Source organism: Corynebacterium sp. HMSC061H03, from assembly GCF_001838215.1.
Taxonomy (GTDB): Bacteria; Actinomycetota; Actinomycetes; order Mycobacteriales; family Mycobacteriaceae; genus Corynebacterium; species Corynebacterium jeikeium_D.
Window position 1 is genome coordinate 966 of sequence record NZ_KV836064.1, and the last position, 57671, is coordinate 58636.

At 55.9% G+C, this 57671-nt stretch carries 59 protein-coding genes (1 of these 59 only partly in view); 13 read left to right on the top strand and 46 right to left on the bottom strand.

Going from position 1 to position 57671, the window contains the following annotated elements; genetic code table 11:
• Positions 1-64 precede the first annotated feature (64 nt).
• The 10 genes from rplO to rplN form a co-directional block, all read right to left on the bottom strand.
• Entirely contained in the window at positions 65-511 is a 447-nt protein-coding gene (gene rplO / locus HMPREF2787_RS04305) for a 50S ribosomal protein L15 (RefSeq protein WP_005509936.1), read from the bottom strand.
• Positions 512-518: 7 nt separating this feature from the next.
• Complete coding sequence (gene rpmD / locus HMPREF2787_RS04310) at positions 519-704, bottom strand: 50S ribosomal protein L30 (RefSeq protein WP_038629359.1); 186 nt, start codon at positions 702-704, stop codon at positions 519-521.
• Between the two features lie 5 nt (positions 705-709).
• On the bottom strand, positions 710-1327 hold the full coding sequence (gene rpsE, locus HMPREF2787_RS04315) for a 30S ribosomal protein S5 (RefSeq protein WP_005510059.1): 618 nt from the start codon (positions 1325-1327) through the stop codon (positions 710-712).
• 34 nt (positions 1328-1361) lie between these two features.
• Positions 1362-1760 carry a 50S ribosomal protein L18 gene (gene rplR / locus HMPREF2787_RS04320; protein WP_005510009.1) on the bottom strand — a complete coding sequence of 133 codons (399 nt, stop codon included), beginning with the start codon at positions 1758-1760 and terminating at the stop codon, positions 1362-1364.
• Complete coding sequence (rplF, locus tag HMPREF2787_RS04325; protein ID WP_070858494.1) at positions 1760-2296, bottom strand: 50S ribosomal protein L6; 537 nt, start codon at positions 2294-2296, stop codon at positions 1760-1762. The genes rplR and rplF overlap by 1 nt, the downstream gene beginning before the upstream one ends.
• A 15-nt stretch (positions 2297-2311) precedes the next feature.
• The gene (gene rpsH, locus HMPREF2787_RS04330; RefSeq protein WP_005509822.1) at positions 2312-2710 is read right to left on the bottom strand and encodes a 30S ribosomal protein S8; all 399 of its coding nucleotides are present in this window, start codon (positions 2708-2710) and stop codon (positions 2312-2314) included.
• Positions 2711-3113: 403 nt separating this feature from the next.
• Positions 3114-4010, bottom strand: coding sequence for a GDSL-type esterase/lipase family protein (locus tag HMPREF2787_RS04335; RefSeq protein ID WP_070858495.1), 897 nt, complete (start codon positions 4008-4010; stop codon positions 3114-3116).
• A 382-nt stretch (positions 4011-4392) separates the two neighbouring features.
• A complete protein-coding gene (gene rplE, locus HMPREF2787_RS04340) occupies positions 4393-4947 on the bottom strand; it encodes a 50S ribosomal protein L5 (RefSeq protein WP_005509901.1) in 555 nt (184 codons plus the stop codon).
• A gap of 2 nt (positions 4948-4949) precedes the next feature.
• Positions 4950-5264: a 50S ribosomal protein L24 gene (gene rplX / locus HMPREF2787_RS04345; RefSeq protein WP_005509963.1), complete on the bottom strand. Its 315-nt coding sequence runs from the start codon at positions 5262-5264 to the stop codon at positions 4950-4952.
• Positions 5265-5633 (bottom strand): 50S ribosomal protein L14, encoded by a 369-nt coding sequence (rplN, locus tag HMPREF2787_RS04350; RefSeq protein ID WP_070858496.1) that lies wholly within the window; start codon positions 5631-5633, stop codon positions 5265-5267.
• Between the two features lie 296 nt (positions 5634-5929).
• On the opposite strand from rplN, the gene HMPREF2787_RS04355 reads away from it, so the two are divergent.
• A complete protein-coding gene (locus tag HMPREF2787_RS04355) occupies positions 5930-7171 on the top strand; it encodes a multidrug effflux MFS transporter (protein WP_246824195.1) in 1242 nt (413 codons plus the stop codon).
• A 184-nt stretch (positions 7172-7355) separates the two neighbouring features.
• On the opposite strand, the gene HMPREF2787_RS04360 is transcribed toward HMPREF2787_RS04355, so the two are convergent.
• Positions 7356-8138: a formate/nitrite transporter family protein gene (locus tag HMPREF2787_RS04360; RefSeq protein WP_070858497.1), complete on the bottom strand. Its 783-nt coding sequence runs from the start codon at positions 8136-8138 to the stop codon at positions 7356-7358.
• Between the two features lie 285 nt (positions 8139-8423).
• Here HMPREF2787_RS04360 and HMPREF2787_RS04365 point away from each other — a divergent pair, with 285 nt between their 5' ends.
• Positions 8424-9320 carry a carbohydrate kinase family protein gene (locus HMPREF2787_RS04365; RefSeq protein ID WP_070858498.1) on the top strand — a complete coding sequence of 299 codons (897 nt, stop codon included), beginning with the start codon at positions 8424-8426 and terminating at the stop codon, positions 9318-9320.
• On the opposite strand, the gene HMPREF2787_RS04370 is transcribed toward HMPREF2787_RS04365, so the two are convergent.
• Together HMPREF2787_RS04370 and HMPREF2787_RS04375 are read right to left on the bottom strand one after the other, a co-directional pair.
• Positions 9317-10000: a class I SAM-dependent methyltransferase gene (locus tag HMPREF2787_RS04370; protein WP_070858499.1), complete on the bottom strand. Its 684-nt coding sequence runs from the start codon at positions 9998-10000 to the stop codon at positions 9317-9319. The genes HMPREF2787_RS04365 and HMPREF2787_RS04370 overlap by 4 nt on opposite strands.
• Positions 10001-10041: 41 nt before the next feature.
• Positions 10042-10926 (bottom strand): hypothetical protein, encoded by an 885-nt coding sequence (locus HMPREF2787_RS04375; protein ID WP_070858500.1) that lies wholly within the window; start codon positions 10924-10926, stop codon positions 10042-10044.
• A gap of 353 nt (positions 10927-11279) precedes the next feature.
• On the opposite strand from HMPREF2787_RS04375, the gene HMPREF2787_RS04380 reads away from it, so the two are divergent.
• From HMPREF2787_RS04380 to HMPREF2787_RS10855, 9 genes are all read left to right on the top strand, one after another.
• On the top strand, positions 11280-12428 hold the full coding sequence (locus HMPREF2787_RS04380; RefSeq protein WP_070858501.1) for a hypothetical protein: 1149 nt from the start codon (positions 11280-11282) through the stop codon (positions 12426-12428).
• A complete protein-coding gene (locus HMPREF2787_RS04385; protein WP_070858502.1) occupies positions 12428-14083 on the top strand; it encodes a hypothetical protein in 1656 nt (551 codons plus the stop codon). Before HMPREF2787_RS04380 ends, HMPREF2787_RS04385 begins: the two co-directional genes overlap by 1 nt.
• 73 nt (positions 14084-14156) lie before the next feature.
• Positions 14157-15926 carry an Hsp70 family protein gene (locus HMPREF2787_RS04390; RefSeq protein WP_070858503.1) on the top strand — a complete coding sequence of 590 codons (1770 nt, stop codon included), beginning with the start codon at positions 14157-14159 and terminating at the stop codon, positions 15924-15926.
• Positions 15927-16073: 147 nt separating this feature from the next.
• The gene (locus HMPREF2787_RS04395) at positions 16074-16553 is read left to right on the top strand and encodes a hypothetical protein (protein WP_070429856.1); all 480 of its coding nucleotides are present in this window, start codon (positions 16074-16076) and stop codon (positions 16551-16553) included.
• An 88-nt stretch (positions 16554-16641) separates the two neighbouring features.
• On the top strand, positions 16642-17328 hold the full coding sequence (locus tag HMPREF2787_RS04400; protein WP_048760650.1) for a vWA domain-containing protein: 687 nt from the start codon (positions 16642-16644) through the stop codon (positions 17326-17328).
• Between the two features lie 11 nt (positions 17329-17339).
• Positions 17340-18689 (top strand): protein phosphatase 2C domain-containing protein, encoded by a 1350-nt coding sequence (locus HMPREF2787_RS04405; RefSeq protein WP_083276379.1) that lies wholly within the window; start codon positions 17340-17342, stop codon positions 18687-18689.
• A gap of 55 nt (positions 18690-18744) precedes the next feature.
• On the top strand, positions 18745-20040 hold the full coding sequence (locus HMPREF2787_RS04410; protein ID WP_070429858.1) for a hypothetical protein: 1296 nt from the start codon (positions 18745-18747) through the stop codon (positions 20038-20040).
• Between the two features lie 236 nt (positions 20041-20276).
• Entirely contained in the window at positions 20277-20510 is a 234-nt protein-coding gene (locus HMPREF2787_RS04415; protein WP_070429859.1) for a hypothetical protein, read from the top strand.
• Entirely contained in the window at positions 20507-21019 is a 513-nt protein-coding gene (locus tag HMPREF2787_RS10855) for a hypothetical protein (protein WP_083276380.1), read from the top strand. The genes HMPREF2787_RS04415 and HMPREF2787_RS10855 overlap by 4 nt, the downstream gene beginning before the upstream one ends.
• Here the strand turns inward: HMPREF2787_RS10855 and HMPREF2787_RS04420 are convergent.
• From HMPREF2787_RS04420 to HMPREF2787_RS11140, 5 genes are all read right to left on the bottom strand, one after another.
• Positions 20993-22387 carry a dynamin family protein gene (locus HMPREF2787_RS04420; protein ID WP_070858505.1) on the bottom strand — a complete coding sequence of 465 codons (1395 nt, stop codon included), beginning with the start codon at positions 22385-22387 and terminating at the stop codon, positions 20993-20995. The genes HMPREF2787_RS10855 and HMPREF2787_RS04420 overlap by 27 nt on opposite strands.
• The gene (locus HMPREF2787_RS04425) at positions 22377-24125 is read right to left on the bottom strand and encodes a GTPase domain-containing protein (RefSeq protein ID WP_070429861.1); all 1749 of its coding nucleotides are present in this window, start codon (positions 24123-24125) and stop codon (positions 22377-22379) included. The genes HMPREF2787_RS04420 and HMPREF2787_RS04425 overlap by 11 nt, the downstream gene beginning before the upstream one ends.
• 10 nt (positions 24126-24135) lie before the next feature.
• Positions 24136-24681 (bottom strand): RNA polymerase sigma factor, encoded by a 546-nt coding sequence (locus tag HMPREF2787_RS04430; protein WP_070429862.1) that lies wholly within the window; start codon positions 24679-24681, stop codon positions 24136-24138.
• On the bottom strand, positions 24681-25106 hold the full coding sequence (locus HMPREF2787_RS04435) for a hypothetical protein (RefSeq protein WP_070429863.1): 426 nt from the start codon (positions 25104-25106) through the stop codon (positions 24681-24683). Before HMPREF2787_RS04435 ends, HMPREF2787_RS04430 begins: the two co-directional genes overlap by 1 nt.
• 102 nt (positions 25107-25208) lie before the next feature.
• Positions 25209-25649, bottom strand: a complete 441-nt coding sequence (locus HMPREF2787_RS11140) for a hypothetical protein (protein WP_210401191.1) — start codon at positions 25647-25649, stop codon at positions 25209-25211.
• A 10-nt stretch (positions 25650-25659) separates the two neighbouring features.
• Here HMPREF2787_RS11140 and HMPREF2787_RS11145 point away from each other — a divergent pair, with 10 nt between their 5' ends.
• Positions 25660-25818 (top strand): hypothetical protein, encoded by a 159-nt coding sequence (locus HMPREF2787_RS11145; protein ID WP_210401192.1) that lies wholly within the window; start codon positions 25660-25662, stop codon positions 25816-25818.
• Between the two features lie 238 nt (positions 25819-26056).
• Here HMPREF2787_RS11145 and HMPREF2787_RS04445 read toward each other — a convergent pair whose 3' ends face one another.
• The 22 genes from HMPREF2787_RS04445 to rpsL all read right to left on the bottom strand — a co-directional run bounded on the left by HMPREF2787_RS04445 (position 26057) and on the right by rpsL (position 44906).
• A complete protein-coding gene (locus HMPREF2787_RS04445) occupies positions 26057-28096 on the bottom strand; it encodes a coiled-coil domain-containing protein (protein WP_070858506.1) in 2040 nt (679 codons plus the stop codon).
• A gap of 42 nt (positions 28097-28138) precedes the next feature.
• Positions 28139-28936 carry an RDD family protein gene (locus tag HMPREF2787_RS04450; protein ID WP_070429866.1) on the bottom strand — a complete coding sequence of 266 codons (798 nt, stop codon included), beginning with the start codon at positions 28934-28936 and terminating at the stop codon, positions 28139-28141.
• A 310-nt stretch (positions 28937-29246) separates the two neighbouring features.
• Positions 29247-30164 (bottom strand): hypothetical protein, encoded by a 918-nt coding sequence (locus HMPREF2787_RS04455; protein ID WP_070858507.1) that lies wholly within the window; start codon positions 30162-30164, stop codon positions 29247-29249.
• A 169-nt stretch (positions 30165-30333) separates the two neighbouring features.
• Positions 30334-31680, bottom strand: coding sequence for a magnesium transporter (mgtE, locus tag HMPREF2787_RS04460; protein WP_070858508.1), 1347 nt, complete (start codon positions 31678-31680; stop codon positions 30334-30336).
• A gap of 175 nt (positions 31681-31855) precedes the next feature.
• On the bottom strand, positions 31856-32422 hold the full coding sequence (locus tag HMPREF2787_RS04465) for a hypothetical protein (protein ID WP_040360928.1): 567 nt from the start codon (positions 32420-32422) through the stop codon (positions 31856-31858).
• Positions 32423-32436: 14 nt separating this feature from the next.
• Positions 32437-33171, bottom strand: coding sequence for a hypothetical protein (locus HMPREF2787_RS11000; protein ID WP_141737809.1), 735 nt, complete (start codon positions 33169-33171; stop codon positions 32437-32439).
• Between the two features lie 236 nt (positions 33172-33407).
• Positions 33408-33845: a hypothetical protein gene (locus HMPREF2787_RS04470; protein ID WP_070429869.1), complete on the bottom strand. Its 438-nt coding sequence runs from the start codon at positions 33843-33845 to the stop codon at positions 33408-33410.
• 260 nt (positions 33846-34105) lie between these two features.
• The gene (gene rpsQ, locus HMPREF2787_RS04475) at positions 34106-34384 is read right to left on the bottom strand and encodes a 30S ribosomal protein S17 (protein WP_005509926.1); all 279 of its coding nucleotides are present in this window, start codon (positions 34382-34384) and stop codon (positions 34106-34108) included.
• The gene (gene rpmC, locus HMPREF2787_RS04480) at positions 34381-34617 is read right to left on the bottom strand and encodes a 50S ribosomal protein L29 (protein ID WP_005509851.1); all 237 of its coding nucleotides are present in this window, start codon (positions 34615-34617) and stop codon (positions 34381-34383) included. Before rpmC ends, rpsQ begins: the two co-directional genes overlap by 4 nt.
• Positions 34617-35033 carry a 50S ribosomal protein L16 gene (gene rplP, locus HMPREF2787_RS04485; RefSeq protein WP_016422059.1) on the bottom strand — a complete coding sequence of 139 codons (417 nt, stop codon included), beginning with the start codon at positions 35031-35033 and terminating at the stop codon, positions 34617-34619. The genes rpmC and rplP overlap by 1 nt, the downstream gene beginning before the upstream one ends.
• Positions 35034-35036: 3 nt before the next feature.
• Positions 35037-35777, bottom strand: a complete 741-nt coding sequence (gene rpsC / locus HMPREF2787_RS04490) for a 30S ribosomal protein S3 (RefSeq protein WP_016422058.1) — start codon at positions 35775-35777, stop codon at positions 35037-35039.
• The gene (gene rplV / locus HMPREF2787_RS04495) at positions 35777-36139 is read right to left on the bottom strand and encodes a 50S ribosomal protein L22 (protein ID WP_070858510.1); all 363 of its coding nucleotides are present in this window, start codon (positions 36137-36139) and stop codon (positions 35777-35779) included. The genes rpsC and rplV overlap by 1 nt, the downstream gene beginning before the upstream one ends.
• 3 nt (positions 36140-36142) lie before the next feature.
• On the bottom strand, positions 36143-36421 hold the full coding sequence (gene rpsS / locus HMPREF2787_RS04500) for a 30S ribosomal protein S19 (protein WP_005509882.1): 279 nt from the start codon (positions 36419-36421) through the stop codon (positions 36143-36145).
• Positions 36422-36435: 14 nt separating this feature from the next.
• Positions 36436-37278, bottom strand: coding sequence for a 50S ribosomal protein L2 (gene rplB / locus HMPREF2787_RS04505; protein WP_016422056.1), 843 nt, complete (start codon positions 37276-37278; stop codon positions 36436-36438).
• Between the two features lie 37 nt (positions 37279-37315).
• Positions 37316-37621, bottom strand: a complete 306-nt coding sequence (rplW, locus tag HMPREF2787_RS04510; RefSeq protein WP_005509869.1) for a 50S ribosomal protein L23 — start codon at positions 37619-37621, stop codon at positions 37316-37318.
• Complete coding sequence (rplD, locus tag HMPREF2787_RS04515) at positions 37621-38268, bottom strand: 50S ribosomal protein L4 (protein WP_070858511.1); 648 nt, start codon at positions 38266-38268, stop codon at positions 37621-37623. Before rplD ends, rplW begins: the two co-directional genes overlap by 1 nt.
• Positions 38265-38921, bottom strand: coding sequence for a 50S ribosomal protein L3 (gene rplC / locus HMPREF2787_RS04520; RefSeq protein WP_005509762.1), 657 nt, complete (start codon positions 38919-38921; stop codon positions 38265-38267). The genes rplD and rplC overlap by 4 nt, the downstream gene beginning before the upstream one ends.
• 31 nt (positions 38922-38952) lie before the next feature.
• The gene (gene rpsJ / locus HMPREF2787_RS04525) at positions 38953-39258 is read right to left on the bottom strand and encodes a 30S ribosomal protein S10 (RefSeq protein ID WP_003938093.1); all 306 of its coding nucleotides are present in this window, start codon (positions 39256-39258) and stop codon (positions 38953-38955) included.
• Between the two features lie 677 nt (positions 39259-39935).
• Positions 39936-41126, bottom strand: coding sequence for an elongation factor Tu (gene tuf, locus HMPREF2787_RS04530; protein WP_016422054.1), 1191 nt, complete (start codon positions 41124-41126; stop codon positions 39936-39938).
• A gap of 502 nt (positions 41127-41628) precedes the next feature.
• On the bottom strand, positions 41629-43761 hold the full coding sequence (fusA, locus tag HMPREF2787_RS04535; RefSeq protein ID WP_083326658.1) for an elongation factor G: 2133 nt from the start codon (positions 43759-43761) through the stop codon (positions 41629-41631).
• A gap of 299 nt (positions 43762-44060) precedes the next feature.
• Positions 44061-44531 (bottom strand): 30S ribosomal protein S7, encoded by a 471-nt coding sequence (gene rpsG / locus HMPREF2787_RS04540; RefSeq protein WP_070858512.1) that lies wholly within the window; start codon positions 44529-44531, stop codon positions 44061-44063.
• Between the two features lie 3 nt (positions 44532-44534).
• A complete protein-coding gene (rpsL, locus tag HMPREF2787_RS04545; protein ID WP_038627636.1) occupies positions 44535-44906 on the bottom strand; it encodes a 30S ribosomal protein S12 in 372 nt (123 codons plus the stop codon).
• A 542-nt stretch (positions 44907-45448) separates the two neighbouring features.
• Here rpsL and HMPREF2787_RS04550 point away from each other — a divergent pair.
• Positions 45449-46096, top strand: a complete 648-nt coding sequence (locus tag HMPREF2787_RS04550) for an SDR family oxidoreductase (RefSeq protein WP_070827567.1) — start codon at positions 45449-45451, stop codon at positions 46094-46096.
• Between the two features lie 307 nt (positions 46097-46403).
• Here HMPREF2787_RS04550 and HMPREF2787_RS04555 read toward each other — a convergent pair whose 3' ends face one another.
• The 6 genes from HMPREF2787_RS04555 to HMPREF2787_RS04580 form a co-directional block, all read right to left on the bottom strand.
• On the bottom strand, positions 46404-50375 hold the full coding sequence (locus HMPREF2787_RS04555; RefSeq protein ID WP_070858513.1) for a DNA-directed RNA polymerase subunit beta': 3972 nt from the start codon (positions 50373-50375) through the stop codon (positions 46404-46406).
• A 148-nt stretch (positions 50376-50523) separates the two neighbouring features.
• Positions 50524-54012 (bottom strand): DNA-directed RNA polymerase subunit beta, encoded by a 3489-nt coding sequence (locus tag HMPREF2787_RS04560; RefSeq protein ID WP_042388391.1) that lies wholly within the window; start codon positions 54010-54012, stop codon positions 50524-50526.
• A gap of 432 nt (positions 54013-54444) precedes the next feature.
• Positions 54445-55389, bottom strand: a complete 945-nt coding sequence (locus HMPREF2787_RS04565; RefSeq protein WP_246824196.1) for a cell envelope lipid trafficking protein PgfA — start codon at positions 55387-55389, stop codon at positions 54445-54447.
• 244 nt (positions 55390-55633) lie between these two features.
• Complete coding sequence (gene rplL / locus HMPREF2787_RS04570) at positions 55634-56017, bottom strand: 50S ribosomal protein L7/L12 (RefSeq protein WP_016422047.1); 384 nt, start codon at positions 56015-56017, stop codon at positions 55634-55636.
• Between the two features lie 124 nt (positions 56018-56141).
• Entirely contained in the window at positions 56142-56654 is a 513-nt protein-coding gene (rplJ, locus tag HMPREF2787_RS04575) for a 50S ribosomal protein L10 (protein WP_016422046.1), read from the bottom strand.
• Positions 56655-57041: 387 nt separating this feature from the next.
• Positions 57042-57671: the 3' portion of a hypothetical protein gene (locus tag HMPREF2787_RS04580; protein ID WP_069359387.1), read on the bottom strand. It continues 3 nt past the right edge of the window; the window shows 630 of its 633 coding nt (coding positions 4-633); the start codon falls outside the window, past its right edge; it ends in the stop codon at positions 57042-57044.

Consider the following 57671-nt stretch of genomic DNA (forward strand, 5'->3'; position numbering starts at 1 on the left):
TTTCTCAGTCCAACTAATGGGGAGCAGTTCAGGTTAGGAGCTTTTCTATTAAAGCTTAAATGCTTTAAGCCTCAGTGACAGAGCCGCCTGCAGCCTCGATCTTGGACTTTGCGGAGCCCGAGAACTTGGTTGCGGTGACGTTGACGGAGACGTTGATGTCGCCGTCGCCGAGGACCTTCACCGGCTGGTTAGCGCGGACGGCGCCCTTTGCAACCAGGTCGGCGATGGTGATGTCGCCACCGTTCGGGAACAGACGCTCCAAATCCGAAACGTTGACCACCTGGAAGGTGACCTTCGCCGGGTTCTTGAAGCCCTTCAACTTCGGCAGACGCATGTGAAGTGGCATCTGGCCACCCTCGAATGCTGCCGAAACCTGCTTGCGGGCCTTGGTGCCCTTGGTGCCGCGACCAGCGGTCTTACCCTTGGAAGCCTCACCACGGCCGACGCGAGTCTTCTTCTTCTTAGCACCCGGAGCCGGGGCCAAGTCGTGGAGCTTAATTGGTTCGCTCATGGTTTACCTACTCCCCCGCTACTTCTTCAACCTCGACCAGGTGACGCACAACGTTCACGAGACCGCGCACAGCCGGAGAATCCGGGCGGACGACGGAATCGTTGATGCGCTTCAGGCCGAGGGTGCGCAGCGAATCCTTCTGCTTCTGCTTGGTACCAGCGGTACCACGGACCTGGGTAATCTTCAGTGCCATGGAAATCACGCTCCCTGACCTGCGCGTGCGCGCAGCATACGTGCTGGGGTAACCTCTTCGAGGGACTTGCCACGACGTGCGGCGACCTCTTCAGGGCGAACCAGCTGCTTGAGAGCATCAACGGTTGCGTGAACAACGTTGATGGAGTTGTTGGTACCCAGCGACTTGGACAGAACATCCTGAACACCGGCGCACTCGAGAACCGGGCGGACAGCGCCGCCGGCAATCAGACCGGTACCCGGAGCAGCCGGGCGCAGCAGCACGATGCCAGCAGCGGTCTCACCCTGAACCGGGTGGGTGATGGTGCCAGCAATCATCGGGACGCGGAAGAAGTTCTTACGAGCCTCTTCAGCACCCTTCTGGATAGCTGCCGGTACTTCCTTGGCCTTGCCGTAGCCGACGCCGACCATGCCCTCGCCGTCACCGACGATGACCAGAGCGGTGAAGCTGAAGCGACGACCGCCCTTGACGACCTTGGAAACTCGGTTAATAGTTACTACGCGCTCGATGTACTGCGAACGCTCGTCCTGCTGGCGACGGTCGTTACCGCGGCCACCACGACGGTTGTTGTTCTTGTTGTCAGCGGAGTTACGTCCGCCTTCGCGCTTATCGCGTTCCGACATCACGCATTCCTTCCGTTGGACTTGTAAGTGCGCATTAGAACTTCAGACCACCTTCACGGGCAGCCTCGGCCAGAGCAGCAACGCGGCCGTGGTACTGGTAGCCACCGCGGTCGAAAACGACCTTCTCGATGCCAGCATCCTTAGCGCGAGCAGCAATCAACTCGCCGACCTTGGCGCTCTTGGCCTTCTTGTCGCCCTCGAAGCCACGGAGATCTGCGTCCAGAGTGGAAGCAGCGGCCAGGGTACGACCGATGGAGTCGTCGATAACCTGAGCGGTGATGTGGCGGGAAGAGCGGTGCACGACGAGGCGCGGTGCCTCGGAGGTGCCGCGGACGTTCTTGCGCAAGCGTGCGTGACGGCGGGCGCGGGCGACACGACGACGAGTCGAGATGTCCTTGCCTACCGGGAGGCGCTTTTCGTTGGTGTTGCTCATTACTTACCCGTCTTTCCGATCTTGCGACGGATCTGCTCGCCATCGTAACGAATGCCCTTGCCCTTGTAAGGATCATCCTTACGCAGACGACGGATGTTAGCTGCGAGCTGTCCGACCTGCTGCTTATCAATACCTGTGATCGACAGCTTGGTGGTGCCGTCGACATCGAAGGTGATACCTTCCGGTGCTTCGATCAGGACTGGGTGCGAGTAGCCCAGGGAGAACTCGAGGTCCTTGCCCTTCTTGACGACACGGTAACCAACACCGAAGATTTCCATCTTGATGGTGTAGCCCTCGGTCACACCGACAACCATATTGTTAATCAGCGAACGGGACAGGCCGTGCAGGGAGCGGCTCTTGCGGTGGTCATCCGGGCGGTTGACCACAATCTCATTGTCCTTCAGCTCAACGGTAATTGGAGCCGGGATAGAGACAGACAGCTCGCCCTTCGGGCCCTTGATGGAAACGTCCTGGCCGTTGACCTGTGCAGTAACATTTGCCGGGACAACGACAGGGTTCTTACCAATACGAGACATTGTGTAGTTCCCCCTTTACCAGACGTAAGCGAGGACTTCCCCGCCAACCTTCTTCTCGTAAGCCTGACGGTCAGTCAGCAGGCCCTGAGACGTGGAGATGATAGCCACGCCCAGGCCACCGAGGACCTTCGGCAGGTTAGTGGACTTTGCGTAAACACGCAGACCCGGCTTGGAGACGCGACGCACGCCAGCGATCGAACGCTCGCGGGACGGGCCGTACTTCAGGTTCAGGGTCAGGGTCTTGCCGACCTTGGCATCCTCGACTGCGTAGTCCGCAATGTAACCCTCAGACTTGAGGATCTCGGCGATGTTAGCCTTCAGCTTGGACGACGGCATCGAGACAGAGTCGTGGTACGCGTTGTTAGCGTTGCGCACGCGCGACAGCATGTCGGCGATTGGGTCAGTCATGGTCATGGTTAGTGACCGCTTCCTTTCTCGCTGCGGTTCCTTCCCACCTCGTGGCTAACTCCAATGACCGCGCAAACAGCAACTGTCACACGACGAAAGCTTAAGTTGGAGCGATTACCAATATCGTGATTCCGGCGATTTAAGGGCTACTGTTCGCCAACTCGGTTCAATAGCCGAGTCAGCTCGCCACCCAGGTGACGCCAGAGACGATGCGAGGCGAGGGGCCTACAGCAAAGTTCTTACATTTTTACTGCCGCACCTCTTACAGAGGGCAGACCTGGTGATACTAACAAATACCGGCCGAAATGCAAAAACGCCGCGGCTGGACGTTAGTCCGCTCGCGGCGTGAAGCCCCACCAATTAGCAGTGGAACTCAATTTCTAGCCGATATGGCGCCGGCTAGAGGAAATTAGTAGAGCTGGTCGGCGATGATGTTACCCATTGCCTTTTCACCAGCCACCGTCGGGTGGTTGGTCATCGGGCCCATCACCGGATCTGCGAAACCGGCGACGAAGCGCTCATCCGGGTTTGGGTTGCAGGTACCGTGGCCGAGGGTTGCCTCGTAGACGTCGATGAAGCCGGCACCTACGTGCTGAGACGCGGAGCGAATGCTGTCGCGGAATGCCCCCTGAATCTCGCTGGCACCCGGTGCCGGGATCGGGAAGGTCTGGTTCGGGGCGTTCACCAGGCACAGCTGGTCATTGGTAGCGTACTCAGGGTACGAAGCCAGGACGACCTGAGCGCCCGGAGCAACCTGGTGGACGCGGTCAGTGAACTGACGCAGCGTCTGCTTAAACAGCGACGGAGCCTTGGGATCCGGCTTTGCGACAAGCTCGCCTGCCACGTCAACCCACTGGACCCAGTCCATGCCGCCGTACATCAGGACAACCTTCTCAGTGCCCTCTCCGATGTCGCCGTACTGGATGGAAGCCTCCAGGTATGCGAGGAGCTGACCCGGGAAGCCACCAAGACCGTTACAGGACCAGTCACCCAGGGACTTGTTCAGCTTCGACGCTGCAATCTTCGGCCAGTTTTCCATGTCGGTAGCGCAGTTAGCGACCAGTGCGTTCTGTCCCGGCGCCAGGCCACGCGGGCCACCCTTACCGGCATTAGCGGTGAAGGAGTCACCGAAGGTGACAATCTGCTTTACGCCCTTCGGGCCGGTGTCGCCGATACCCGGAATCGGAATGTTCGGCATTTCCGGCAGTGCCGGCTGTGCGTTGGCAGCACCTGCGCCGAAGCTCAGACCCAGAGCCGCAACAGTTGCAATAGCAGCCGAGCGGACGGCCACGGAGAAGTTCTTCATGTAGTTAATCCCTTTGCGTTTTAACTTAAGGACCGCTCTGTGTAGAACCACTGGCTCAACCACACAGAAGCTGAAGTCACTTAAATCTTGCCCAAATTGATAACGACCACAATGCATTTTGGCGGCCGTCACTATGACGAATGGCAGTTTACAACGAAATCATCACGAACGCCTAACTTTCATCTAAGAAAGCTTGTGACTTTACTAATTTTCAACCCCCAAAAAGGGTCAACTTTCACACCGGCAACACTGGTAACTCTTACGCAGGCCCCGCACAGCGACCCCACGCCCCCACGAACATAAATAGTTAACAGAGCAGCAAAAAGCCCCGGAGGCCATGCGGCATCCGGGGCTTCAGGCAAAAGCTACCGAAGAGGCAAAACTACTTTTTGAACGGGAAGCCCAGCTCGCGCAGCAGCGCGCGACCTTCCTCGTTGTTGGTAGCGGTGGTCACGACGGTGATGTCCATACCGCGCGGGCGATCGATCTTGTCAACGTCGATCTCGTAGAACATGGTCTGCTCAGACAGTCCGAAGGTGTAGTTACCGTGACCATCGAACTGCTGATCAGACAGACCACGGAAGTCGCGGATTCGCGGCAGAGCCACGGTCAGCAGACGATCCAGGAACTCCCACATACGGTCGCCACGCAGGGTGACGCGAGCGCCGATGGCGTCGCCTTCACGAAGCTTGAAGTTAGCGATCGACTTGCGAGCGCGACGGGTCTCCGGCTTCTGACCGGTGATCAGAGTCAGGTCGTTGATAGCACCGTTGATCTGCTTCTTGTCCTGAGCAGCAGCGCCGACGCCCATGTTAACGACGACCTTGGTAACGCCCGGAATCTGCATGACGTTCTCGTAGGAGAACTCTTCCTGCATCTTGCCGCGAATCTCATCGCGGTAACGGGCCTTCAGACGAGGGGTATAGTTTTCGCTCATGCTTAGATGTCCTTCCCGGTACGGCGGGAGATGCGAACCTTCTTGCCGTCCTCATCGAAGCGGTAACCAACGCGAGTCGGGGTACCATCTTCGTCGACCAGCATGACGTTCGACACGTGAATCGGAGCTTCCTGAGTGACAATGCCACCCGAGGATGCACCGCGCTCCGCAGCGGAGTTTGCAACGTGCTTCTTGATACGGTTAACGCCCTCGACCAGGACCTTGTCGCGCTTCGGGTAGGCCTCGATGACCTTGCCCTGAGCACCCTTGTCCGGACCGGAGATAACCAGCACGGTATCGCCCTTACGGATCTTCACTTAAATCACCTCCGGTGCGAGCGAGACAATCTTCATGAACTTCTTGTCACGCAGCTCACGCGCGACCGGGCCGAAAATACGGGTGCCCTTCGGCTCACCGTCGGCCTTGATGATGACAGCAGCATTCTCGTCGAACGAGATGTAAGAACCGTCCGGACGACGGGTCTCCTTCTTCGCACGGACGATGACTGCCTTAACAACTTCGCCTGCCTTGACGTTGCCGCCCGGAGTAGCTTCCTTGACAGTTGCGACAATGGTGTCGCCAATGCCAGCGAAGCGTCGGGTCGAGCCGCCGAGAACGCGGATGCACTGGATTTCACGTGCACCAGTGTTGTCGGCAACGCGCAGACGGGATTCCTGCTGAATCACTGCGTTTCTCCTGACCTGGTTGCATTGTGCGTCAGATTTCCGTCCTAAACGCACGCGGTCTTTATGTCTTGTGTTTACGCTTTACGACGAAAGCACCTGCTAGAGGTAGCTTTCATGTCGCTTTAACCTCGTGCTAACTACGGCCCTAGACCATTGAGAGCAGCACGCAGTCACTTCGCGCAACCTGTGTATTATGGCACGTTCGTGCAAGACAACAAAATCCCTTAGTTTCATGCCCCAACATGGCTTGTGTCCTCCGCAGCACCCCTATTCCGCGGCAACCCTATACTGAGACAGTGACAAATCAACATTCCGAGAGCGCTCAGACACAGCCAGCACAGACGCTGCCGCTATCGCTTATTGCTGGGTTAGCCTTATTATCCGCCGCCGCCCCGTTCGGCGCAGATACATATCTGGCATCCTTTGTGGAGATTGCACGCGAGTTCTCCACGACCGAGTCAATGGTTCAGCTCACGCTGACAACCTTCATGATTGGCATGGCTGCTGGACAGCTCGTAATTGGTGCCCTCTCCGATAGTTTGGGCCGCAAAATGCTGCTGCTCATTGCGACTTTGGTGTTCTTGGGTTCGTCAATCCTCTGTGCAGTAGCACCGAATATAGGCACGCTTATTGCAATGCGCCTGTTCCAGGGGTTAGCTGGTGGCTCCACAGTTGTTCTGGCTCGTGCTGTAGTCCCAGACCTCTTGACGGGCAAGGCATCAGCGAGAGCTTTCTCCACGCTGATGGGCATTTCCTCCATCGCCCCGGCAATCGCTCCCTTGGTGGGCGGTTTTCTAGGCCCCGCATTCGGCTGGCGCAGCGTGTTTTGGTTTCTCGCAGCCATCAACGTCGCGATGGTCGCGATTGTGGTTCTGATGGTTCCGGAAACTCTGCCGGCTGAGAGACGCTCCACAGGCGCTCTGCGCAATCTCCTGCCTAATATTGGCAGGCTGCTGCGGCGGCCAGTATTTGTCGGCTACTTGTTGGCTTTCGCTGGTGGCTTCTCGGTGATGTTTTCCTATATCGCTGCGTCACCCTTTATCTTCCAGGAGCTGCTGGGGCTCACCCCTACTCAGTTTTCTCTCGTGTTCGCATCCAATGCAGCGATGTTGACATTTGTGTCAATCCTCAACGGCAAGATGATCAACCGGCTTCATCCCCGCAAGGGCATTTTAGTTGCCCTTACGGTCATGCTCGTGACGTCGGTAGGCCTGATTATTAATGCCATCGTCGGGATTACCTTCTTCACTACTTGGCTGTTGCTGTTCATTACGGTACCGATGATGCCGCTGATCTTCGCCAATGCCACGGCACTCGGAATTGAGGAGGTTCGAGATATCGGAATTGGCTCAGGTTCCGGTCTCATGGGCTTCACACAGTTCCTCGCGGCCGCCACGGTTTCCCCGTTGGTGGGGCTTGGTTCCAATCTGCCTTTATCAATGGCTATTTCGATGTTGACCTGCGCGCTGATTGCGCTAATCGCTGTATTGACATTGACGCGCGACGGCCTTCACAAACGCTCACACCGACTGACATAAGAGCTAGGCACGAGAGGAGTCCCCTCGTTTCACTTAACTGGTTGAGAATGTGCCCGAATCGGCATTAAATCGATGGTGAGGCCTTGTACCACCTGTAGTCGCGAGACTGACATCTGCTCTTCGGGCAGGCTGTCGGTTAGACCGTCAGATAGGTGCCCGGTTAACGCACAGCGAAGCTCAAAACCTAGTCAACATAGCTGGTCTTCGTCTGGTTCAACCAGGCGTAGACCGCGCCGATTCCCAGGCCACCACCTACAAAGTTGCCGAGCCACACGGCCACCCAGTTAACAGTTATGTGCAGACCATCGAAGCCTGCAGGATGCGGATCAGCGAAAAAGGCCAAGGAAAACAGCGAGAAGTTCGCAATCACGTGCTCGAGTCCGAGCCCGACGAACACTGCAATAATCGGCAGAATCACAACGAACTTCGAAATGATTTCTTTGGCTTGAAGTGCACCTAGGACAGCCATATTGACCACGAAGTTCGCACCCATCGCCTCCACGAAGGCACCGAAGAACGACTTGGCCAGCTTCCCCTCAGTCAAGGTGGAAATCAGATGTGTGTCATCAATCCCACCGAGCTTGGCGCTCTGGCTGAGCACCAGCGCCACAACCGCCGCACCGATGAAGTTGTAGAACGTAGCGACGGCCACCATTCGAAAGGCCACTCCCCACGCCATGCGTCCGCGCGCGGCGGACCAGGACAAAAACATCATGCTGCCGGTCGCCAGCTCCGCGCCGAGCACCACAATGGCGAACAACCCAAGCCCGAACAGGCACGCAAAAACCAGTCCCCCGGTCCCCGGCGCGACGCCCTCTGCTACTTGGCCAGCGACCGCTGCAAAGGCCGTCCCGAGCGTCAGGTACATGCCCGCCAGGACCGCTCGCACGGCAAAACGTCCGTAGTCCTGCGTCAGCAGTTCCTGTTTCTTGTCGCCAGCCGTATCCAGCGTTTCGTATAGCGTCACCGCCGAAGCCTTTCCCTGCGTGCCGTTAATTGCAGTTATTCGCATAAAAGAATAACGACAGCCCGGCGCGGAAGCGCAACCGCTTTACGACGATCACAGCGCCCTCCCCCTCCTAGGCGCTGCAACCAGGAACTGCGATTCACCGCCGAAGGTCGGTGGATTTACTCCGAAAGACAACTGAACCCAGCGTTTCCAGCAAGGCCATTCGGGTCGTTCAGTCGACCCTGCGGCGGTGATAGATGGTAATTCGGCCAATAGCTCATACTGCCCGATATTGTTGAAGCCATGGCTATTTGCGTTTGCGGCGAAGGTCTAGTTGACCTCGTTCCGGTATCTCCTGGCAGCCTCAACGACCACGTGCCGGCACTCGGCGGAGGTCCTTATAACGTGGCAGTTACGGCCTCCCGCCTCGGTGCAGATGTTATTTTCCAGTCGCGCCTATCTACGGACGGATTCGGAAATGAGCTGGTCAAACACTTAGAAAACGAAGGGGTCGATACCTCTTACATCCAACGTGGTTCGGAGCCAACCATTTTGGCTGTGACCACCATCCACGAAGATCGCTCCGCGACGTACACCTTCTATACCGATGGCACCGCCACTCCGCTTGTGGAGCCCAAGCTCATCGATGCGAATATTGCATGCTTCGGAACACTCTCGCTGGCGCTGGAACCAGGCGCCAGCCGGCACGCGGAATTGCTCAAACAGTTCGCGGCCAATGGCGCTTTGGTCGCATTAGATCCGAACATTCGCCCAATATACGCAACGAATGCGCACCGCGAATTCCTCATGGGCTTGCTCCCCTACGTCAACTTATTGAAGCTTTCCGATGAGGAAGTCGAGTTCCTTGGCGAAGAGGCGCTGACTAAAGTTCCGGCCGCCGTCATCACGCGAGGTTGCGATGGGCTTACTTTGCTTGCCGACGGCAGCCGCATCGATGTACCAGCCGTCGATGCGGACGTCGTTGACACCATCGGTGCTGGGGACACAATTATGGGCGCGCTATTGGCTCAAATCGATGAGTGTGGCCTGACGGCCGCTGACCTGACTTCCGTATCAGCAGATCAGTGGCGCGAGATCTTGCACTATGCGGCCGCCGCGGCTGCCATCACTGTGTCCCGCAAGGGCGCGCAGCCGCCGGCCAAGCTTGAGGTTGAAGAATTGCTGTCTCAGCTCACTTAGTCCGCGCCACTTAGCCCGCTGTCGTTAGCTGACTCAAGCACTGCGACCAGGAACTGAGACTCATCGTCAAAGGGACGAAGATCCCACGTGGAGTAACGCTGAATCACGGTGAGCCCAGCCTCCTGGGCAGCGGTTTCAAAATCCGCAAAGTCCCAGCCACGGCCGGCGCCGAAGCCGACGATGGCACGGCCCTCTTCTGGCTTTAGTGCCTCTGCGAAGCCCTGCAGTACCTTCGCGCGGTCTTCTGGCGCTACAAAAGTCAGCACATTGCCGGGGCAAATGATGACATCGAAGGCAGCTGCCGTGTCATCGTGGGGTGTGTTCTCCAGGCCGTCGTCAAGCACGTGCGGCAGCTGCGCCAAATCCCCTACCAACCACGTCGCGTCCGGGAACTGTCGCTTTGCCTCGTCGATGAGATAGGGGTCGACATCGACACCGACGATCTGGTGTCCAGCCTTCGCCAGGTAACCGCCGACGCGCCCCTGCCCGCAGCCGGCATCCAGAATTCGAGCGTTTCGCGGCGCCATTGCATCCACCAACCGCGCCTCACCGTCGATATCGCGGCCCTCGCGAACGAACCCCCGCCACCGGTTGGCGTAGCGACGAGAATGCTGCGGATCGGCGGCGATGATTTCTTTCCAAGTGCGGTGGTTGTGGTTGCCATTGCTCATGGCCACCATTATGGCGTAGTTGGACAGCGACCGGTCAGGGGCAGGATGCGTTAACCGGCTTGCACCTTAGAGTCGTAGTAGTACAGATTGTCGGAACCTACGTAGCACTCGGAGGCATAAAGTGGCTGTTGGCTGGCACTATATTCACAGCCTTGCAGCCCGCCGAAGGGGCCGACGGTTCGCCACGCGAGCTGGCGTCCGCCACCGCCCACTCCTGCGTCTGCGTTTCCGCCAGAGTTTGAGGGCTCCTCATAGGTCGGTTCCGGCTCCTGGTACGTGGGGCTAGGCGTATAGGTCGACGACTTAGTTGTTGTTGTGGTCGACGTTGTGGTTGTGTATCCGTGGTTTTTTAAGAAGTCTTCGGGATCGCCGAGCACGGCTTCGATTGCTTCGTCATCGATTTCACCGGACTCACCTAATACGGCTTCACTGCGGAATGTATCCTCATCGGCTCGGATTTCGTCCAACACCAACTGGACACACGTGTCTTGGATATCTCGCCAATCTTCCTCATATTTAGTATCCGGTGCATCGTAGCAATAGAGCCTTGCCGCCGATTCTGCAACGTCATAATCAATCGGTTCGACTGTCGGGGTCGACGAAGTACTCATAGAGGCGTCGTCAGCCGCGACCGCTTCGTTGCCGTCTTCCCTGTTCAGCCCCGCTGCTATCGCCACAGCAAGGACGACGACAAGCGGAAGACCAATTACCGCCCCAAGGATGACCTTGGAGTTCGACGATTTCGAATCAGCACTGGCCACACCACCGGCGCCGTCGGCCTTCTTCCTCGGCGCATCGCGTATCGCCGCATCAGCGCCCACAGCTGGCGCCGTGGTTTGCTCATTACGTGGCTTCCGTTCTTGCTCTTCGGGGATCCCCTCAGAGCCTGCTTTACGACGCGGCCCCTGCCTGCGCACCGGCTCGTTGTCCTGCAACTTTCCTCCTCCATATACACCGCAGTCAGTTCCTAAACTGCTGGTGAGAGCTAGTGGCAGCGGATCATCACAAGAACCCGCTGCATAGTGTTTCACCCCATTAGAGGCCTGCAGAAGGGAAAAAGTTCCCGCAGTGGTTGAAAAACATTTATCAGCGAGTAAATGCCATAATAAAGTGAGAAAATCTTAGTTACCGCACTCCGTAACTACGAAATAGGAATTTTGTACGAGAGCACGAAATGGCACAGTCATCAAAATCTCAACTGAGTAGCCGTTTTGCTCGGCGAACACTGGCCGAGTCTTCATTAATTCTCGCTGTCTGCCTGGTCGCAGCAGTCGTCGTAATGCATATAATGAACGTCACGCCTAACGACGTCGATGAGAGCGATCCGGCCTCTCCCGTTGTGGAACCACCAGCCATCGCTGATTCAGCCTTCATGATTCGTGATGGAAAGTTCGACTGTTCTACTATTTTTGACCAGGCATCTTTAACGCAGTTGGTCGAGTCGGGAATTGCGTATATTCCGGGATTCAATCACCTCACTGATAAGTCCGTTTCAACAGGTGCAGACGGACGAATAATTTGTGAACGTGCTGTTTCGGTAGAAGACGGCGTGCAGTTCACCTACTTCATCATGTCCAAAACCACTCCGTGGAATGGAAAACCGGAAGACGCAGAACCCGATGCGTTCGGCTGGGTTCACGAGATTCCCATCAACAACGACAATGGAGAAATTCAGGGCTATGGTTCTTTTTACAGCGACGAGGAGCGCGGTTTTCTTCTCGTAGCCGCTATGCGCGATGTCCATGTGGAGGCGGGCACGACCCCAGAGGCGGATGCTGTGGCGGCGAAGAAAGCCAAGGACGTTGCCAAAAAGATTGCTCCAATTCTGGATCGCAGTGTGAAAGCAGTAGCTGCAAACAAAACCGTGGACGCGAAAACATCTGCGGACGCTTCTCAAAAGTCATCTCTCACCTTCTACCGCAATGGTCACTACAGCTGTCGAGCATTTATGGATACTGCGACGATGAAAGCGGCTAAAGAGGTCGGTCTGGAAATCCCCAGACTGCCAGGAGCTAAGGCTGGAATTAGCTCACCCCAGGACACTGAAAACGTTGAGTCCTCCGTGCCAGGCACTGAGCTATGCGGCTTCTCGCATAACTTCGACGAGGTTGACATCATTACCGTGTCCGACCCAGAACATTCTGTCTGCACCGCGAACAGCGGGGTCGCGTTGAAAAAGCTGCCGGAGTGGTCGTACTTTGTTGACCCACGACCAGCACAGTATGCCTCAGACGGTAAGCATCAGGGTGAGATCTCTCTGAATCTGTTGCACAAGGATGAAGCTAAGGGCTGCGTTGTTGTTCGGTCTTACAGTGACCAGGGCAATCTGCCCGATTTGCAGAAAGTACTAGCAAAGATTTCACCAGTTGCTGGGTCGCTTTCTGCTCTGGAGAAGTCCCTTGATCAGCCCGCTACGAATGACAAGGAACAGAAGTAATGAACACTCCTGACAGTCAGCAAACCAGCACCACCACGGAGCAGCAATCTAGTAAGCCGAGTGCTTCAGCGCCCAAGAAGAAGACTCTAGTAGTTGCGGCTGTCGTAGTGCTTATCGCCCTCGTAGCAACGGCTATTTTCTGGTGGCAGCGCTCAGAATCGCAAGAGGCAGAATCCGGTGCTCCTGCTGATGCCTCCGCCGATGCAGCTTCTGATGTCGCCACAAAGCCGACGAACTTCCTTGTCCGCGACGGAAAATTCGACTGCACATCTTTGGACGAAACAATTCCGATTAGCGTGCGCCAACAAATTCCCGGCACACTGGGCAAGGCACAGGGGCAACGTCAACTAGCCGTCGAAAGGCGAGATGATGGCACGACCGTTTGCCCAATGACATTCGTAGCCACGGGTGATGTCGGGGGAATTAACGACGCCAGTACCGAGGCTGCAACCAGCACTCATGACATGTTGCTGTACCTCGAATTGCCGATGGACTATCGGTCCTTTGTCATTGAGTCCAGCTCTACCTGTGCTCCGACGGAGGCTGAACAAACCCCAGAATCTATTGACTCGCTCACGCCGAGGCCGGACCAAAAGTGGGAAGTTCTCAACCTCAATCCTGATGAGGCTGGCATCGCAGCGGTCGCAGCACGTCTATCGGATCCGCAGCTCGGGTGTCTAACTGCAAAGGTGTTGTTCCCGGAAGGCTTCATTTCACCGGATCAATTGAAGTCCTCCCAGGATCTTCTGACCAAGTTCGTCGATGCCGCTGCGGAGCCTCTTTCTACCTCGATTGCGGCGGCTAAGGAGCCTGGAAGACAGGCCTCTAACAGTCAGAATCTTGCAATCGAGCGGTCAGCTTTCGTAACGAAACATGGTCTCGACTGCCGTCAGTATGTACTCAATTCTTCTCTGACTCACCAGCACGAAACTGGTCTTGTCTCCGACTTCCATCGCATTCCCGGCGACTACAATTCCAGCCCTGAAATTGGAGAAGATACTCCGCTGTTTAAAGTCGCTTCTGACAAGCAAAGTGTTACCTGTTGGTTCAATTCCAATCTCGGCGGAATGAACACATTCTCGCCTGTGGAAGTTGAAACCTATAGCTCCGTCCCGGTTACTGTCACCACCACTAGCGCCAACAGCAAACTCCGTCTGCCAAACTCCATGTCGTTGAAGGATGTTGCTCCCGATTCAGACAGCGCTCTGGCTGATTGGCACTATTTCGTATACATCCCAGGTGAAAGCGCACCACTTTCCGGCAGCGATGAGAATCCCCAACCAACTCTGGAACTGGAAAAAGCCGAAACTCCAACGCTGAATGTCTACCGTTGTCATTCAAATGAGAACGACACTACCGACAGCAAAGATGCCGAAAACGGCACAAAGGGAGCAGACAACGAAAAGTCTGCCTGCCTGATTATGTCGATTCCTACTAACTATCTGACATCTTTTGATATCGCCACCTTTTACCTCGACAATCCGTTGGAAGAACAGGACCCTGAAGATGTGCGACAAAATGGGCCGGATCCAGAAGCTCTGGCCGAGGAGCAAAGGTTTTATTCCAAACTAAACCCAAATTCTCTCAGCAACGACACGATTTCGAATCTCATACAACTTGCTCAGCGCGTAGATCCGCTACTCACGTCACGCTAGTACGCTCACCGCTGACTAGGTATTGGGTCTCCCCAAGCCTGCCAGTCCGTCTTATGTGAAAGTTATGTCCTCTATGTCTTGGCTACTCGCTCTCGATATTGGTAATTCCAGCGTTGTCGCTGCGGCAGCAATCGACGACAACCCCGCATCCATCGTTCCCCTCGGCTATAGCACGGGCACCGAAGCTAGATCCTGGATGCCTGCGGCCGTGTTCCTCACCAGCGATACGGTCTACACGGGTCAGCAGGCAATTGATCACGCAGCCGATGCGCCAAGTGCTTTCGCACACTCCCCTAAGCGCTTCGTCGGCTCAGATAACCAGCGCGCGGTGGAACTCTTCGCCACAATCATCGAGAAAGTCCGCCGCTCGGCTCTGATGCATTTGGGAAATAGGGATTCTTCTCTTTCCGACTTTCCAACGAAGCTCATACTTACGCACCCTGCAGCGTGGCCTTCGTCGGCACGCACAGTACTTATTGACGCCGCCAAGTCTGCTGGCTTCGATGAAGACACCATCGAGCTGGTCTCTGAACCAATTGCCGCTGCTTACTCTGTCTCGCAAAGACACCGCACGGGCAAGCTCTTCGTCCTCGATGTTGGTGGCGGTACCTGCGATGTCGCGGTCGTCGATATGGATACCGCGTCACCACGTGTGCTTGCCGACGGCGGCGAGAACACAATCGGTGGAAACAACTTCGACCTCGCCATGATTGAACTCATGGAATCCCGGACTCTCGAAGAATTTGGGGCACTGCCTGAAGAAATTCACTCAGTCGAGGGACAACTCGAATTCCAATCACAGGCGAAGAAGGTTCGTGAGGCGCTCTCGGAATCCCCTGATGCTAGCTTCACTGTCGACAGCGAAGAGCTTCTCATTACCCGTGACGAGTTCGAAGCGGCTATTGCGGACGATGTTGAGCGGATTCGCGCTCTTATCGCCGACAAGACCAGTTTGCTCGGTGAAGCTCCAGGAATGCTCAGCGGCCTACTCGTGGGTGGTACGGTCCGAACCCCTGCTATTTCCCGCGTCGTTCAGCAGTCGATGGAGGTTCTCCCCATTGAGGAGCCCATTACAGCGGTAGCTCTCGGAGCCGCTGAATACGGGAAAATCCTGCTTGCACAGGCGAGCAAACCTACCAGCGGAGGCACCCTAACCCATCCAGTTAACGATACTGACAGCCCCACTTCAAAGAAACCAGCGCTCTCGCAAAAGGCAGCCACACGCATTGGCGCAGTGGTAGCAGGCCTCGTAATCGCCGCAGGCATGTTCTACTTTGTCGGTAATGGTTCCGATGAATCCTCCAACCAGGCTGCAGACCCCGCAGCCTCGTCGGAAAGCGATGCTTCTGCAACCCTTCACACGTATCCAAATGTGTCCATTGGCAACCTCAAAGCGACCGTCTTAAAGCCAGATGCGCCGGCTTTCAAAGACGGCTACTTCTCCTGTGAACCAACGGTTGATGCAGTAAAAGATGAATTGGATGGCATCAAGGGCTTCCCCCAGGCGACCCCTGATATTTCCGGTTTTGCAGGCACGTCCGAATGTCGATTCAGCGGCGAGGACAGCGCACCGGAAGGTTCTCTTTCTATTAGGACGTACACCCCAGCCGGGACCTCAATGTCCGTATCTACCGTCAATCCTTCTTCCGATTCGCGAATCGCGAGCTGGTACGAAAAGGAAAAAGGCGGTATTGACTACCTCGAACCCGCTCAGGTTTTTGTCTATGTCCGTGACTTCGGCTGGCTTATCGTCGAGTCGACTTCTGACGAGATAATTGAGAAAAATGTTCTTCAAGATGTCGCAGCTGTTCTCGACGCCAAATTACAGCCTCAGCGGCCCTAGTCCACGGTACTAACTGTTTTCCTATCCTCATGGTCTAAATTTTTCTAAACTGAAAATTTTTGACGAAGCTGGGAACTTTTTCGCCTCCTCCCTCCTCTATAGGTCAGACACTTTGAAATGCCGACCTTATTTCCAGGAGGGAACCGCATGGTTCGCACGTCCCCGAACCTCACGCCCCCGCGTGGCCGAGGCCCAACGCAAGACCCGCGAGCTCGCACCATTGCCGTATTTATTGCATGGCTTATTGGCATCGTGATCGTGTTGGTGCTGCTCATCAACATCTTTTCTTCACTATCAGGCTCAGCCGATGAAGATCAGAACCCCACTACGCCATCCCAGACTTCGTCCACTCCAACTTCCTCAGAGCAAAGCGAGACTCCATCGGAAGATGATTCTGAATCGACAGGCGAGCCCTCATCGAATTCGGACGAAACGGGCTATGGCGTGAACGAACAGCCATCAAGCAATGACGTAAATGGCGGCTCCTACGAGCAAGACTCCTCTTACACCCAAGGTTCGGAAACTAACCAAGAGCAAAGCCAGCCGAAAACTTCGATGTCAGACTCTGAATCGCAATCGTCGCAGTCTGCAAAGAGCAAGCTAAAGCCCAATTCAAACTCCGAGTAAACCCCGGAGTAACAGCGTAGCTTTCTCTCTTCCCAATCCCCCCCTACTACTTATTCGCCACTCGCTCCACCTCGAAAAAGGACTTCTCATGACTACCGGAATGAACATGGAACCCCGCGGAAATATCCTGCCGATTTATTTCGTCGCTGACGAATCTGGCTCAATGGGGCCGGACATCGCTGAGCTCAACTCCGGCCTCCAATCCCTGCTTAACGAGATTCGAATGGCGCCTTTTGCTGCCGCAAATGTTCGTTTCTCTGTGATTGGCTTCGACAACGAGGCACGCCTGTACCTCAGCAACGCTGACTTGCGCCATGTTGAGCAGATGCCAACGCTTTCCGCACGGTACGCAACATATTTCTCTACTGCGTTTGACCTGCTCAACGCCCAAATCCCAGACGACGTAGCGCAGCTCAAGGCCGAAGGTTACCGCGTCAACCGTCCCGCAGTCTTCCTGCTTACCGACGGCTACCCCATGTCCGATGATCTCTGGCAGGAAGCGCTGAGCGACCTTCAGAACGCACCACACCACCCAAATATCTTGGCATTCGGTATCGGTGAATCGGATGCGCAGATTATCGGACAAATGGCCAGCAAGAACGGCTGGGCATTCCAGGCAGCGCAGGGCGCAGACACCGGTGCCATGTTGTCTGAGTTCATGTCTTCGCTTACTCAGTCCGTCATCAGCTCTGGCACTTCCGTCGCCAATGGTTCACCGGAAATCATTACTGATATTCCCGATGACTTCGTCAAGATCGACATGGACGAGCTGTAAGGAAAACTGCGATGACAAACTACTCCCAGCACGAGCGTTACCTTCACAATCCACCTCAGAAGAGCCTGGCCTCACGTGTCCTCGGAGAACTCGTTCGCGTCCGTCCGAGAGATTTACTCCATCCCTTTAACGATCCGCGTGCGGTCGAAGACTTGAATACCGGCCAGAGCAGGGACTACCCCTCCTCGCTTCGCCTCGACAGCCGACCTTCCACTGCCGCGCCCTATTCGAATCCCAGTTCTCCGCGCCGAGACTTCCACACTGGTGTCCCCCACAATTACGAAACTCCCGGCCTCGACACGCGCATCATGCCGGAACGCGGTTACTCGGATTACCACGCTGGCCCTGCTAGTTCCTTCCGACCTACTCAGCCGGCAGACGAGAACTCCGGAACTCCTTCTAACGCCTCCAAACCAGCCCCCAGCCCCAAGCCAAAGCCCACATCGGCAACAAACCGCGCCTTCAGCACGGAAATCACCGCCACTTCGCATGACGATGGTCTTGCGCCACTGGTTGTCGGTGATGCCGGCGCCGAAGTCGATCCCATCATCGTTGACACAAAATTCGGTACTGGCCGCCAAGTCCCCGACACCGTCATCGATGGCTGGCGCTCTAAGCAGTTTGCGATGCGCTCTGTCAGCTTGCGCGGACGCATGCATCGATACAACGGCGCACCTCGCCAGGACTCCGTGCATACTCTGCTTTCCGACGATGGCAACACCCTCTTCGTAGCAGTCGCCGATGGAGTTTCAGCTGCCCCACAAAGCCACCGAGGCTCTGCAATCGCAGCGCGCTACGCCATCGGATGGCTGAAGAAGATGTACAAGGACAACCTGAGCCAACAGGAATGGATTTCGCTGGCGAAGGGAGCTTCCTACAGCATTCAGACTGCTGCAAAAGAAGCTGGCGAAGACCCAATGGACTTCGCTTCCACACTGGTCTGCGCTGCTATTTCCAAGTGTGACAACGGGCTCCGCGGGCATGTCCTGTCAATCGGCGACTCGGGTTCCTGGACTGTCACCGCTAATGGTGTGGAGCTGATTGAAGGCGGGAAGGAAGAAAGTGACTCTGCAATTAGCTCATCAGCTGTAAATCCACTCCCACTGGTTCCAGAAAACTTGAATGCCGTCTATTTCGAAAGCGCTGGTGACGAAACGGTGCTCTTCGGAACCGACGGCATTGGAGATCCCCTCGGTGGCGGTGGTGGCCCGTTGTCTGACCTCTTTGTCAAACGCCTTTACAAGCGGGTGCCATCGACTACTGAATTTTGTCACTTAGTGGACTTCTCCAAGGCCGGCTTTGACGACGACCGCACCCTAGTTGCGATTTGGCCAGCCCACATTGGAGTTCCGGATAGCTAGCCGTCTCTAGCCCCAATCAGATTGTTACACCATACTTTTCAAAGGAACCCTTTTAATGAGCGCACACGAAGCAACTACTACCACTCCTGTAGTTGAACTGAGTGAACTGCCTTCCGGCCTGGAAAAGCTCGGATCCGGTGGCGAAGGAGTCGTCTACAAGCTCGGTTCTACACATTTTTCGTCTCGCCCCTGTGCTTTTAAAAAGTACAAGTCACCTGACAAGGTCAACGAGGCCCATCTGGAGAAACTGGTCAAGTTCATTAACAAACTCGGAGAGGTCGCCCCAGATCGCAAAGAGTGGCTGCTCAATCAAGCGGCATGGCCAACTCATTTAGTGCGTGATGACGGAAAGACCGTCGGCATAATCATGCCGTTAATTCCGGATCGTTTCTTCCAGCTTCTTTCTCCAACGTCGACAAGCACCACGAAACGTGCAGCGGAATTGCAGTATTTGCTGAATGGCCCTGAATTTGAACAGGCAATCGGCCTGAAGGTAAGCGAACGTCAACGCTACGAATTCTTGGAAGATTGTGCGAACCTACTTCGCGTTCTTCATGGTGCTGAGATTCGCGTCGGAGACATTTCGGTTAAGAACCTGCTCTTCTGCCACAACGCCCCCGGCCCACATGTGTACTTGCTGGACTGCGACTCCATGAGTATTGGCCCATCTGAGGGGCCCGATGTGCAGACACCTGGTTGGGACGTGCCGAATGGGGAAAAACCGCAGACTAAAGAAAGCGATGCATACAAGTTTGGTTTGCTTGCACTGCGTCTGCTGGCTTCCGATCAGTCCACCCGCAACCCAAACGATTTACCAGCTGGAACTGTTAGCTCCGTTCGATCCCTCACTCAACGTGCGCTCGCTGCTTCCAGCTCAAGCAGGCCTACTCCCCGTGATTGGCTCGGCGCGATTAGCGAGGGGAAGGAAAAGGCATCTACCGAGGTAGCGGAAGTCACCTCCGCTAAGACGCAGACCACGTCGGCTAAGACCTCGAGTGGCACCTCTACAGCGACGAAGACCATTTCACGACGTAAACAGGGAAGGCCTGTGCCTTCGGCTGTCTCGACTAATGCCGTTAGTAATACTCCAGCAACCACACAAACCACGGCTACGACATCAACAAATGCCACTTCTACTACCGCCTCCCAACCGTCTAACGGCGACGTCGACTCAACCGAGAAGAAGGGCCTTGGCTGGCCAATTACCTGGACCATTGTGGCAGGACTTATGTGTCTTATGAACTTTATCGGGGGTCATCCGGGTTCCGGCTTCTTCATGCTCATCATGTTTATCGTGAACCTCTGCTGGCTCTTGGTTCGCATGGGCGAGTCTAAGGACAGTTCACAATGAGCTCGTTGAAATATCTTGAGCTGGTCAGTCTCAGATGCGAAAGAAAACATCGCTTCCCACAGTCAACGGCGGATACGGCATGGGAAACGGAAGCGGAGGTACTCACGGTAACTCCTTGCACTGAGGAAGTACTCGATATCGCCCTATCACGAGCCTTTGGAACAGACTCATCACTTGAAAACTACGTTTCAGAAATCTCACACCCAATTTCTTCAGATAAAGGGAAGGAGTAGTACATGAGCACTGAAAAAGAGAGCACAGCTATCGCATCGCTAATGGCGGAAATTGATGGTGAAGCAGACTCTGAAAACCTCGTCGATGACATTATGCTGACCATTTTTGGAACGGATGTCGTGGATCAGTCCGGTTCCCTGCCACAAATCTCTGGTGAAAGTCGACTCAATTCTTCAACTCTCGCAGCTGATTTAGGTCACTCATCGGAAAGCAACTTCAGTGGGGACTCAAAATGACTGCCCGTTATGAATTCAACAGACAACTTGTCGCAAGACGGTTCCAACGAAGTGCTCTGGCCGAAAAAGATCGCCTGTGGTCAATTGCGCTTGTGTTCGGAGGAAGCCGCCATCTTGCTCAAACCATTCTCACTCATGGCCTCGGCAATGCATGGAAATCGGTCTCCGTTTTAGCTGAGAAAGCAGGAGCCTCCCATGACGCTCTGGTACGCCGTGAAATCTACTTTGCGCTTGCGCAGACGGGTTTAGGAGTTCTCACTGCGAAAGAAGCAAGAACACAAGGTGGTTTTTCGCCAAGTGGCCACGATCCTCTGTGCCGAGTAAATGCCCTGCGTGCTTACATGGAACCAGAAGACCTAACCTTGCTAGCGCTGGAACAGTATTCCCCTCTGAGCAACTCTGAACTGTCCATCCTTTTTGGACTTCCAGAGGACGTTGTAGCTGAAAACATCGCTCAAGTACGAACAACCGCCGAAGAGATTCTACGGGGCAATGAGCTCAGTGAATGAGCACACGGCTCCTAGGAGCTTTTCCTCCAAAGGCGAAACCAACCCCAGAAGCTTTCTGCTGGCCAGAGCATGTATCTCAGCAGCACGTGAAGCGTCCTCCACTGCTCCCATCTGGAGTGTCTCTTCCGCCAGAGATACTCCTTCGGTAGATACGCGACTACCGGAACTCTGACTCAGCAAGTGGTAAATGGTTACCGCTAGCCGTTGCTGGGCAGTCAAATGCTCTTCCCAATAGTCGAGCACCTCGGCGGCATCACAAGAAAATGCCAGGTCTTTTAGTTTTTCCTGCACATAGCTAGAACGACTCAGCACCGTTGCAAAAGTAATACTCTCGCCCAGATGACCTGCTAAAGAATCGATTCCCGAGGCCTGACGTAAGAATCTCTGCAACTGTACGGCGCCACCGCTGGCACTATTTCGTCCCTCTAGGACTCCATAGGACCCCAGCACTTCCAGCAGTTTATGGCGGCTACTAGCACTGACACAATTGGGAAATTCAGTCTCTAACTCATGTATCAATGTGTCACGAGCCACCGTGTCAAGGCTGCTGAGTACTCGAGCCAGCGGCTCGGTGATTGCACCTGTCTCCGCACTTTCCGCCATCAGACCGGAAACTGCTAATACCGAAGAAAAATAGCGAGAGTAGTCGTCCGACAGTTCAGTGGCTCTGTTCCTAGCTGCTTCGATTGGATCACTTGGCCCAAAGGCGCCGGCACCGAAATCATCTGCGCGCGAAAGCACTCCCACCGATGACAGAGTGGTAAAGCCTAGAGAGCGGATATGCGCAATCTCGTCGTCACGCAAAGTGGAATCGAACACATAGATCAACCCATCAATGGCGGTGCCATGCTGGTTCCACGGCACACGGGTCAGCTCGCGCAGTCCATCGACAATTTGATGATTTGCCACATCAACCGTTCCAAGACCGGGCGTATCGACGAAGTTTAGCTGCGACAATGCCTGTGATGGGAGATAGTGAACTTTCACGCGCCCATCCAAATCGGCCACACCTTGGGCACTCTGCGCACTATGGAGGGCGCCTCGATTGGCTAACGAAACATTCTCGATTCGCTCCGGGGCTCCCTTGGTGTACACGGTGACGGCATTCGTACACTCGAGGATCGCAGTTTCTGCAATCTTCTGGCGCACCAAAGCATTAATGAGTGTCGATTTTCCAGCCTTCATTCGTCCACTCACCAAAATTGTTGGCGGAGTCTGCATTAGCTGACGGCACTCATTGGCAACAGCTGTAATTCTCTGCTGCTTATCGCCATATTCACCAGCGCGATCAATCAGCTCACGAAGCATAGAATCGACGGCGGCAATCAATTGTTTAGCTGCAGAATCGACATATGCATTACTCTGCATTGGCATCCACCCGACTCAGTAATTCACCACGAAGTCTGGCAACATAAGCGGACTTCTTCTTAGCTTCCTGCCGAGCGACCTGTCTGTCTCCAAGCGCCGACTGACAATCCTGTTTCGTCTGCTGAATTTGGTGTTTAGTTCGACGAATACGTAGTTCAAGATTGTCATTGAACTGGTTGATTAGTAACGGGCGCAACTCGTTGTAAACAGTCTCGATTCCCTGATTGAGCTGTCTGCGCACCTGCAAAATCACTTGATCTAGCCATTTTGCTAGTTCAACGCGGCCAGTTTTAGACGATCGATGATAGACATTCACACCGAGCCACAGACCAGCCATTGCAACGAATGGCAGGACAGTACCGCCGCTACCAATAATCGCCGCACCGATCCCCGGTACAAAACCTAAAACGTGGGTAAGCCCGAAACCACCAGCAATCGTCAGTGACACCAGGGACGGATCTACGACTTTGGCTACGGAATTCTCGCTCTCAGGTTTGTTAGAAACGGAAATACCCGCGGCAACTTCGTTAAGGGCATCAATCACGCTGTGCCAATCTGCAACGCCATCTGTGACGCCTACATAGACCTCGCGGGACCGAGCCATAAAGTAGCGGATTGAGTCCTCGAACAATTCGGACAGTTCGGATTCGATTTGAAAGAAAACTGCATCCCGATGGGCTCGAATATAACGTGGCGGCGTCGACGCGAAGTACGAGTGCCACTTCTCTCGAATCTCCACCAACTGTGATTCAGCCATACTTACGGCTTCGCTTCTGGCCTGAGACAGCCCTGACGTAAGTAGCTGTTGTCCTCGACGCCGGTCGGAAGTGAGGTGCTCAAGTTCCACCTTCTTCTCTTCCAATCGGCTCAGCATGGCCGTGCTATCTGCTGAAATCTCGCTCTCGAGCTCGGCATATTCACTATTCAGCAGAACCAACGCTTGCCGCATAACTGGGGTATACGCATTTTTCTGCAGCCGGCTGCGCGCCTCAACAATCGCCTCTTGTAACCGGGGAATCCCCGAGTCATTGATAACCTCGTCGGCTAGAAAAGGATTGCCGTTGAGGGCAGAAAGGTACCGCAGCGGAGAGACACTGACTATAGGTACTTCGGAAACTAATTCTCCCAAATGCTGCTGAATCTGCTGACGGGTAACTCTTTCAATCTCTCGCCAACCCAACAGATTTTTGTCTTTCTTGGTTATTGCCACCGCAAGTCCTGGTGTGCTTGCAGCGATTTCTTTCAGCGTGGCAAGTTCCGGTTCGGTAATCGTAGTCGTTGCCTCAAGCACAAACACCACAACACCGGCATTACGAGTGAGCGCAATCGCAGCTTTCGAGATTTCCGAATCAGCGCCATTAAAACCAGGGCAATCTATGAAACTGTCATCTGTCAACGACTCTCCGCCTCGGATTGCCCCCTCCCCTAGCCCAAAGTTTCCCTGACCGGAAATCTCCTCCGCATCGGGACCAAAACTGAAACCCGTTTCACATGCGGAAAGACTGATGGAAGCACTTCCAGAAAGCGCATCTACCAGCATCGTCTTGCCGCATCCGACCTCACCGATAACGGCGACTACCGTCGCTTCTCTTCTCGCCTGTAGCGGGGCTTCGAGGAGTCGGGCTTCTTCTCGCTTGCCGACGGCATCAAAGTATTCAGCCGCTTTACAAATTAAAGTGGCATCCTCGCTGATACCGACACCTGAACTTGAGCTCGTATTAGAAGTGGCCGGCGTCATAAAATCTGCCTTACTCTTCTTTGAGCAACTCGAGCATTTGCTTTCGCGCCCTGTTTAATCGGCTCTTGACCGTCGCAAGCGGGATACGCTGTTTGGCCGCGATTTCCTCATAGGTGTAGCCAGCCAATTCACGGAGGATTAAGACTTCGCGGAAGTTTGGCTTCAGTTGATCCAATGCAGTTTGAACTTGGTCAACTACTGCTACCCGGGTATCAATATCGCTCCCGGCAGAACGCATGTTCGCGCCCGCTTCGGAATCGAGCTGCATCATCTCCGTGCGCTTCTGAATCTTTTGCCCCTGTTTCTTGCAGGCATTCAGCGCGATCTTGGTGAACCAAGTTTTAAAAGAGGAATTGCCCCGAAACCTATCCAAATATTTATATGCAGATGTTACAGCGACGCTAAAGGCATCTTCGGCATCGTGGTAATTGCTGCACATACGCAAGCAGACGCTAAAAACGCTGTCCTTATACAGCCTGATGAGTTCAACGAAGGCTGCTTGATCGCCGCTCTGGGCACGCTGAACTAACTCCCGTTCCAAAACCTTTGTTTCCATTATGACAGCACCCCGCCGAAATCATCGTCCGAGTTGTCATCACCGGAGTACAGGTCATCGAAATCGAAATCATGGTCGTCATCGCCATCGTCATCGGAGGCATCACGATGATCGTCGTCATCATCTTCGACTTCCATTTCGGCTTCTTCGTCGTCGTCCTCAGCATCCGCTGCATCGTCAAGAAACAGCTCAGCCTCTTCTGGGTTGACGAAATGACCATCTTCGGTCAACTCAGGATCATCATCGGCTGGGATTAGGGACTCATCCGCCAAGTCGGAGTTAGGTTCCATGGCAGCGGCCAGGATTTGTTCAAAAACGTCGTCGGAAAGCACGTTTTGCGTGTCTCCCAGCAAATCTGGCAGCACAGGCTCGACAGCCTCATTATCCCAGGGTTTGGGACTATCAGCTCCATCAGTAGCGCTCACGAAAGCTACTCCTTATTTTGGTCGGACTAGTCGCATTTTAGCATTCCAGGTTAGGCTCCACGTTGCCATCCTGCGACTCACACATTGGGCAACTGATACTAATTAACCGGCACCTCGCAGGGAGTAGTAGTACCAGCCATCGCTCATCTCGAAGCACTCCGAGTAGTCGTCCGAGACACCACTTTGGTATTCGCTGTCCGCGATCTGGATGCAGTTGGACGACGTACCGGTTCCATATGGACCGTTGAGGATCCAGGTGTAGTTCGACGGCGGTGAGTACGGAGGAGACGGGAACTGTTCTTCGGGTTCGGAGTAGTCCGATCCTGAACTGTAATCCGAATCAACCGATTCCTCAGTTGTCGTACTGGTTTCTGTTGTCGTATAGGTCGACGTAGGAGTGTAATAATCGCTTGTCCGCGTTGAGGTGGAAGTGGGCTCAGCAGAAGTTGAAGTCGCGGTTTCTGCAGCCCGGTTGTCCTCTTGCTTGTTGTTCCAAACGGCCCAACCGCCGACAATTACACCAAAGAGCGCCAGCACAGCCACGATGCTCAAAATGACCGCCGGTGCCGACGAATTCTTCTTTGGCGCATTGGGAACATTTGAGCCTGCGGAAAAATCGGCCGCCCTTGGAGCATCACCTGCACTTGCCGAGTTTTCCACAGGGAATTGTGTTGTTTCAGAAAACGAAGAGGCCGAATCTTGTGCCGAGTAGTTCGCCGAGGGCGTCTCGCTCCATGCGCACTGCTGCCCTGTCTCAGGAGCAAATCCGGGCCCCGATTCGCGCGGGGTCTCCGAGCCTACCGGCTTGTTCATAGCACCCTGCTTACGACGGGGTTTCTGCGTCCGACTGACATGATTGCTTGCGTAGTTGGAATTAAAGGAATCGCCTCCGGAAGAACCTTTTCGCCGAGGCGGTTGAGATTTCATGGAACCCATTACTTCGGTCTCCTTTACCGTATTTTTCGTGAGTCGTACAGGCTAATTGCAGCTTGTACGTAATGGTCATTGCCCGAGTAGTTAGCCTTCGGTGGAAGTGGATACTTCGAGGCCTGAAGGTTTAACTGAGCATTCGAATTGCCCTGAGCAACGAAGTCCTTGACCACTTGACTGCAATAGCTCGCTATCGCGTCGCTGTCCCTGCGGGGAAAGACACAAAACTGCGGTACTGCACGGTGGACATGCGGTTCAACATCTGCAACCGTAATCTGCGCTCGCTTACGAGCCACGGCTTGTTTATTACTTTGAATAATCTGTCGGGATTTCGCTGTAATCTGCGCCGCTCGTTGGTCGAACTGGTTAGCTGAGCTAATTGCTCTATACAGATTCCCTGCAATAACTGACCAGTCCTTTTGCTCGTCAACCCATTCCACATTTGTTCCCTGAGATTTTGCGATTCCTCGATAAACAAGGTTTCCAAATGCAGCCAGGCCGCAGATCCACACTGCCATCGTCGTAAGGCCGAACACATCACCAATAAGCAACCGGGTGAAAACGCTCAACACTGTGATTGCAAGCAAAATCCAAAAAGCCGTCAAGGGCTTGGTACGAACAGAAACTAATTGAACGTTTCCCCAAGCTGGATTCGACCCGAAACCTGCGATGTATTTCTGAATTTCAGCTTGCGATTGTGCCTGATTGAGCACGGTATGCCGACCAGTGTCTGGCGAATATAGCGCCCAGCGGTTCCGTCGATCACCTGCTAAGTGTGTAGCGACAACATCTGCGATTTGACGCTGCTGAGACTCCACGTCGCCGTGCGCACGCGCGCGAAAACTCTCATTAGTCGTTTTCTGAGCTTTGAGGTCATTGTGCGCTTTTACGTATTCAGGTAACGCTAGATTTGCCCATTTCTTGTCCTCAGCTTGCGCGACATTGCTGACACAGTCCTCCCAGATTCGCCTATTCTTCGAATAGTTTTCTGTGATGCGATGCCAAGAACTTACAACTTGACCATGATTAGATCGCTGAAAAGCCTGTGCTTTTGCTCGAGCCTCCGAATCGCGGGTGGACTCAACCCGAGCCTTCTTAGCTGTCGACTGTTGAAGCGTTTGCTTCCAAGCACTCAACTTTTGCTGTGCGCTGGCGATGTCATCATTAACCTCGCTGAGCTCGTCTTCCTTCCCATCAATAAGGTCTGGCAGACGACTTTCCTCTGCATCCAATTGCGCTGGTTCTGCCAGCAACTCATCTACATCGCTGTTGACAAGACGAAAGTCGGATTCGGCTGACTGTAAAGCTCTTTCGGCGTCAGAGAGCAGCGATTTTGCTTGCTTGCGTGCTCTTTCATATTGATCTTTATCAGCATTGTATTGAGCTGTTTCGCGGTCAAAGCGACCGTCATCAATCGGTTTGGGGAATTGCAGTTTGGAATCTTCAAGGCTGTCGATTCGCTGCTGATGACGATATTCATCTTCTACAGATTGCCGGTGAGCATCAGCTAACCGCTGTCGCTCAAAGTAGTCATTGCCGTCATAGTCACGAATCTGCCGATCGAGGTCCTCGGAATACTGCTGCGCGTCTTTAAGCTTTCGCGTCGCATCTTGAATCTGCCCGTCGATATCATCGATCCGGCTTTCCCAGCGCTGCATCTCCAATTTGAATCGACCATCATCAACCGGCTTTTGCAAAGAGTGCAGTCGGTTTTCAGCCTGGTGAAACTCGTATTCGGCTTGCTGCTTGGCCAATCGCGCAGACGATACCCGGTCCCGCGCATCTTCAGCTTGACGACGTGCTGCTGCTAGCCGACCGGAGTAGGAGGCGCGCTTAGAAGCAACAGCATCCAATTCATCATGGAACCCCTGCAGCTCCGAAGAAACTTCATCACGCTGATCGCAGAGAGCTCCGATATGAGATTGATAATTCGAGACCTGAGTTTTCGCTTTGTTGATCTCAGCCTCAAATTTAGACACCTGCGATTGATAATTACGCGTGACACCGTCACTAATTTTCTGGGCCAACTCTGCTGAGGTTGGCGCAACAAAAGACATCATAGGAGAACTCGAAATAGTTACGAATATGGCTGCAGGTTCTCTTTAGTGCTCCTTAATCAGGCGAGTATTTCCCCAGCGGTCGTGGTAGCCCTGGTTGTACGGCGAATTCATCACGGAGAAGAAACGCACAACGTACGCAATGCCCGCTGCAAAGCTTCCGATAAATGGCACCAAAGAATAGAAAAGGTTGATGTTGCGCTTTACCGCGTGGCCAAATCCCATTGGTCGACCATCCGTAGTGATCAAACGCAGGCCAAGGATTTTCTTTCCGAGAGTCTGCCCCATGGCGCCCTCTAGACAAACTTTGTAGGCGAAGCCAAGGATGAACATAAGAATTGCACTAATAATCATGCCTCCAATTACTGCCTCATCACTGCCCGCGGCACTGCCTCCGCCTACAAAAATCACGTAAATCACGAACTGAATGAGACCGATGATTAGCGCATCGATGAGGTAGGCACCAGCCCTTTGTCCCAGGGAGGCATTTGTATAAGTCGGATCTGCCCACTGCTGTTCGTGCAGTGTTACTGGAGCAACCTGAGCCATGCCCGGCTGTACCACCGACTGCTGAAAATGATGGGGCTGTTCAGATAGTTGACCAGCAGCGGATACGGACTGGTATGGCTGCTGATCAGCGACAGGCTGTGTGGGCATAATGTACGGGTTTTCCTGGCCGTACAGGGGCTGCTGCTGCGACAGCTGAGGTTGCTGCTGTTGAGGAGCCCCGAAACCAAACTGTGTGTTGGCCTGTGGCTGGCCACCGGAAACTCCTGCCTGGCCTCCGGCTCTGCGTGGCTGAACGGTGCGGCGAACCGGGTTATTGGGATTCTGCTGATTCATTAGAGGTTCTCTTTCCTTGGAAGGGGTGACGTAAGGATCTAAGTCGCGGAAGAAGACAAGAGAAGTGAACTTGGAAACAATCCTTGCCCTTGTTGATTCCTCAATTCCTTGCGACTTTCACTCCTTAGAGGACGCCGCGGGTCAAAATGTTCCTGACGAACGCTAAAAACTTTTTCTGATTTGGATTTCAAAGCCAGATACCAAAAAGACGAAGACTGCCCCATACGCGTTCTTGCTGCACGTTGGCGATGTTAGAAGGGGCGGAGAAACGACGAATCCCGCCTTTAACCAAAGACGGGATTGTTTGAGGCTAGGAGCCCTGAGATGTTGTCTTAACCAGCGTCATGCCGCGATACCACGCCAGCGATTGTGGAAGCAGGCATAGGACAAGAGCAATGATTGACAAAACGAGATAACAAGTGAATTCCCACCAGTAATAGAACCCGAAGTGGTAGTCAAAAACAAAGAAAGGTACGTCTATAACAAAGATCATGGCGTCGTTAATCAGATTAAGACCTGGTACCAGTGCAGCTGTCAGTAAAAGACCAATTTTAAGTCGACGATACATTCCAGAACTTGTGAATCCGCTGACCAAGATCATGACGATTATTCCCAGAATTGCTACCCGGGAAAATATGTTTATTACCACCTTCAAAAACATAAACCAGGGCGATTCAGAATATTCGAGACTTTGAACAAAGGTAAAGACTCCATCACCAATCCAGAAAACTGCTAATCCGGCCAACGTCACGATAGCGGCCTGAATAGTCTTTGGTATACGTACCCACACGTCTTTAAGCGTTGCTTCCGGCGCTAGTGGTTGCACCGGCGCAAACGTCGTGGTGACTGTCCGCATGATTACGCTGTTGTGGGATACCGAAGACACGGTCGGAGTCATGTCACCGACAGCACTGTGACCACGCGGAGCATCAACACCTCCCTGCCCTAAGGCATTTAGCCCATGGGAGCTTCTCGTTGTCGCCAAATCCGCTAAGAAATCCGTCGTTACCTCCGGTGGCGAAAAGGGACTCTGCAAGGCCTGGTCATAGCGCTGTTTTTTGCTCTCATCTGCGAAAATTGCAACTACATAACCTGCAAGTTCTTTCTTTTCGGCATCCCAACTTTGAGAGTCGGTACTGTTAATCTGCTGTTGAATTTTGTTAGCTACAACAGCTCCGGGCTGGCTAGGATCCACCGCAAAAACTGCGTATAAATCAATCCCGCTCATTTGGGAAGGCCTCCTCTTCTAGTCACGGCAATCTTTGCCGCACACAAACACTCATGGGGTTCATGTATTAGAGGAGACCGAGCACCGAAATGTTCCCGGCTTTGCCGAATTAGGAATTAAGCCTAACTGGTTGTCTCTCCAGAAAGCGCCTACAAAATCGAGTGAATGCCTAAATTCCCAAAACTGACTTAGCAATCAGGAAGTAGATGATTAGGCCGGAGGCATCGACAAGCGTGGTAATGAATGGGTTGGCGAAGACCGCCGGGTCAATGCCGAACTTCTTACCAATCAGCGGCATAATGCCGCCGACAGTGGCAGCGAGAGTACAGATACCCAGCAGCGTCAGGCCGATAACGAGGCCTATGTCCCAACCATAAACCAACCCCGCCAAGAGTAGGCCGAGAGTACCCAGCAGCAGGCCGAGGAACGCACCAACTCTCACCTCTCGGAGTATGACCTTGAAAAGGTCGCTGGGTTGAACATCCCCTAGTGCCAGCGCACGGGTAATAGTAGTGGCAGCCTGGTTGCCAGTATTGCCACCAGTACCAATCAGCAGCGGCACGAACACCGAAAGAACCACCATCTGAGACAGAGTCTCTTCGAAGGTTTCCAGGACTTGCACGGTCAATGTCGCACCAATAGCCAGTACAAGCAACCAGACCACACGGGAGCGGACGATCTCAAAGATCGGCGTAGCAAGGTAAGGCAAACGCAGCGGCTCAGAACCTGAAATACGAGCTTGGTCCTCGGAGTCTGCTTCCTCCAGAATCCGGAGTGCGTCGTCCACCGTGAGCAGACCGATAACGCGCTGCTCGCTATCGACGATCGGTAAAGCTAAGCGCTTACAATCGGCGCACATGCGAGCCACCTTCTCCTCAGACTCAGTAGCCTCTGCGTAGTCTGCTTTCCGCAAAATTGCCGCAATATGGATATCACTGCTGGCACGCATCAAATCACGAAGACTTATCACGCCCACCAGTCGACGATTCCGATTCGACACCGGCAACGTGTAGATGGATTCCGCATCATCCAAATGGTTATAGACCGTCTCCAAGGCCTCGCCCGCCGTCATATCGTCATGAAGTGACACCAGCTCCGGGCTCATCCGACGCCCAATGGAACCGTCGGGGTAACCGAGGACGATGTTGGTCAGCTCTCGCTCATCATCCGGTAGATTGGCGAGCAGTTTTGCAGCGACAGACGCAGGCAGCTCGTCGAGCAGTTCTGCTCGATCGTCCGGTTCCATCTCCGCGAAAACTGCGGTGACTTCAGGATCACGGAGGCTGTCGATTAGGTGCGCCTGCAGCGCTGAGTCCAACTCATCGAAGGTTTCAACCGCCGTGTCTTTCGGCAGTGTGCGGTAGAACAGCGCACGTTCCTCATGGCTGAGGCGGCGCATCTTTCGAGCGGCAGCTTTGGGCTCAACATCAATTAAGAGCCGCGACAATGTCGCCACGTCGTGTGAGCGAAGCGCGGACTCGAGATCTCGATCATGAAGGGTTCTGGCGTTGCCCATGATCCAGCATGCCTCCCGCTGCTCTCACCTGGTACCGGCTGTACCGACCTCTTTTGAGCATACCGGCAAGCACGAGGTTTAACCCCACAGAGCACGAACCTGACCGCCATGTTGCGGCTCCAAGCTCTGGCCAAACCAGGCCAGCCGCAAGCTAGGAACAACCGTAAAGATTGTTCTAGACCCGCATCCTCTGTACAAACTTTTCAAAACTGCCATCTACCCTAAAACTCTCATCCAAAAGCGGATTAGATGCGTGATCCTTATCATAACGAACATAAATAGCCAGATCTCGGTTGTCATTTATCAACATTGCCTGACCTCCATAACCGAACTCGAAGGCTATAAAACCAGGTAACTCATACTCTCTATAATTTGGCCACGATTCTCGGTAAGCATCGACTCGCTCAATCCATGACTCAACGCCAATATAGACATAATTTGTACATAATTGTGCAGCTACTGAGGGAACCTCAACATTTGGAATACCGTGAAGGATATCTTGACTGCAATCCTTAGAGGTCATTGGTATCAACGTGGGCGCTTTAGAAGTCAACGAAGGTCGCACCCCCTCAATGTCCGGGCCTTCGTACAAGCGAACATCATGAGGCTCGGCCGGCTCTTTTCGACTACCGTACCAAATACCTCCAGTACAGATCGCCAAACTTAGTACAGCTACCCCAATCAGCATACTAATGTTGACTACACCAATTCTGTTAATTTGAATCTTAATCCAGCCGGCCATTACAGCTATTATCTTCACCAGAAATCTTCCTCTCCGGACAAAAGAGAATACAATCTATGACGCCAGTATCCAGCAATTCGATCGCTTTTCTCACTAGTCCAGTGAGTGCACTCTACCTCGATTAGATAAGATCTATCCTCAGGGTATATATCTGTTCGATAATATTTTTGATAACCTGTCTCTGAGTAATCAGAATAAGAGAAGGCAAGGTAATCAGGTATTTCCACCTTGACATACCCATCAAGCGCTTCTGCACCAGATAAGTGCTTATCAATTAGCTCTCGGTCGAACACAATCGTATAGACCTGATTAGCACATCCTCCATCTAAATAAAACTCGGACGAATAGCCGTCCACCTTTTCTCCCGCTAGACGTGGCGTATTACTCTCGGATTTTTCATTGGTTGCATGACTGAAAACCCGCAAATATGGAGGAATTTGATCAGAAATATCCCGAGGCATTCCTGGCGGAGTAAATGCATAGTCGTCCGCCTGGGACGCCTCCGAATAAGCAACTGCACCTGAGCCGAGGAGCATTCCGGCGCAGGCCAAAAGAACAACTTTACGACGCTTGTTCAAAATGGCCTTCTTAGATCGCGATCTCTCCGAAGCCTGTTTGTTTCCAATCTGGTTGTCAGGACGTGGGCGATCTTCAGACGCCTGAGCGCGTGGGCGATCCTCCAAGGACGATATGGAATCGCTGCTTATCACCAGCCGTTGGGGCTTTCTACCGGGAATTGGACTCATCATGCTTGTTAGAGTCCGCGCGCAACCAAAAAGTTCCCTGTTCATACGAAATTTTTCAGTCTTTTCGGGAAAGAGCCTTAGCGGCAAAACTCGTGGGTTATTCGCAGAACATGATGTTGTCGAACGCCTTCACCACTTGACTCCGAATCAGCGGCCAGGCCGTACACACTCCATCTCGCACAGGCACAGCACTTAGCTGTAGAGCCTCTCATATAACCGAGACACCAAGTAGAAGACAGCTAATCCGTACTCGCCCATATAATCGTCCCAAGACGCACACAAGCCAAAATCACACCAATTGCTCCGCAGGTCAGACCTGCCCCATAAGCGTCGTTGTAAGCGCACACTACGGCGATAACCCCAAAGATTATGCCGACCACGAGAGACACAACGGATATAACCCCGATAGTCATTCCCTTTCGGAGTTCGTAGTAGTACAGTTCGGTCACCTCGTTTACTTCATGAGTCGCCAAATGGCTGGTCAATAACAGCTCTTCTAGTTCTTCATTATCCAATTCCCCGGCTACGAACAGATCTTGAAGTTCTTCACCAGTTTGATCCTCGTATTGCCGAATATGCCTAAAGATATACTCTTCTAAGGTAAGTCCCTCGTCCTCAGCGGTTTGCTTGAGCAGCAAATCGATGAAATCGTTCTTGAGCGGTAACTGGCTTTCCACTGTGCCTCCTGGTCAACGTGATAATCAACCACCGACGGACCAAATATCGCTTCCAATCGCATTGAAGCACGTCTCTAATAGCCGGTGTTCACGTATTAGAGGGCCTGCGCAATGAAAAAGTTCCGAAGAAGGCGCACCAGATTCCGGAAAGCCATCTGCATCAGGCACAAACAGAAAACCCCGCCACAGAAAACACTTGCGTGTTTCCCGCGGCGGGGTTCTCGTCGTAAAGCCCTAGCTGATTAGTCAGCCAACGGGGATTACTTAGCCTTCTCGACGATCTCAATCAGGCGGTAGTGCTTGTCCTTGGAGAGCGGACGGCACTCTTCGATGCGGACGCGGTCGCCCACGCCAGCCTCTTCGTTCTCGTCGTGCGCCTTGACCTTGGAGTTCGTGCGCATGATCTTGCCGTACAGGGCGTGCTGCTTGCGGTCCTCGAGCTCGACAACGATGGTCTTCTGCATCTTGTCGGACACGACGTAACCGGTGCGCACCTTACGTGCGCCAGCCTCGGTGGTGTTCATGTTTTCCTCACTCATGCTGCATCACCATCGGTTGGTGCAGCAGACAGGCCGAGCTCGCGCTCACGCATAACGGTGTAAATGCGAGCAATATCCTTGCGGACAGTGCGGAGACGGCGGTTGTTGGTCAGCTGACCGGTAGCGCTCTGGAAACGGAGGTTGAACAGCTCCTCCTTAGACTCCTTGAGCTTGGCAACCAGGTCATCGTTATCCAGCGAGCGAAGCTCGTGGGCGGGAATGCCGTTCGACATCAGTACTGATCCTCCTTCCGAACGATTCGGGTCTTAATCGGCAGCTTAGCGCCTGCGCGCTTCAGTGCCTCGACAGCAGTTGCCTCGTCCGGGTAGGACATCTCGAACATGATGCGACCCGGCTTGACGTTTGCTACCCACTTCTCGACCGGGCCCTTACCGGAACCCATACGAACACCCAGTGGCTTCTGGGTCAGCGGACGGTCCGGGAAAATCTGGATCCAGACCTTACCACCACGCTTGACGTGGCGGTTGATAGCAATACGCGCTGCCTCAATCTGACGGTTGGTGATGTAGGCCGGCTCGAGAGCCTGGAGACCGTAGTCACCGAAAGTCACCTTGTTGCCGCCCTTGGACATACCAGAACGGGTCGGGCGGTGCTGGCGACGGAACTTAACGCGCTTCGGGATGAGCATGAATTAGCCCTCCTTCTTCTCAGATGCACGCTGACGACGCTTGCCACCACGACGCGGACGGTCGTTGCCGCGACGCTGGCGGTCGTTGCCGGCGTTGATCTCGGACTCGCGACGGCCACCGATCACGTCACCCTTGTAGATCCACACCTTGACGCCAATGCGGCCGAAGGTGGTGTGAGCCTCGTGGGTGCCGTAGTCGATTTCCGCACGCAGGGTGTGCAGCGGAACGCGACCCTCGTGGTAGCGCTCGGTGCGGCCCATCTCGGCACCGCCGAGACGACCGGAGCAGACAACCTTGATGCCCTTGACGTGCGGCTGACGCATTGCAGACTGGATAGCCTTGCGCATTGCACGACGGAAAGCGACACGGTTGGCGAGCTGCTCAGCGATGGACTGAGCGACCAGCTTCGCATCCGCGTCAATGTTCTTGACCTCGAGGATGTTCAGCTGAACCTGCTTGCCGGTGAGCTTCTCGAGCTGGCCGCGGATGCGGTCAGCCTCGGAGCCACGACGACCGATAACAATGCCCGGGCGTGCGGTGTGGATGTCCACACGCACGCGGTCACGGGTGCGCTCGATAACGACATCGGAGATGCCGGCGCGCTCAAGACCGGTGGACAGCAGATCGCGGATCTTGATGTCCTCGGCCAGGTAGTCAGCGTACTGCTTGTCGGCGTACCAGCGGGACTTCCAGTCGCTGGAAATACCGAGGCGAAGACCGTGTGGATGGATCTTCTGTCCCACTATCGGTCACCTTCCTTCTGGCTCTCGACGACCACGGTGATGTGGCTGGTGCGCTTGCGGACGTGGAAAGCACGGCCCTGCGCACGCGGGCGGAAGCGCTTCATGGTCGGTCCCTCGTCGGCGTAAGCCTCGGAGATGACCAGGGTACGACGGTCCAGGCCGAAGTTGTTCTCAGCGTTTGCAGCTGCAGACGCAACAACCTTGGCAACCGGATCAGCAGCACCCTGCGGAGCGTACTCCAGGATGTTCAGTGCCTCGTCGACGGACTTACCGCGAACGGTGTCCAGGACGCGACGTGCCTTCATCGGAGTAACGCGGACGAAGCGCGCAGTTGCGCGTGCAGAAGTAATGTCGTTGCTCATGGCTTATCGACGTCCCTTCTTGTCATCCTTGACGTGACCCTTGAAGGTCTTGGTCGGGGCGAATTCGCCCAGCTTGTGGCCGACCATAGAGTCATCCACGAACACCGGCACGTGCTTGCGACCGTCGTGAACGGCGAAGGTGTGGCCGATGAAATCGGGGAGAATCGTGGAGCGGCGAGACCAGGTCTTGATGACCTGCTTGGTGCCCTTCTCGTTCTGTGCATCGACCTTCGCGAGGAGGTGCTCATCGACGAACGGGCCCTTCTTAAGGCTGCGTGGCATTCTCAGTTCCCTCCTTAGCGCTTCTTATTCTTGTTGGTACGACGGCGACGAACGATCAGCTGGTCGCTCGGACGGTTCGGCTTACGGGTGCGGCCTTCCTTCTGGCCCCACGGGGAAACCGGGTGGCGACCACCGGAGGTCTTACCCTCACCACCACCGTGCGGGTGGTCGACCGGGTTCATGACAACACCGCGGACAGTCGGGCGCCAGCCCTTCCAGCGCATACGGCCGGCCTTGCCCCAACGGATATTGATCTGATCCTGGTTTCCGACCTCACCGACGGTTGCACGGCAACGTGCGTCGACGCGACGGATCTCAGAGGACGGCATACGCAGAACTGCGTACTTGCCTTCCTTACCGAGAAGCTGAATAGAAGCACCAGCAGAACGTGCCAGCTGTGCGCCAGCACCCGGCTTGAGCTCCACGCAGTGAATAGTGGAACCGGTCGGGATGTTGCGCAGCGGCAGGTTGTTACCAACCTTGATGTCGGCGTTAGCGCCGGACTCAACGATGGCACCCTGCTTCAGGTTCTTCGGAGCGATGATGTAGCGCTTCTCACCGTCTGCGTAGTGCAGCAGTGCGATGTTGGCGGTACGGTTCGGGTCGTACTCGATGTGAGCGACCTTTGCCGGAATGCCGTCCTTGTCATTACGACGGAAGTCGATGACACGGTACTGGCGCTTGTGTCCGCCACCCTTGTGGCGAGTGGTGATGTGACCGTGAACGTTACGGCCACCAGTCTTCGACAGCGGGCGCAGCAGAGACTTCTCAGGAGTCGAGCGAGTAATTTCGCTGAACTCGGAGACGGAGCTCTGGCGGCGACCCGGCGTAGTCGGCTTGTACTTACGAATAGCCATACTTTTGCTCTTCCTTAACTTCCTCGTCGGCTAGCGGCTAAGCTGCCGAACCGCCGAAGATGTCGATGGGATCGCTGCCGGCCGCGAGAGTCACGTAGGCGCGCTTGGTGTTCTTGCGCTTGCCGTAGCCGGTGCGGGAACGCTTGCGCTTGCCCTCACGGTTGAGGGTGTTGACGGAAGCGACCTTGGCACCGAAAATCTCCTGGACCGCGATCTTGATCTGGGTCTTGTTAGCGTCGGTGTGGACCAGGAACGTGTAAACGCCCTGCTCCATGAGTCCGTAGGACTTCTCAGACACTACCGGTGCAACAATGATGTCGCGGGGATCTGCGATGGTAGCCATTACTTCTCCTCCTTACCGGCGGTGCGAGTGATGAAGTCATTGAGTGCCTGAACAGCGAAGATGACGTCATCGGCCTTCAGAACGTCGTAGGTGTTCAGCTGATCCTCAGACAGGATGTGGACACCTGGCAGGTTACGAACCGACTTCCACGAGTTGACGTCCTCGCGCGGCAGAACGACGAGCACGTTGCGGCGCTCAGTCAGACGCTCGACGAAAGCACGAGCTGCCTTGGTGGACGGGGTCTGGCCTGGGACCAGTTCCTCGACAACGTGGATGCGGTCGTGGCGAGCACGGTCAGAGAGTGCGCCGCGCAGAGCAGCTGCAATCATCTTCTTCGGGGTGCGCTGACTGTAGTCGCGCGGAACCGGGCCGTGGACAACGCCACCGCCGGTCCAGTGCGGAGCACGGATCGAACCCTGACGAGCGCGACCGGTACCCTTCTGGCGCCACGGCTTACGGCCACCGCCGCGAACCTCACCGCGGGTCTTGACCTTGTGGGTGCCCTGGCGAGCTGCTGCACGCTGTGCGACAACAACCTGGTGCATCAGGGCGATGGACACCTCCGCGTCGAACACGGAAGCAGGAAGCTCAACCGAACCGTTCACGCCGCCTTCAGCGGTGTGTACGTCTAGCTTGAGGTTGGTCATGCGTGAGCACCACCCTTCGTGGCAGTCTTAACAACCAGGAGGCCGCCGCGTGCACCCGGAACTGCGCCCTTGATGAGCAGCAGGTTCGCGTCAGCGTCAACCTTCTGGATCTTCAGGTTCTGGGTCGTGACCCGGTCGTTACCCATGCGGCCTGCCATGCGCTTGCCCTTGAAGACGCGTCCTGGCGTGGCGCAAGCGCCAATGCCACCAACACGACGGTGAGCAGCCTGGTTACCGTGAGCAGCACCCTGGCCAGCAAAGCCGTGGCGCTTCATACCACCGGCGAAGCCGTGGCCCTTAGAGGTACCAGTGACGTCGACGTACTCAATTTCGCCGAAGATGTCGACACCAACGGACTGGCCGACCTCGTAAGAGGAGGCGTCCGGGGTGCGAATCTCAACGCTGTGGCGACGCGGGGTCACACCGGCCTTCTTGAAGTGGCCGGCCTCCGGCTTGTTGACCTTACGCGGGTCAATTTCGCCGTATGCAATCTGGACGGCGTCGTAGCCGTCGGTTTCCTTAGTGCGCACCTGAGTCACTACGCACGGCCCAGCCTCAACGACGGTAACCGGAACAACGCGGTTCTCCTCGTCGAAGATCTGAGTCATACCGAGCTTCGTGCCCAGGATGCCCTTGATCTCGTTTTCACTCATTTATCTTGTCTCCGCTACCAAAAGTCCAGGATCACTGAATGTTCACATCGACACTTGCCGGAAGGTCAATGCGCATAAGTGCATCGACGGTCTTCGGCGTTGGATCGAGAATGTCGATCAGACGCTTGTGAGTGCGCATCTCGAAGTGCTCGCGCGAGTCCTTGTACTTGTGCGGCGAACGGATAACGCAGTAAACGTTCTTTTCGGTTGGCAACGGCACCGGGCCAACGACGCGTGCACCCGTACGGGTAACGGTCTCCACGATCTTTCGCGCAGAAGCGTCGATAGCCTCGTGGTCGTAGGCCTTGAGCCTGATGCGGATCTTCTGTCCGGCCACGCTTGTCCTCTCCTCGGTCGGCGCGCCCCAATTAAAGGGGCGTCGACCCTGTCAATGTTTCTCGACGCCGTCAGCAACTATGGCCAGCGCCAGAAATTAAAACTGGGTTGTGCATTACTTCAAAGCGATTTCGTCTTCGATCGTCATGGCAAATTAACTTATGGCCATGACCCGAGCGGACGAATAACGCCTTGCACTCAAATCCCAGTGGAAAACAAGTCCCCCTCGTGGGGCTCTTCATTTGCCTACTGCCGCTGTTAATTTGCCATGCCACCTCCGACCCCCGCGGTCGGGCGTGTCGCCCATTTTCTCCGTGAGGCACGATCGGGAATAAACTTCCCTACGTGGTCATGCTCGCCTTACCATAGGCGCTATGTCCAACTTCGTACTGGTTCCCAACTGGGCCTGATACAACAATTGGCGCGAACGCCTTTGTTAAAGCAACCTCCGTATTAAAGCACGTCCGGGCTACGAATGTAAAATCACGATTCCAAAGTGCAACGTACATCACACCCATTACGGCACAATCTGCTTGACGACGGCTATTGCGCCGCCCCCACCCCCCGCTCCGTCTAGTGTCGGCTATGTACAGATACAAAAAATCCCGACTTCCGCTTACGCGGAGTCGGGATTCTTCTAAGACTTAAGTTAAAGCACTTCCCCTATGGGGAGAAGCCTTACTTAACGATCTTGGTAACGCGGCCAGCGCCGACGGTGCGGCCACCCTCGCGGATAGCGAAGCGCAAGCCCTCGTCCATTGCGACCGGCTGGATCAGCTTGACAGACATGTCAACGTTGTCGCCCGGCATGACCATCTCGACACCTTCCGGCAGGGAAACGACGCCGGTGACGTCGGTGGTGCGGAAGTAGAACTGCGGACGGTAGTTGTCGAAGAACGGGGTGTGACGGCCGCCCTCATCCTTGGACAGGATGTAGACGGAACCCTCGAACTCGGTGTGCGGGGTGTAAGCGCCCGGCTTAGCAACGATCTGACCGCGCTCGATGTCCTCACGCTTGGTACCGCGGAGCAGCAGACCACAGTTGTCGCCAGCCTCAGCGGAATCCAGCAGCTTGCGGAACATCTCGATACCGGTAACGGTGGTCTTCTGGGACTTCTCCTTGATGCCCAGAATCTCGACCTCGTCGTTAACGTTCAGAACGCCGCGCTCAACACGACCGGTAGCAACGGTGCCGCGACCGGTAATGGTGAAGATGTCCTCAATCGGCATCAGGAACGGCTTGTCGGTCTCGCGAACCGGATCCGGGATGTTCTCGTCGCAAGCTTCCATCAGCTCGACGATGGAGTTGACCCACTTCTCTTCGCCCTCAAGAGCCTTCAGAGCGGAGATGTGGACGATCGGAGCTTCCTCGTCGTAGTCCTGCTCAGCCAGCAGCTCGCGGACCTCCATCTCGACGAGCTCGATGATCTCTTCGTCGTCGACCATGTCGCACTTGTTCAGCGCAACGAGGATGTACGGAACGCCAACCTGGCGAGCCAGCAGAACGTGCTCGCGAGTCTGCGGCATCGGGCCGTCAGTAGCAGCGACAACCAGGATTGCGCCGTCCATCTGAGCAGCACCGGTAATCATGTTCTTGATGTAGTCGGCGTGGCCCGGGGCATCGACGTGAGCGTAGTGGCGCTTCTCCGTCTGGTACTCAACGTGGGAAACGTTGATGGTAATGCCACGTTCCTTCTCTTCCGGTGCCTTATCGATGGCATCGTAAGCGAACGACTCGTTCAGGTCCGGGAACTTGTCAGCCAGAACCTTGGTGATAGCGGCGGTAGTGGTGGTCTTACCGTGGTCAACGTGACCAATGGTACCGATGTTGACGTGCGGCTTCGTACGCTCGAACTTCGCCTTTGCCACTTTTAGTCCTCCTGGAGGTCTAGGTGGCCACGACTCTCGCAGCCACAATTTTGTGGTCACTCAATCCGCCTTCACAACATCAGAAGCCTTCAAGCTGTTCGCTTACGACTTCGGAACGTGCGCGCGCAAAAGAGCACTATTCTTTCACTGTGCCAGTTACTCGATACTAGGGCAGGATACTGGAGTTTTCCAAACCAGACCAACCCCCTAGTTAAGGGTGGGTAACGGCCAGCAACTCATATCGTCATTTACCTGCATAAATGCTAGATATTTGAGCTGCGATTTAAAATCGCCCAACGATATGAATTGCGAGCAGCTACCCCCTAGAGCTTCCCTGTGCTAACACACGCCAACAGTCTGACGATGTCTCAGCACAGTCAAAGCTAAAGGGAATCTATTAAAGCTGCAGACCCTCGCACTGCGTCCTCTAACGAGAGTGACAGTGCAGTGCGTGCAGGGATGGGGTCAGCTCTGATTGAGTGCCCCACCCTACCGGCGTGATTTAAGCGCCGGTACGAGCTGCAATGATCTCCTCGGCCACGGAGGACGGAACCTCAGCGTAGGAGTCGAAAATCATGGTGTAGTTAGCGCGACCCTGGGTCTTGGAGCGCAGGTCACCAACGTAGCCGAACATCTCGGACAGCGGAACCAGAGCCTTGACAGCCTTGACGCCGGTGCGGTCTTCCATGGAGTTGACCTGGCCACGACGGGAGTTGATGTCACCGATGACCTCGCCCATGTACTCTTCCGGAGTAATGACCTCAACGGCCATCATCGGCTCGAGCAGGACCGGCTTAGCCTTCTGAACAGCTTCCTTCATAGCCTGCTGACCAGCGATCTTGAAGGCCATTTCAGAGGAGTCAACTTCGTGGTAAGCACCATCGAGCAGGGTTGCCTTGATGTTCACCAGCGGGTAGCCAGCGAGGGTACCGTACTGCATTGCGTCCTGAATACCAGCGTCGACAGACGGGATGTATTCCTTCGGAACACGACCACCAGTGACCTCGTTGACAAACTTGTAAGTGGTGGACTCGCCCTCTTCCACCTCGTCAGTAGCCGGAGCGTAAGGCTCCAGAGCAATGATGACGCGGGCGAACTGACCCGAACCACCGGTCTGCTTCTTGTGGGTGTACTCGAACTTCTCGACCGGCTTGCGGATGGTCTCGCGGTAAGCAACCTGCGGGTTACCGATGTTTGCTTCGACCTTGAACTCGCGCTTCATGCGGTCAACCATGACGTCGAGGTGGAGCTCGCCCATACCGCCGATAACGGTCTGGCCGGTTTCCTCATCCAGGCGAACGGTGAAGGTCGGGTCCTCTTCAGCAAGACGCTGAATAGCGGTACTCAGCTTCTCCTGGTCAGCCTTGGACTTCGGCTCAATAGCAACGGAGATAACCGGATCCGGGAAGGACATGGACTCCAGAACGATTGGAGCATCCTGTGCACACAGGGTGTCACCGGTGGTGGTGTCCTTCAGACCAATGAAGGCGTAGATGTTACCTGCCACTGCCTCGTCAACAGGGTTCTCCTTGTTGGCGTGCATCTGGAACAGCTTACCGACGCGCTCCTTCTTGTCCTTGGTGGAGTTCAGGACCTGCTGGCCCGGCTCCACGCGACCGGAGTAAACGCGGACGAAGGCCAGCTTACCGAAGAACGGGTGAGCAGCAATCTTGAATGCAAGAGCAGAGAACGGCTCATCCTTAGACGGCTTACGAACCATATCGACGTCCTCGTCGCCCATCTGGTGGCCGTGCACCTCACCGATGTCCAGCGGATTCGGCAGGAAGTCAATGACAGCGTCGAGCAGCGGCTCAACACCCTTGTTCTTGTAAGCGGTACCACAGTAGACCGGGTAGACCTCAGAGTTCAGAACCATCTTGCGGATGGCGCCCTTAATCTCGTCCATGGTCAGCTCTTCGCCACCGAAGTACTTTTCCATGAGCTCCTCGTCGGACTCAGCGACGGTCTCAATGAGCTTCTCACGGTACTCGTTAGCCTTGTCGACCAGGTCAGCCGGAATCTCCTCGACCTGCGCAGGAGTGCCAATCTCGACCTTGCCCGGCCACATGAGGGCCTTCATCTCCAGCAGGTCAACAACGCCGTCGAAGTCATCCTCAGCGCCAATCGGCAGCTGCATAACCAACGGCTTAGCGCCCAGGCGGTCAACGATGGTGCCAACGGTGTAGTAGAAGTCAGCGCCCAGCTTGTCCATCTTGTTGACGAAGCAAATACGTGGGACATCGTACTTCTGAGCCTGACGCCAAACCTGCTCAGACTGCGGCTCGACACCTTCCTTACCGTCGAAGACTGCGACGGCACCGTCGAGCACACGCAAGGAACGCTCGACCTCAATGGTGAAGTCGACGTGACCCGGGGTATCGATGATGTTGATCTGGTTGTCGTTCCAGAAACAGGTCACAGCAGCGGAGGTAATGGTAATACCGCGCTCCTTCTCCTGCTCCATCCAGTCGGTTGTGGACGCACCATCGTGAGTCTCGCCGACCTTGCGGTTAATACCCGTGTAGTACAGGATGCGCTCGGTCGTAGTCGTCTTACCAGCATCGATGTGCGCCATGATGCCGATGTTGCGGACCTTGTGGAGGTCCTTCTTAACGGGAAGTGCACCTTCAGCCACTTGATTCCCCACTCGTTTCAAATCGGTTTGGCGGTGAGGCTCAATTACGGGATTGCAATTGGCCGTCAAATCCGCCGTCGGTCGGGTTTGCTTTATCTATAATGCCACCGTCTTGGCGCGAAGTCGCGCCGTGACGTACACCTTTTGCGTAAATTCTACGCAAGACATCGGGTGTAAGCGCCGGGCTGGCCCTATTTGAGTGACCCTTAAAGATCTGTGGACCGCGACCGACGCGCGCCGTTGACATACCGGCAGCTGCTTTACGACGGTGACCACTCGCGGCCCCCGTCGATAAGCGATTACCAGCGGTAGTGAGCGAATGCGCGGTTTGCTTCCGCCATCTTGTGAGTGTCCTCACGACGCTTGACGGATGCACCCATGCCGTTGGATGCATCGAGGATCTCGTTAGCGAGACGCTCGGTCATGGTGTTCTCACGGCGCTGACGGGAGAACATCAGCAGCCAGCGCAGTGCCAGCGTGGTGCCGCGGCCCGGGCGAACCTCGACCGGGACCTGGTAGGTGGCGCCACCAACGCGGCGGGAACGAACCTCAAGAGCCGGCTTGACGTTCTCGATTGCGCGCTTCAGAGTCAGCACCGGATCAGTACCGGTCTTCTCTTCGCACATCTCAAGTGCACCGTAGACGATGCGCTCTGCAGTCGACTTCTTACCGTCGATCAGAACCTTGTTGACCAGCTGCGACACCAGAGGGGAGCCGTAGACCGGGTCGTTGACGACAGGACGCTTCTGTACTGGGCCCTTACGTGGCATGGCTTACTTCTCCTTCTTTGCGCCGTAGCGGGAACGAGCCTGCTTGCGGTCCTTGACGCCCTGGGTGTCAAGGGAACCACGGACGATCTTGTAGCGGACACCCGGGAGGTCCTTAACACGACCACCGCGAACGAGCACCATGGAGTGCTCCTGCAGGTTGTGGCCCTCACCCGGAATGTAAGCCGAAACCTCGACACCGGAGGTCAGGCGAACACGAGCGACCTTACGAAGAGCCGAGTTCGGCTTCTTCGGGGTGGTGGTGTAAACACGGGTGCAAACGCCGCGGCGCTGAGGGGAACCCTTCAGAGCTGCGGTTGCAACCTTAGCCTTCTTGTCATGGCGGCCCTTGCGGACCAGCTGCTGAATAGTGGGCATGAAGCCTCTTTCTGTTTTCAATCCTCGCTGGACATTCTCACGACCGATGCCAACCGCAGCGGAGTAACCACCTTCCGTGTGAATGCATCACAAGAAAAGTTATTACTCATCCAGTGGTGAGCCCATCGGTTGAACGCAAGAAATGGAGGGATTTTGAACGTGCGAAACCCAGTCAGCCGCTCTCGCTGGCCTACTGGGTAATGTCTCAAGTTCCCAATTCTTTTCTGGGATCGTTGTATAACAGTACGCGAGCTGCGGGTTTAGTCCAAACAGCCTGGTAATGGCCTATAAATTTCAAGCACTTTGAGCGCTTGTGGGCTTGGTGATCAAATCTTTGGGTGTTCAGCACGGCGCGCCTCGCCCCAAAAGACGCAGACGTTACTATGCCGGTTTGAATCGATAACTCGGCCAATTCTGCCGTCCGTTCGGTTTGCCCATAGTACTGTCCTGCATCAGCGCTGGAGAAACTTAATCGCCATGTTCACCACAGGCGAATGCCTTCTTCATTGCCAGCAGTGTACTGGCAGCGTATAGGTGGGGACATGTCTAAGAAGGTTATTGTCATTGGCGGCCACGGCAAGGTGGCCCAAATCGCTACTCCCCTACTTATCGACGATGGCTACGAGGTCACGTCTGTTATTCGCAACCCCGACCAGGTTCCGGATATCGAGGCTCTCGGCACCACACCAGCCGTTTACGACATCGCCAGTCTCTCGACCGAACAGTTTGCGGACCTTCTCAGCGGGCACGACGCTGTGATTTGGTCCGCCGGCGCTGGTGGAGGTTCACCAGAACGGACGTACGCGATCGACCGCGACGCAGCTATTACTTCGATTGCCGCAGCCGAGCAGGCTGGCGTTAAGCGCTACGTGATGGTCTCTTACTTTGGTGCGGGCCACGACCATGGCGTTCCAGAGGATCACAGCTTCTTTGCCTATGCCGAGTCCAAGGCTGCAGCCGACGAAGCGCTGCGCGCTTCAAACCTGGAATGGACCATTCTCGGCCCGAGTGCGCTCACGCTCAACGAGGGCCAGGATTCCATCGACACCACGGCGGACAAGGCAGGCGAGGTCGCTCGTGCGACCGTTGCCAATGTCATCGCGCAGACCGTGTTCAACGAGGCTACCGTTGGTCGCATGATTAACTTCAACGAGGGCAACACCCCGATTGCAGAGGCTCTCAAGATGTAGAGGAGGGAGGCCGGGACGGACCCCCTAGCCCTCCCTCCCTTCCCTGCCCCTGCCTCTGTTCCTATCGCCTTTCTTCAGTCTCCAGCCGAGTTTTCCAGTTGGGTTGCCTCGACAAATAAAAAATCCTCCGGCACGACCGTGACGAACTAGCAATCCGCTAGTAAGCCACAACGGTGCCGGAGGATTTTTCCGGTTGCCACCTAACAGTTAGCGCACGAAGCCCCAACTGTCAGGCGAGGTGCTTTGCCAGACAGTGACCGAGGGAATTCTCCCGCTCCCCCAGCCACTGCCGCAAAGCTATTGGTTTTTACTCGAAGGTTCCGATGTCATCCAGCGGAACTGCGGAACCGACCTGGTCGATGCCGTAGGTGTCCTCGGCGCCGTAGAAGCCCTCACCGAAGGAAGCGAACGGAGCGGCTGCCTGGCGGGCAGCTTCCTCAGTCGGCTCAACCGTGATGTTGCGGTAGCGCGAGATACCCGTACCAGCCGGAATCAGCTTACCGATGATCACGTTCTCCTTCAGGCCGATGAGCTTATCCGAGCGCTTGTTGATAGCGGCGTCGGTAAGCACGCGCGTCGTCTCCTGGAAGGAGGCGGCGGACAGCCAGGACTCGGTGGCCAGCGATGCCTTGGTAATACCCATCAGCACGCGACGGCCCTCGATGACGCTGCCACCGGAGGCGACAATCTCGCGGTTCTTAGCCATGACCGTGGAGCGCTCGACCAGTGCACCTGGCAGCAGGTCGGAGTCACCTGGCTTAGACACAATCACGCGGCGCAGCATCTGGCTGACGATAACCTCGATGTGCTTGTCGTGAATGGCCACACCCTGATCACGGTAGACCGACTGGACTTCCTCGATGAGGTGGCGCTGGACGCCTCGGCGGCCCAGGACCTCGAGGACCTCGTGCGGATCGGCAGCGCCCTTGAGCAGCTGCTGCCCCTTGACCACATGGTCACCATCGCGGATGGCGCGACGACGGCCATCGACAGTGATTTCAGCCAGGCCCTGACGCTTGGACAGCTTGTCGTAAACGACCTCGTCCTCGCTGTTGGCATCCGGGATGAGGGTGAGCGTGTAGAAGTGCTCGTCCTCCTCCAGGCGCACGCGACCGTTTTCGCGGACCAGTGGAGCCTTGTTCTTCGGCACGCGGGCCTCGAACAGCTCCTGGACGCGCGGCAGACCACCGGTAATGTCGCCACCGACACCACCCTGGTGGAACGTACGCATGGTCAGCTGGGTACCCGGCTCACCAATGGACTGCGCAGCGACAATACCGACAGCCTCTCCGATGTCGACGAGCTTGCCGGTTGCCATCGAGCGACCGTAGCACTTGGCACAGACACCGGTTGCGGTGGAACAGGTCAGAACCGAGCGGACCTTGACTTCCTTGACACCGTGGCTGAGAGCCAGGGTGATGTGGTCGTCGTTCAGGTCGGTGTCAGCTGCGATAAGGACATTGCCCTCAGCGTCGGTGACATCGGCTGCCAGCACACGAGCAATCGCGGCGGTCTCGACATACTTCGCACGACGGATCTCGCCGGTCGGGTTGCCGGCTGCGTCCAGAACATCCTCGCCAATCTCGACAATGACACCATCGTGGGTACCACAGTCCTCTTCGCGAACGATGACGTCCTGTGCAACGTCAACCAGACGACGGGTCAGGTAACCCGAGTCAGCGGTACGAAGCGCGGTATCGGCCAGACCCTTACGGGAACCGTGCGAGTTGTTGAAGTACTCGAGAACCGACAGGCCTTCGCGGAAGGAGGTCTTAATCGGACGGGTGATGTATTCACCACGAGGGTTCGTAACCATACCCTTCATGCCGGCCAGCGAGTGAATCTGGCCCATGTTACCGGCCGCACCCGACTTCACGATCATCGGAATCGGGTTGTCATCCGGGTACAGAGCCTCGACCTTTTCACCGACCTCAGCCGTCGCGGCCTTCCACAGGTTAACCAGCGACTCGTGACGCTCAGCAGCCGAGAGCTTACCGCGGCGGAACTTCTTCTCCACCGTGGCGGCCTTCTCTTCGTAGCCGTTTAGGATCTCCCGCTTGTTCGGGAGAACCAGCACGTCAGACATAGCAATGGTGACACCAGAACGGGTAGCCCAGTAGAAACCAGCATCCTTGAGCTTGTCGACGGTCTGAGCGACCGTGATCATCGGGTACTTGGCAGCCAAGTCGTTGATGATCGCAGCCTGCGGCTTCTTAGCCATAACGCCTTCGACGTATGGGTAGTTCCACGGCAGCAGGTCGTTGAACATAACGCGGCCCAGCGTGGTCGAAGCCAGCCAAGTATCGCCCTTGTTCCAACCGTCTGGGAACTGCTCGGATTCAATCTCAGCCGGCGGACGCAGGTGGCTGATGCGCACCTTAATCGGACTCTGCAGGCCAATTGCACCGCGGTCGTAAGCCATGATGGCCTCGGCCGGGCTGGTGTAAATACCCTGCTCCGGTGCATCCTCGGTGGCATCCTGGTGGCCACCCGGCAGCTCCGGCTTCTCCAGCGTCAGGAAGTACAGGCCAGTGACCATATCCAGACGCGGCATAGCCAGCGGCTTACCGGAAGCCGGCGACAGAATGTTATTCGAGGACAGCATCAGGACGCGAGCCTCGGCCTGTGCTTCAGCGGACAGCGGCAGGTGGACTGCCATCTGGTCACCGTCGAAGTCGGCGTTGAAAGCCTCACAAGCCAGTGGGTGCAGCTGAATTGCCTTACCCTCAACCAGGACCGGCTCGAACGCCTGAATACCCAGGCGGTGCAGCGTAGGTGCACGGTTCAGCAGAACCGGGGGTCCGGTAATGACATCTTCGAGGACGTCCCAGACCTCTGGGCGCTGACGCTCAACCATGCGCTTTGCGCTCTTGATGTTCTGCGCGTAGCTCTTGGCCACGAGCTCCTTCATCACGAACGGCTTGAACAGCTCAAGTGCCATCAGCTTCGGCAGACCACACTGGTGCAGCTTCAGCTGCGGGCCGACGATAATAACCGAACGGCCGGAGTAGTCAACACGCTTACCCAGCAGGTTCTGACGGAAACGACCCTGCTTACCCTTGAGCAGGTCGCTCAGGGACTTCAGCGGGCGGTTACCCGGACCAGTGACCGGGCGGCCGCGACGCCCGTTGTCGAACAGTGCGTCAACGGATTCCTGAAGCATGCGCTTCTCGTTGTTGACGATGATCTCCGGAGCGCCGAGGTCGATCATGCGCTTCAGGCGGTTGTTGCGGTTGATGACACGACGGTAGAGGTCGTTCAAGTCCGAGGTCGCAAAGCGGCCACCGTCGAGCTGCACCATCGGGCGCAGCTCCGGCGGAATCACCGGGATGCAGTCGAGCACCATAGCGGCCGGGTCGTTGCCGGACTGCAGGAATGCAGTGACAACCTTCAGGCGCTTGAGGGCGCGCATCTTCTTCTGCCCCTTGCCGTCGCGAATAATCTCGCGCAGCTCCTCGGCCTCCTTGGCCAGGTCGAAGTTGCGGATCAGGGTCTGAATAGCCTCAGCACCCATACCACCGGTGAAGTAGTCCTCGTAGCGGTCGACGAGCTCGGTGTAAATACCCTCGTCGATAATCATCTGCTTCGGCTCGAGCTTGATGAAGGTGTTCCAAATCTCATCGAGACGATCCAGCTCGCGCTGGGCGCGCTCACGGATGTGGCGCATCTCGCGCTCGGCTGCAGACTGAACCTTCTTGCGGGCGTCAGCCTTGGCACCGGCTGCCTCGAGCTCAGCCAGATCCTCTTCCAGGGTCTGGGCGCGCTCGGCCAGCTCCTGGTCGCGGTCGTCCTCAACCAGCTTCTTGTCCACGAGCATGTCTGCTTCGAGGGTTTCCTGGTCGTTGTGGCGAGCCTCTTCATCCACAGAAGTGATGATGTTGGCAGCGAAGTAGATGATCTTTTCCAGATCCTTCGGAGCCAAATCGAGCAGGTAGCCGAGGCGGGACGGCACACCCTTGAAGTACCAGATGTGAGTGACCGGAGCGGCCAGCTCAATGTGGCCCATGCGCTCACGGCGAACCTTCGACTTGGTCACCTCAACGCCACAGCGTTCACAGATGATGCCCTTGAAGCGAACGCGCTTGTACTTACCACAAGCACACTCCCAGTCACGGGTCGGGCCAAAGATACGCTCACAGAAAAGGCCATCCTTTTCCGGCTTCAGCGTACGGTAGTTAATCGTCTCGGGCTTCTTGACCTCACCGCGAGACCAGCGGCGGATGTCGTCGGCGGTAGCGAGCCCAATCCGGAGCTCGTCAAAGTTGTTGACGTCGAGCACCTGTTTTCCCTTTCCCTCCGCATCGAAGTAATGCGGAAACCAAATTCTCTGCGGAGGTTTTTGTACGTTGTCGTCTGTGTTGGGTTATTCGCGAGTTAGGGCTTCCCGACCCTGATACTCACGCAATGTTTCGTCGTTAAGCGAGAAACTATGCGGAGTCAGCGTCAGAACGCTCGTCGCGGGACAGGTTAATGCCGAGGGAAGCGGTCGCGTGGTCGAGTTCCTCATCGTCGGAGGAGCCCAACTCAACCGGAACGCCGTCGGCCGAAAGGACCTCAACGTTCAGGCAGAGCGACTGCAGTTCCTTCAGAAGCACCTTGAACGACTCCGGAATACCCGGATCCGGAATGTTGTCGCCCTTCACGATTGCCTCGTAGACCTTGACGCGGCCAACCACGTCATCGGACTTGATAGTGAGCAGCTCCTGCAGGGTGTAGGCAGCGCCGTATGCCTGCATTGCCCACACCTCCATCTCACCGAAGCGCTGACCACCGAACTGAGCCTTACCACCCAGCGGCTGCTGGGTAATCATGGAGTACGGACCGGTGGAACGAGCGTGAATCTTCTCGTCGACCAGGTGGTGCAGCTTCAGCATGTACATGTAGCCCACCGAAACCGGGAACGGGAACTTCTCGCCAGAGCGGCCGTCGAACAGCGTGGCCTTACCGTCAGCGTTGACCAGCACCTCGCCGTCACGGTTCGGGCGGGACGACGCGAGCAGACCAGCGAGCTCCTCGTTCTCAGCACCGTCGAACACTGGGGTTGCAACCAGGGAGTCGGACGGAACGTCGTGCAGGTCGGCCGGAAGACGCTTAGCCCAATCCGGGTCGCCCTCAATGCTCCAGCCGGCCTTCGCCAGCCAGCCGAGGTGAACCTCGAGGACCTGGCCGATGTTCATACGACGCGGAACACCGTGGGTGTTCAGAATGATGTCGACCGGGGTGCCGTCCGGCAGGAACGGCATGTCCTCCTGCGGCAGGATCTTGCCGATAACACCCTTGTTACCGTGGCGACCTGCCATCTTGTCGCCGTCCTGGATCTTGCGCTTCTGCGCAACGTAGACGCGGACCATCTCGTTGACACCCGGTGCCAGGTCGTCATCGTCTTCACGGGAGAAGACGCGGACGCCGATGACCTTGCCGGACTCACCGTGCGGGACACGCATGGAGGTGTCACGGACCTCGCGGGACTTCTCGCCGAAGATAGCGCGCAGCAGGCGCTCCTCCGGAGTCAGCTCAGTCTCGCCCTTCGGCGTGGTCTTAGCGACCAGGATGTCACCGTCGCGAACGTCGGCACCGATGCGGACGATACCGCGGTCATCCAGATCCTTCAGCATCTCCTCGGATGCGTTCGGGATGTCACGGGTGATTTCCTCCGGACCCAGCTTGGTGTCGCGGGCATCAATCTCGTGCTCCTCGATGTGAATCGAGGTCAGGATGTCCTCCTCAACCATGCGCTGGTTCAGGATGATGGCGTCCTCGTAGTTGTGTCCTTCCCACGGCATGAATGCCACGAGCAGGTTCTTACCAAGTGCCATCTCACCGTTGTCGGTACCCGGACCGTCAGCGATGACCTGGCCGGCCTCAACACGCTGACCTTCGTCAACCAGAGGCTTCTGGTTGTAGCAGGTGCCCTGGTTGGTGCGTTCAAACTTGCGCAGCAGGTAGGTGTGGCGCTGGCCCTCATCATCCATGATGGTGATGAAGTCTGCCGACACGGTCTCGACCACACCGGTGGCCGAAGCGACAATGACATCGCCGGCGTCGTAAGCAGCACGCTGCTCCATACCAGTACCGACGAACGGAGCCTCCGAACGCAGCAGCGGCACAGCCTGGCGCTGCATGTTCGCACCCATCAGGGCACGGTTAGCGTCGTCGTGCTCGAGGAACGGAATCATGGCGGTAGCCACGGAGACCATCTGACGCGGGGAAACATCGAGGTAGTCGACCTCATCGGCGCGGACGGACTCGACGTCACCACCCTTCTTACGAACAGACAGGGTCTCCTGAACGAAGTGGCCGTTCTCGTCGATCGGGGTGTTGGCCTGCGCGACGACGTAGCGGTCTTCCTCATCAGCGGTGAGGTAGTCGACCTCGTCGGTGATGACACCATCGCGGACGCGACGGTACGGAGTCTCAATGAAACCGAACGGGTTCACGCGTGCGTAGCAGGACAGCGAACCAATCAGGCCAATGTTCGGACCCTCTGGGGTCTCAATTGGACACATGCGACCGTAGTGGGACGGGTGAACGTCTCGAACCTCAAGGCCAGCACGGTCACGGGTCAGACCACCCGGGCCCAGTGCGGACAGACGACGCTTGTGGGTCAGACCCGACAGCGAGTTGTTCTGGTCCATGAACTGGGACAGCTGGGAAGTACCGAAGAACTCACGGATAGCCGCGGAAACCGGGCGCACGTTAATCAGGGTGGTCGGCTGGATCGACTCCACGTCCTGAGTGGTCATGCGCTCACGAACCACGCGTTCCATGCGGGACAGACCCACGCGGACCTGGTTCTGAATCAGCTCGCCTACGGTACGCAGACGACGGTTACCGAAGTGGTCGATATCGTCGGTCTCAACCGGGATTTCGACGCCTTCCGGCGAGGTCATAACATTCTCGCCGTCGTGCAGACGCACGAGGTATTCGATGGTGGTAGCAATATCCTGCTCGGTCAGAACCATCTCGCCGGAGGCATCAGCGCCCAGGCCCAGCTTGCGGTTGACCTTGTAGCGACCGACCTTAGCCAGGTCGTAGCGCTTCGGTTTGAAGAAGTTGTTCTCCAGCAGAGCCAGCGCGGACTCGCGCGTCGGCGGCTCACCCGGGCGCTGCTTGCGGTAAATCTCCAGCAGGGCCTCGTCGGTGTTTGCAACACCGTCCTTCTCCAGGGTGGCCATCATGATCTCAGAGAAGCCGAAGCGCTCCTTGATCTCCTCGGTGGTCCAGCCGAAAGCCTTCAGCAGAACCGTGACCGGCTGGCGACGCTTACGGTCAATACGAACGCCGACGGTGTCCCGCTTGTCGACGTCGAACTCCAGCCACGCACCGCGCGACGGAATAATCTTCACCGAGTGCAGCGGGCGCTCGGTGGACTTGTCGATGGTCTCATCGAAGTAGACGCCCGGAGAGCGCACCAGCTGAGAAACAACGACACGCTCAGTTCCGTTGACGATGAACGTACCCTTGTCCGTCATCATCGGGAAGTCACCGATGAAGACGGTCTGGCTCTTAATCTCACCGGTCTCGCGGTTGGTGAACTCCGCGGTGACGTAGAGGGGAGCCGAGTAGTTGATGTCCTTATCCTTGGACTCATCCACGGTGTTCTTGACGGAGTCGAACCATGGGTCCGACAGCGTCAGGGACATCTTCTGGGAGTAGTCCTCGATCGGAGAGAGCTCTTCTAGAATATCTTCGAGACCGCTGGTAACCCGAGCGTCTTCTCCGAGCTCCTCCTGGCGACGAGCGCGCCACTCAGGCGTGCCAATGAGCCATGCGAAAGACTCACGCTGCAGGTCGAGCAGACCAGGAACCGCAATCGGCTCCTGAATCTTTGCAAACGAGTACCTCTTCGAAGCTCCGGGAATACCGGTTACTGCCTTGGTCTGGCGGGAGACTGCCAAGATGCGTCCTTCCAGCACCTCACGCGGTGGAGCACACCGGCAACCGGTGGTGCGCTCCGCCCGCTTGGTTTATACGCGATTCAAGTTGCAGGAATTATTTCTGTTGCGCACCGGGATACTTTGCGTCTAACCTTTGGTCACACACGAAAGTGATTCCCCCGCCACTTGGCCTCCAAGACCAGCCTTTAAAGGCGAGCCCCGAGCCCTAACGGCGGCGCCGCAGCAACTCCTTTAACAGCTAGATGCACGAAAAACGGTGCTACATAATAGCCCCGCGCTCCGAGCGCAAACTATAAAAGAGCTGGCGACAGATACACTAATTCCAGCGCAACGATTTAGCCTATATCAAAAACTGGCAGTTGTCTAGTACAACTTGACAAATCGGGCGTGTCGCATTCACCCGTTACCGATATAACGATGAGGCCTGGGCGCTATGGCCGTCGTAAAGCGTTACTCTGCTTTACGACGGGTCGAAGGACGCACGATGCCCACGATTGCGATGAATACCAGAATCGAACCGGACGCAATGAGGCCGATTGACCATGGCTCTAGAGCTGGGCGCTGGAAATTCTGTATTGCGCCAAAGAGAAGCTGATTGGAAAGGCCTTCGTCCATCTTGCCGTTGAAGCGCAGGTAGTCCATGATCGGCTCGCCGTCGCGGGTCTCCCACCAAAGGTGGATGTCCTCGGCCATATCGATCACCGAGCCAGACTTGGGCTCAACCCACAAATCACGCGTGCCCTGGTACTGGAGGAATCCGGACTTGTCATCCTGGGTTAGCTGAGAGACGTAAGAACGGTACTTCTGGGCGAGATTCGTCTTCTCAATGTCCTGACGGAAATGCAGGACACGGTTACCACCGCGCTCCTCTTCCCCGACAAACTTTGCCGGCAAGGAATCGTGGAGGAGATCATCAAAGATCAGGTATTCCTTTTCCTCCGTGTCGGCCGGGAGCTTCACCCAGTTCCCCTCGAAAGCCACTGACCGTGGAACGCCCGCCATGCGGTCGACAAGCGTCGCAGGAGCCAGCGCCTCGCCGGTGAGTCGGTCGATGGTCACTGTCCAGATATTGGCCTCGATAAGCTCCGTCAGCGGGTCGGTGCCGATAACCTCAGGGGGAAGCTCACGCATTTCAGTCACGCCGACGCGGAGCGAAACCTTGTCCGCATCCGCGGGTTCGATGAGCACGCCGTGAAGCTGTCGCTGCAGCGGCGAGTGCACTTCTTCCCGCTTGCCCTCTTCGTTAATCCTGGTGGATACGCCGTCTTCCGCCCGCAGGGTATACGACACCGGCGGCAGGTCAAGCGGCATTTTGGGATCAACATTGAGCACTTTGGGCAGCAAAATGCCAGCAGCAAGCAGTGCGGTGCCTAGACCCAACAGAAGGATAGACAAAATTCTCGGCCGTGAGAGCATGTTAGATACTTTACAGGCCAATAAGGGTAATCAAGACAATGAGTGGGCTGGTTTTTGCCTCAACTCCCTGTGACGGGTGAGATTAGTGAGGTTTTGCCCGGGTCAGGTGGGTTAGCAAAGGCCCCAGGAACAAAAGAACCGCCAACCCCGGGCACGAAGCCCAGAATTGGCGGTCAGAATTGGTAGCTTTAGGCCACTACCGGGGCCGAGGCAAGTAATTGAATTACTTGAGGGCAACCTTTGCGCCAGCCTCTTCCAGCTTAGCCTTAGCAGCCTCAGCGTCGTCCTTGGAAGCACCCTCCAGGATAGCCTTCGGAGCGGACTCAACCATCTCCTTAGCCTCCTTCAGGCCCAGGCCGGAGACGATCTCACGGACAGCCTTAATAACGCCGATCTTCTTAGCGCCAGCGTCCTCGAGGACGACGTCGAACTCGTCCTTCTCCTCAGCAGCAGCCTCGCCGCCAGCAGCGCCTGCAGCAGCAACTGCAACCGGAGCAGCAGCGGTAACGTCGAACTCTTCCTCGAAAGCCTTCTTGAACTCGGTGAGCTCAACGAGGGTCATTTCCTTGAAAGCCTCGAGCAGTTCCTCAGTGGTGTACTTAGCCATGGATATTCTCCTATGAGTGTGGTGCGGCCGCTCCCCTCAGAGATCCCTGGGGTCGAAGCCGTCAAAGTGATATTGAAAAGTTTTTCGCGTGATTTAGTTCGCGTAGATCGCGAGCCGCTCGGGATTACTTCTTTTCCTCGAGTGCCGCAGCAAGGCGGGCAACCGAGGAGGTCGGAGCGTCGAGCAGGCCAGCGACGTTCGCCAGAACGCCGTTGAAGGCACCAGCCAGCTTTGCCAGCGTGGTCTCACGGTTATCCATATCCGCAAGAGCCTCGAACTGTGCTGCATCCATTGCAGCACCGTCCATGTAGCCGCCCTTGATCACGAGGTTCTTGTTGTCACCGGCGAACTTCTTAATCGCCTTAGCCGCATCCACAGCCTCGCCCTTGATGAAGGCGACTGCAGTCGGGCCGTTCAGGTGCTCATCAAGACCCTCAATCCCTGCCTCGTCGGCAGCGATCTTGATCATGGTGTTCTTGGCGACGGAGTACTTAACATCAGCACCGAGGGCGCGACGCAGTTCCGTGATTTCCGCAACGGACAGGCCGCGGTACTCAGTCAGCACGATAGCGTTGGACTCTTCAACGTCCTGCTTCAGCGCTGCAACAGCTGCAATCTTCTCAGCATTTGCTGCCATGTGTACTCTCGCCTCCTTCCTGGTCTTTGCAATTTTCCGCTCGGCCAAGTGAAGGATTCTTTTGCGCAAATACAACAAACGCCCCAATCCTCGCACAAGGATGGGGCGCACAATTCTTTTGGCATGTTCCACTTCAACTCCGCCGACCCTAAGGTCAACAGGTGAAGTCAAACTGCGCAAGCGCTTCCAAGTCCTCCTGCGTGGGCCGCTCACTGTATTCCTACAATGAAACCTTCAATCCGCTTCTTTCAAAGCGAATGACCGACGGTCTTCGGTGAAACTTGAGTACCAACCTCCATCTTCCCAACTCGATGTTGGTACCGATTGGAAGCCGGTCAAACTTCGTGACGAAACTTTATACCAGACCCTGGCAATTAACCAAATCGCCTATCCAAACCGCGCCGCACCTGGCTCTCCGAAGCGGCCGAACTCCAGGTCCTTCTCACGTTGCTGGACAATCATCTCGAGCTCGGCAAAGTACGCATTCAGGTCGTCGTCGGCAAGCCAGAGCACTTGGTCGGCGTAGTCGAGCACCACGCGCACCATGTCGTCGGGATGTGCGTCCAATCTGGCGGCGTCGAGAATATCCACGGTGAGTGTCAGTGCCACGCGCACAACCGGCGGGATCTGCGATGCCAGGCACTGCTGCGCCACGACATTACGCAGCTCGACGGCCTCCATCCGCGCGATGATGCGCAACAGCCGCACGACCACGACCTGCGCCGCCCGAGCTTGTAGAGCTTCCTCCTCACTCATCCCCGGAAGCACCACAGAGTCCTGGATATTGCGGCGAAGGACCTCAGCTACGCGCTCGTCCTCCCCTAGCCCCGTCAGTACCTCGCCCAGCAGAGTCTGTCCCGCGATGCGCAGGCAGGGCATGTCATAGGCGTCGTCGCCCAACGAGTCGAGATACGAGATGAGCTGCGGTTCAATAATTCCGGAACCGTCGTCGAGCTGCGCCAGGCGATTAATCTCGCCGAGCGCCTCCAGCCCTTCTTCGGGTTCCAAAATTAACGT

What these genes read in the sequence shown, in the direction of transcription:
- HMPREF2787_RS04400 (WP_048760650.1), top strand. Translation starts at nt 16,642, where the DNA reads ATGACTACCGGAATGAACATGGAACCCCGCGGAAATATCCTGCCGATT.
- rplV (WP_070858510.1), bottom strand. Translation starts at nt 36,139, where the DNA reads ATGAGCAACGACATTACTTCTGCACGCGCAACTGCGCGCTTCGTCCGC.
- HMPREF2787_RS04415 (WP_070429859.1), top strand. Translation starts at nt 20,277, where the DNA reads ATGAGCACTGAAAAAGAGAGCACAGCTATCGCATCGCTAATGGCGGAA.
- HMPREF2787_RS04455 (WP_070858507.1), bottom strand. Translation starts at nt 30,164, where the DNA reads ATGAGCGGGATTGATTTATACGCAGTTTTTGCGGTGGATCCTAGCCAG.
- rpsS (WP_005509882.1), bottom strand. Translation starts at nt 36,421, where the DNA reads ATGCCACGCAGCCTTAAGAAGGGCCCGTTCGTCGATGAGCACCTCCTC.
- HMPREF2787_RS04425 (WP_070429861.1), bottom strand. Translation starts at nt 24,125, where the DNA reads ATGACGCCGGCCACTTCTAATACGAGCTCAAGTTCAGGTGTCGGTATC.
- rplC (WP_005509762.1), bottom strand. Translation starts at nt 38,921, where the DNA reads ATGAGTGAAAACGAGATCAAGGGCATCCTGGGCACGAAGCTCGGTATG.
- HMPREF2787_RS04410 (WP_070429858.1), top strand. Translation starts at nt 18,745, where the DNA reads ATGAGCGCACACGAAGCAACTACTACCACTCCTGTAGTTGAACTGAGT.
- HMPREF2787_RS04405 (WP_083276379.1), top strand. Translation starts at nt 17,340, where the DNA reads ATGACAAACTACTCCCAGCACGAGCGTTACCTTCACAATCCACCTCAG.
- HMPREF2787_RS04465 (WP_040360928.1), bottom strand. Translation starts at nt 32,422, where the DNA reads ATGGCCGGCTGGATTAAGATTCAAATTAACAGAATTGGTGTAGTCAAC.
- HMPREF2787_RS04335 (WP_070858495.1), bottom strand. Translation starts at nt 4,010, where the DNA reads ATGAAGAACTTCTCCGTGGCCGTCCGCTCGGCTGCTATTGCAACTGTT.
- HMPREF2787_RS04365 (WP_070858498.1), top strand. Translation starts at nt 8,424, where the DNA reads ATGGCTATTTGCGTTTGCGGCGAAGGTCTAGTTGACCTCGTTCCGGTA.
- rplF (WP_070858494.1), bottom strand. Translation starts at nt 2,296, where the DNA reads ATGTCTCGTATTGGTAAGAACCCTGTCGTTGTCCCGGCAAATGTTACT.
- rplW (WP_005509869.1), bottom strand. Translation starts at nt 37,621, where the DNA reads ATGGCTACCATCGCAGATCCCCGCGACATCATTGTTGCACCGGTAGTG.
- HMPREF2787_RS04445 (WP_070858506.1), bottom strand. Translation starts at nt 28,096, where the DNA reads ATGATGTCTTTTGTTGCGCCAACCTCAGCAGAGTTGGCCCAGAAAATT.
- HMPREF2787_RS04395 (WP_070429856.1), top strand. Translation starts at nt 16,074, where the DNA reads ATGGTTCGCACGTCCCCGAACCTCACGCCCCCGCGTGGCCGAGGCCCA.
- HMPREF2787_RS11000 (WP_141737809.1), bottom strand. Translation starts at nt 33,171, where the DNA reads ATGATGAGTCCAATTCCCGGTAGAAAGCCCCAACGGCTGGTGATAAGC.
- rplP (WP_016422059.1), bottom strand. Translation starts at nt 35,033, where the DNA reads ATGCTCATCCCGAAGCGCGTTAAGTTCCGTCGCCAGCACCGCCCGACC.
- HMPREF2787_RS04380 (WP_070858501.1), top strand. Translation starts at nt 11,280, where the DNA reads ATGAACGTCACGCCTAACGACGTCGATGAGAGCGATCCGGCCTCTCCC.
- HMPREF2787_RS11145 (WP_210401192.1), top strand. Translation starts at nt 25,660, where the DNA reads ATGACCGCCGGTGCCGACGAATTCTTCTTTGGCGCATTGGGAACATTT.
- HMPREF2787_RS04385 (WP_070858502.1), top strand. Translation starts at nt 12,428, where the DNA reads ATGAACACTCCTGACAGTCAGCAAACCAGCACCACCACGGAGCAGCAA.
- rpsH (WP_005509822.1), bottom strand. Translation starts at nt 2,710, where the DNA reads ATGACCATGACTGACCCAATCGCCGACATGCTGTCGCGCGTGCGCAAC.
- rpsQ (WP_005509926.1), bottom strand. Translation starts at nt 34,384, where the DNA reads ATGAGTGAGGAAAACATGAACACCACCGAGGCTGGCGCACGTAAGGTG.
- HMPREF2787_RS04420 (WP_070858505.1), bottom strand. Translation starts at nt 22,387, where the DNA reads ATGCAGAGTAATGCATATGTCGATTCTGCAGCTAAACAATTGATTGCC.
- HMPREF2787_RS04390 (WP_070858503.1), top strand. Translation starts at nt 14,157, where the DNA reads ATGTCTTGGCTACTCGCTCTCGATATTGGTAATTCCAGCGTTGTCGCT.
- rpsL (WP_038627636.1), bottom strand. Translation starts at nt 44,906, where the DNA reads ATGCCCACTATTCAGCAGCTGGTCCGCAAGGGCCGCCATGACAAGAAG.
- rplD (WP_070858511.1), bottom strand. Translation starts at nt 38,268, where the DNA reads ATGACCAACCTCAAGCTAGACGTACACACCGCTGAAGGCGGCGTGAAC.
- rpsG (WP_070858512.1), bottom strand. Translation starts at nt 44,531, where the DNA reads ATGCCACGTAAGGGCCCAGTACAGAAGCGTCCTGTCGTCAACGACCCG.
- HMPREF2787_RS04450 (WP_070429866.1), bottom strand. Translation starts at nt 28,936, where the DNA reads ATGAATCAGCAGAATCCCAATAACCCGGTTCGCCGCACCGTTCAGCCA.
- HMPREF2787_RS04550 (WP_070827567.1), top strand. Translation starts at nt 45,449, where the DNA reads ATGTCTAAGAAGGTTATTGTCATTGGCGGCCACGGCAAGGTGGCCCAA.
- rpmD (WP_038629359.1), bottom strand. Translation starts at nt 704, where the DNA reads ATGGCACTGAAGATTACCCAGGTCCGTGGTACCGCTGGTACCAAGCAG.
- HMPREF2787_RS10855 (WP_083276380.1), top strand. Translation starts at nt 20,507, where the DNA reads ATGACTGCCCGTTATGAATTCAACAGACAACTTGTCGCAAGACGGTTC.
- HMPREF2787_RS04430 (WP_070429862.1), bottom strand. Translation starts at nt 24,681, where the DNA reads ATGGAAACAAAGGTTTTGGAACGGGAGTTAGTTCAGCGTGCCCAGAGC.
- rplL (WP_016422047.1), bottom strand. Translation starts at nt 56,017, where the DNA reads ATGGCTAAGTACACCACTGAGGAACTGCTCGAGGCTTTCAAGGAAATG.
- rplO (WP_005509936.1), bottom strand. Translation starts at nt 511, where the DNA reads ATGAGCGAACCAATTAAGCTCCACGACTTGGCCCCGGCTCCGGGTGCT.
- rpmC (WP_005509851.1), bottom strand. Translation starts at nt 34,617, where the DNA reads ATGTCGAACGGCATTCCCGCCCACGAGCTTCGCTCGCTGGATAACGAT.
- rplJ (WP_016422046.1), bottom strand. Translation starts at nt 56,654, where the DNA reads ATGGCAGCAAATGCTGAGAAGATTGCAGCTGTTGCAGCGCTGAAGCAG.
- rplR (WP_005510009.1), bottom strand. Translation starts at nt 1,760, where the DNA reads ATGAGCAACACCAACGAAAAGCGCCTCCCGGTAGGCAAGGACATCTCG.
- rplB (WP_016422056.1), bottom strand. Translation starts at nt 37,278, where the DNA reads ATGGCTATTCGTAAGTACAAGCCGACTACGCCGGGTCGCCGCCAGAGC.
- rpsE (WP_005510059.1), bottom strand. Translation starts at nt 1,327, where the DNA reads ATGTCGGAACGCGATAAGCGCGAAGGCGGACGTAACTCCGCTGACAAC.
- HMPREF2787_RS04370 (WP_070858499.1), bottom strand. Translation starts at nt 10,000, where the DNA reads ATGGTGGCCATGAGCAATGGCAACCACAACCACCGCACTTGGAAAGAA.
- mgtE (WP_070858508.1), bottom strand. Translation starts at nt 31,680, where the DNA reads ATGGGCAACGCCAGAACCCTTCATGATCGAGATCTCGAGTCCGCGCTT.
- rplE (WP_005509901.1), bottom strand. Translation starts at nt 4,947, where the DNA reads ATGAGCGAAAACTATACCCCTCGTCTGAAGGCCCGTTACCGCGATGAG.